The following is a 57,011-nucleotide window of genomic DNA, read 5'->3' as shown; positions in this document are numbered from 1 at the left end:
CGACGGAGTCTGGGCCCGTCAGTACCGGGAGACTCCGTCGTTTCCGAGGGGGAGAGGGAAGGGAGGGGCTACTTCGCGGCCGGCGGGCGGGTCATCGAGAGCACGTCGAGGGCCGCGTCGAGCTGCTCGAGGGTGACCTCGCCGCGCTCCACGAAGCCGAGGTCGATGACGGCCTCGCGCACCGTGATGCCCTTGGCCACCGAGTGCTTCGCGATCTTCGCCGCGGCCTCGTAGCCGATGATGCGGTTGAGCGGGGTGACGATCGACGGCGACGACTCGGCCAGCGCGCGGGCGCGCTCGAGGTTCGCCTCCAGACCCGCCACCGTCTTGTCGGCGAGCAGCACGGCCGAGTTCGACAGCAGGCGGATCGACTCGAGCAGCGCGGTGCCCATCACCGGGATGGCCACGTTGAGCTCGAACGCTCCGGATGCGCCCGACCACGCGATCGAGGCGTCGTTACCGATGACGCGCGAGCACACCATCAGCACCGCTTCGGGAATGACCGGGTTGACCTTGCCGGGCATGATCGACGACCCGGGCTGAAGGTCGGGGATGTGCAGCTCGCCGATGCCGGTGTTCGGGCCCGATCCCATCCAGCGCAGGTCGTTGCAGATCTTCGTGAGCGACACGGCGAGCACCCGCAGGGCACCGGATGCCTCCACCAGCGAGTCGCGGGCACCCTGCGCCTCGAAGTGGTCGCGGGCTTCGGTGATCGGCAGGCCGGTCTCGTCGGCGAGAAGCGCGATCACGAGCTGCGGGAAGCCGGCGGGAGTGTTGATGCCCGTGCCGACCGCGGTGCCGCCGAGCGGAACCTCGGCGACGCGGGGGAGCGCCGACTTCACACGCTCGATGCCGAGGCGGATCTGCATGGCGTAGCCGCCGAACTCCTGGCCGAGGGTGACGGGAGTCGCATCCATGAGGTGCGTACGGCCCGACTTCACGGCGCCGGCCCACAGCACCGCTTTTTCCTCCAGCGCTGAGGCGAGGTGCTCGAGCGACGGGATGAGGTCATGGATGAGCGCGCCCGTGACCGCCACGTGCACCGACGTGGGGAACACGTCGTTCGACGACTGCGAGGCGTTCACGTGGTCGTTCGGATGAACGGTCGAACCGAGCGAGGCGGTGGCGAGCGAGGAGAGCACCTCGTTCATGTTCATGTTCGACGACGTGCCCGAACCCGTCTGGTAGACGTCGATCGGGAAGTCGGTGTCGTCGAACTCGCCCGTGATCACCCGGTCGGCGGCTGAGGCGATGGCATCCGCGATGCCCTGGTCGAGCACGCCGAGCTTCGCGTTGGCGATGGCTGCCGCCTTCTTGATGCGGGCGAGCGCCGCGATCTGCGCGGGCTCGAGCCCGTCGCCCGAGACGGGGAAGTTCTCGACCGCACGCTGCGTCTGAGCGCCGTAGAGAGCGGATGCGGGCACCCGCACCTCGCCCATGGTGTCGTGCTCGATGCGGTACTCGGTCTCGGGAGCGTTCTCCACCACTGTGTGGTCGTCCTTTCCTCAAGCCGCGGGCCCAGTGCCCGGGCGTCGTGAATGTTCGTGGATGTTCGGTGCGGATGCGTGGCTCGCCGGTCGAGCCGACGGCCGAAGCAGAAGCAGGTCTGGTGGTCAGATGTCGCCGATGACCAGGTCGGGCACGGCACGGCCTTCCGCAAGGCGGTAGTTGGCGCCGACCACAGCCAATCTACCCTCCGCGACCGCCGCCGTGATGATCTCCGACGACTCCAGCAGCTCGCCCACGGTGTCACGGAGATGTTCGCGGCCCACGTCTCCCGCATCGGGTGCGGAGAGGAGTGAGCCGTCGTCGGCCCGATCGGCCGGCACCTTCGCGATGGCGGGCACGATCTGTTGCACGAGACTCTGGATGTGCGGGGGAAGCGGCGCCGCATCCGGCAGCTGCGAATCGATCGCGGCCCGCACGGCGCCGCACTCGTCGTGGCCGAGCACGACGATCAGCGCGACACCGAGAACCTCCACCGCGTACTCGAGGCTGCCGATGACCGACTCGGAGATGACCTGGCCCGCGTTGCGCACCACGAAGAGGTCGCCGAGCCCGAGGTCGAAGATGATCTCGGCGGCCAGGCGCGAATCGGCGCAGCCGAAAAGCGCTGCGCGCGGAGTCTGCAGGTGTGCCAGCTCGGCGCGGGTCTCGACGTCTTGCCGCGGGTGCTTCGGAGTGCCGGCGATGAAGCGCTCGTTACCGCGCACCATCGTGGCCCACACTCGGGCGGGCGTGGTGGACTTCTCGGTGTCGGGCATCAGCCGTTGCCTCCAGAGGTCGTGTCGGTGGTCGAGTCGTCGATGACGGTGCTCTGCTGGGCGAGCACATTGGCGCTGATCGCGCGCGCCACGGTCTCGAAGTCGGCCGGATCGGCGCCGCCCGCGAGCACGTACGTGGTGTGCGCCGACTCCGTGCTCATGGCGTACTTCGCGTTGCCGACATCCGCGGTCGACGAGCGGTTGTCATAGATGGTCCATTCCACGCCGTCGATGGTGACGACTCCGGATGCGTACCCCTGGGCCACCTGGTCGGCCAGCCAACTCGGGTTCGCGTCGACCGCCTGCGTGAGGCCCAGGAACTGGTTGCCCGGCGTGATGAGACCGATGTACCACGAGACCACCTCGTCGCGGGTGGCCGTGCGGATCTCGGCCGCGTTCGACGTCCAGCCCTCGGGGAGCTCGGGCACCGCGAGCGGAATGGGCATGGAGCTCTGCGCACCGGCCGCCACCTGGGTGAAGTCGACATCCGGCAGCAAGGAGGTGTCGGTGCGCGGCACCAGGAACACGATCACGGCCACGAGCCCCACCGACACCAGGAGGGCGTAGATGAGGTTGCGCAGCGTCTTGCGGTCGCGATAGAGCCGGGACTGTTCCGCCTTGCGGGCCGCGGTCTCGTCGGGCGTCTCGGGGCGGCCGAGCTCGGCCACGACTCGCGGCTGATCGTTCTTAGCCATGGGGCTGCTCCATCTCGGCGACCGCCCTATTCCGCGACCGCACCGCGAGCGGCGTCGAGGCGGGCTTTCGCACCGATGAGCCACTCCTCGCACCGCGAGGCGAGCGCCTCGCCGCGCTCCCAGAGAGCCAGCGACTGCTCGAGCGTGGCCGAGCCCTGCTCCAGCTCGTTGACCACGCGCACGAGCTCGTCGCGCGCCTGCTCGTAGCTGAGTGCCTGAACGTCGGCGGGTGCGGCAGGGGTGCCGGATCCGGCGGAGACGGGCGAAGAAGCCATACTCCGATCCTACCGATTCCCTCGGGGCGAGTCGTCGCCGTGAGCCCCGGATGAGACGGCGTCGAGGGCTCCCTCGGCCACCGTGATGGTGAGCCGGGTGTCGGCGGGAGCATCGGTCGCCGACCTCACGATGTGGCCCGCCCCCCCACCGCTCGCGGCCTGCACGATGGCGTAGCCCCGGTCGAGGGTGCGTTGGGGCGAGAGGGCCCGCAGGTGCCCGGCCAGTTCGCGCACCTGATTGCGTTCGCGCTCGATCACCCGGGTGACGAGCTCTTCGCCGCGGGCGACGTAGCGGGTGAGGTCTTCGGAGCGGTGATCGATGATCCAGCCCGCGTTCGCGAGAGCCGGCCGCGACCGCACCTGGGCGATGCGGTCGATCTCCATCGCCACGATCGACGAGACACGACCCCGGATGCGCAGCCGCGCCTGGTCGACGCGGTGCCGCTCCTCGGTGACATCGGGCACGACGCGCTTCGCCGCATCCGTCGGTGTGGAAGCGCGCAGATCGGCCACGAAGTCGAGAAGCGGCTGGTCGGCCTCATGGCCGATGGCGCTCACGATCGGAGTCGTGGCAGCGGCCGCGGCACGGATCACGCTCTCGTCGCTGAAGCCCAGGAGGTTCTGGAAGTCGCCGCCGCCACGGGCCACGATGATGACGTCGATCTCGGGATCGGCGTCGAGCAGTTCGATGGCGTTCACGACCTCGCGTGCCGTGCGATCACCCTGGACCGCCGCGTGGACGACGCGGAAGCGCACCGAGGGCCAGCGCAACTGGGCGTTGCGCAGCACGTCTTTCTCGGCGTCGCTGTCTTTGCCCGTGATGAGCCCGACGCCGGAGGGGAGGAAGGGCAGCGGTTTCTTACGGCCGGCGTCGAAGAGCCCTTCGGCTGCCAGCTGCGCCTTCAGGCGCTCGAGCCGTTCGAGCAGATCGCCGAGGCCCACGTGCCGCATCTCGTAGACCTGCATGGTGAGGCTGCCGCCCTTGACCCAGTAGTTGGGCTTGATGAGCGCGATCACCCGGTCGCCCTGCTTCAGATCGGCCGGGATGCGCGCCTTCACCGACGACCAGATGGTGAAGCCGATGGTGGCGTCGACCGCGAGGTCTTTCAGCTTGCCGTAGACGTTGCCGCCCGAGACGCCCCACTGCGTGATCTCACCCTCGACCCACGCGGTGCCGAGACGGTCGATGTAGGCGCGCACCTTCTGCGCGAGCTCGCCGACGGGCCATGGGTTCTCGGCGGTCGGCGGCCCGGAGACGTCGGGGGCGGGTGAATCGGTCACGGGCTCCACCTTTCCACACGCCGCCGCCATCGGAGGTGGTGGCGGGTGACCTGTGGAGGACTGCCCTCGGTGAGCGGATGTGCGCATCCGGAGCCCCGGGTCCCTACCCAGCCGAGGCCAAGTACACTCGTTCCGTGAGCAATCCCACGACCATCAGCCTTCCGATGCCCCGGATTCCCGGCGTTCGCAACCGGCTCAAAGACAACCCGGTCGCGGGCCACAAGCGCGTTCTGCTGGCGGCTCCCCGCGGCTACTGCGCGGGAGTCGACCGGGCGGTCGTCGCCGTCGAGAAGGCTCTCGAGAACTACGGCGCCCCCGTCTATGTGCGCAAGCAGATCGTGCACAACGTGCACGTCGTCTCCACGCTCGAGAAGCGCGGCGCCATCTTCGTCGAGGAGGTCGACGAGGTGCCCGCGGGCGCCCACGTCGTGTTCTCGGCGCACGGGGTCTCTCCCGCGGTCGTTCAGGGTGCCGCCGATCGAGGCCTCCAGGCCATCGACGCCACCTGCCCGCTCGTCACGAAGGTGCACCGTGAAGCCGTGCGCTTCGCGCGCGACGACTTCGAGATCCTGTTGATCGGCCACGAGGGTCACGAAGAGGTCGAGGGCACCGCGGGGGAGGCGCCCGAGCACATCACGCTCGTCGGCAGCCCGGATGCGGTGGCCGACATCGAGGTCAAAGACCCCGACAAGGTGGTGTGGCTCTCGCAGACCACGCTCTCGGTCGACGAGACCATGGAGACCGTGCGCCGTCTGCGGGAGAAGTTCCCGAACCTTCAGGATCCGCCGTCCGACGACATCTGCTACGCCACCCAGAACCGTCAGGTGGCCATCAAGAAGGTGGCGCAGGGCGCCGACCTCGTGATCGTGGTGGGCTCGGCGAACTCGTCGAACTCGGTGCGCCTCGTCGAGGTCGCGCTGGAATACGGGGCCAAGGCCGCGTACCGCGTCGACTACGCCCACGAGGTGAAGCAGGAGTGGCTCGACGGCGTCGAGACGGTGGGGGTGACCTCCGGCGCCTCGGTGCCCGAGGTGCTCGTGCAGGAGCTGCTCGACGACCTCGCAGGTGCCGGTTACGGCGACATCGAGACGGTGCAGACGGCGGAGGAAGACCTCGTGTTCTCCCTGCCGAAGGAGCTGCGCCGCGACACCTCCGGCGCGAAGGACGCGCGTGCGCTGGGCGGCCGTCACCGCGCCTGAGGCCGACTGATCCGCGCTACGGCCGGGGTGAGCTGTCGAGAATGGCGTTGACGATCGCGCCGTCGGCGAAGAACGCCAGGATCAGCACGAAGAACAGCAGCATGAAGCTGAGTACGGCCACGCCCAAGGGGATGTAGAACGCCGTACGCCGGGCACGCACCGCCTTCACCGACAGCCATACGGCGAGGCCGTACAGCAGCACGGTGAGCACCGAACCCACCACCCCGAGAAGGGTGCCGGCGGTGGTGGCCGTGTAGGTGACGTCGAGGTTCTGCGTGTCGAGCACCTCTTGGATGATCGACGGCAAGGTCAGCAGGCTCGTGACCGTGTTGGCCGTGGCGAAGAACCCGATGACGAGCAGGATGACGGTGAAGACGAGGTCTCCGACGGCGACGGGCTTCTGGGAACCATCGGCAGCGGCCGCCGGTGCCTGCCGCGCAGCGACGGCCGGGCGCCCCGACGAGGCCGGCGCCGGAGCCGGAGAAGCGGACGGCGCGTCCGCATCCGGGGTCGCCTGGTGAGGCGGCTGCCAGACCCAGCCCTCGGGGGCCAGTTCTCCGTACTTCGGTTTCGGTCGTTCGTCGGTCACGCGTTCTCCAGTGAGGGGGTCACCCTCATTGTGGTGGGTCGGCCTGTCACTTGCCCGAGTGCCCGGCGGAGCCGAGCTGCTGGGTGGCCTCGACCACGCGGGCGGCCATGGCGCTCTCGGCGCTCTTGCCCCAGGCGCGGGGGTCGTAGACCTTCTTGTTGCCCACCTCGCCGTCGAGCTTCAGCACGCCGTCGTAGTTCGTGAACATCCAGCCGGCGATGTCGCGGGTGAAGGCGTACTGGGTGTCGGTGTCGATGTTCATCTTCACGACGCCGTTGGCGACGGCCTCGGCGATCTCGGCGTCGGAGGAGCCCGATCCGCCGTGGAAGACGAGGTCGAGCGGCTTCGGGCCGTGACCGAACTTCTCGGTGAGGCCGGCCTGGATCTCGCCCAGCAGTTCCGGCTTCAGCTTCACGCCGCCGGGCTTGTAGACGCCGTGCACGTTGCCGAAGGTGAGGGCGGCCATGTACCGGCCGTTCTCGCCGAGGCCGAGGGCCTCGACGGTCTTCGTGGCGTCGTCGAGCGTGGTGTACAGGTGCTCGTTGATCTCATGGGCGACACCGTCTTCTTCGCCGCCGACGACACCGATCTCGACCTCGAGGATGGCGTTGATGGCCTTCATGCGCTTCAGCACGTCGACCGCGATCTCGAGGTTCTCCTCGAGCGGAACGGCCGAGCCGTCCCACATGTGCGACTGGAAGATCGGCTCGCGGCCGGCCTTGACCTCGGCCTCGGAGGCCTCGATGAGAGGGTAGACGAAGTCGGCGAGGGCCGGCTTCGGGCAGTGGTCGGTGTGCAGCGCGACGGTGATGGGGTAGTTCTTCGCCACCTGGTGGGCGAACGCGGCGAAGGCGAGAGCGCCGGTGGCGCGGGCCTTGACGCTCTGGCCGGCGAAGTAGTCGGCACCGCCGGTGGTGACCTGGATGATGCCGTCCGAACCGGCGTCGGCGAGGCCCTGCAGCACGGCGTTCAGGGTCTGCGATGACGAGACGTTGACCGCGGGGTAGGCGAAGCCGCCGGCCTTGGCCTTATCGAGCATCTCTGCATACTGGTCGGGGGTTGCAATGGGCATGTCATCTCCTTTGGTGGGCGCGCGATCGCGGCGCGCCGGCCTGTGCCGTTCCCTCCTGAGTCTAGTGAGAGACGGGGCCCCGGAACCGGCGCGGCGGGCCGGATGCGCGGCCCGATAGGCTGATCGAGGCACTCCGAGGAAGGAATCCCCATGACCGCTGACAGCGCTCCTCTCTACGAACACCCCGACCGCAACCTCGCGCTGGAGCTCGTACGAGCCACCGAGGCTGCCGCGATCCGGGCTCAGCCGTTCATCGGCAAGGGCGACAAGAACGCCGCCGACGGCGCAGCGGTGGATGCGATGCGCGCCTTCCTCGGCACGGTCGACTTCGCCGGCGTGATCGTGATCGGTGAGGGCGAGAAAGACGAGGCGCCCATGCTGTTCAACGGCGAAGAGGTCGGTACCGGCCGTGGCCCCGCCTGCGACATCGCGGTCGACCCGATCGACGGCACCTCGCTCACCGCGTCGGGCCGGCAGAACGCCATCTCGATGCTGGCCGCATCCGATCGGGGCACCATGCTCGACGCCTCCTCGGTGTTCTACATGAACAAGATCGTCACGGATGCCGACGGCATCGGCGTGATCGACATCGACCGGCCCATCGGCGACAACATCCGCGCGCTGGCGAAGGCCAAGGGCAAGGAGGTGGGCGACATCCGCGTGGCCGTGCTCGACCGGCCGCGGCACCAGCAGCTCATCGACGACATCCGCGCCGCGGGCGCCGGCACCCGCCTCATGCTCGACGGCGACGTCGCGGGCGGCATCAACGCGGCCCGCTACGGCACGCGCATCGACATGTGCGTGGGTATCGGCGGCAGCCCCGAGGGCGTGGCCACGGCGTGCGCCATCAAGGCGCTCGGCGGGTTCATCCAGACCCGGCTCGCCCCGAAAGACGACGACGAGCGGCAGAAGGGCATCGACGCCGGGCTCGACATCGACATGCTCTACACGGCCGACGACCTCGTGAAGGGCGACAACACGTTCTTCGTGGCGACGGGCGTGACGGATGGCGGGCTCGTGGCGGGCGTCAAGCGCCTGGGGCCCATCATCCGCACCGAGTCGATCGTGCTGCGTTCGCACTCGGGCACCATCCGGCGGATCGAGGCGGACCACCTGGTCTCCAAGTGGCTTTAGGGGCCCCGCGGGGCGTCGGTCGGGCGTGGGGATTTCGCACTCCCGCTTAAGGGGTGAGCGGTCGGGCGTGGGGATTTCGCACTCCCGCCTAAGGGTTGAGCGGTCGGGCGTGGGGATTTCGCACTCCCGCCTAAGGGTTGAGCGGAGCTCAAAGGCGGCGGGAGCACGAAATCCCCACGCCCGACCTACGCGCCGTTCACTGTGTGGGAATGCAGGCCACCCGTGTTGTGGCTGTTCCCGCGGGTTCGGACAAACGTCGCGCTGACCTCGCCCTATGCGGCGTGGGTTGGCGCGACGTTTGGGATTGTCCCGTGAGATCGTGTCTGGGGGCTGTTCGTGGCGGAGTTACACAAACGTCGCGCCTACCTCGCCCCTGTTGGGGGTGGGTTGGCGCGACGTTTGTCGTTGTCCGCGGGGAGGGTCAGGCGTTGTCTGTGCCGGACTTCTTGTCGTCGTCGAGGTCGAGGTCGAGTTCGATGACGCGGGCGTGCTCGGTGTCGAGGTAGGCCACGTCGCGGTCGGGGGAGCCGCCGCCGAGGGCGTCGAGCTCGGCCACCGCGCGTTCGACTGCGGCGACGCGCTCCTCCTCTGATTCCTCGAAGTCGTGGTCGGACTCGACTTCGCCGTCGGGGTCGCTGGATTCTGCTCCGACGGATGCGGGGGCGCGGGAGGCCTGGGGCTCAGGCGCGGCGGCCGGCGCGTCGAGGGCGGCCGGCGCCTCGAGCTCGGCGAGGAGTTCGCGGCCCGTGATCTCCCGAGGAGCCTCCTCGATCGCATCGCGCTCGGGGAAGAGGTTGTCGCTCGAGAGCGCCGCCAGCTTGCGGGCGGTGGGGTACACCTGGCGTTCGAACGAGCCGATGAAGGCGTTGTAGTCCTTCACCGAGCGTTCGATGGTGTTGCCCAGCTTGTCGATGTGCGTCGCGGTCTTGCCGAGGCGCGTGTAGAGCTGCTGGCTGAGGTCGAAGAGCTGACGGGCCTCCTGCGTGAGAACGTCTTGCTGCCAGCTGAACGCCACCGTCTTGAGCACCGACCACAGGGTGACCGGCGACGCGAGCGCCACCTTCTTGCCGAAGGCGAACTCCATGATCGACGGATCGGCCTCGAGCGCCGACGACACCAGCGACTCGCTCGGGATGAAGGCGATCACGAGCTCGGGCGACGCCTCCAACCCGTTCCAGTAGCCCTTCGTGCCGAGCGCCGTGATGTGTGCGCGCAGCGCGGACACGTGCTTCTTCATGAGCTGGGTGCGCCGGTCGCCGTCGAGCCCGGTGGCGGATGCGGGAATCGCCGAAGCCTCGAGGTAGGCGTCGAACGGCACCTTCGCGTCGACCGCGATGTTCTTGCCGCCCGGGAGGTGCACCACCATGTCAGGGCGGCCCGCACCGGAGTCGCTCACGATCGAGGTCTGCACATCGAAGTCGACGCGCTCGATGAGCCCCGCCGCCTCCACCACGCTGCGCAGCTGCGTCTCGCCCCACACACCGCGCGTGCTGTTGGACCGGAGGGCGGATGCCAGCGACTCCGCCGTGGAGCGGAGCCGCTCCTCCGACTCCGTGGCCGACTTCAGCTGCTGCGAGAGCTCGCCGTACTGCTGCTGGCGCTGCGTCTCGAGTTCGACCACTTTCGCCTGCACGGCCTGGAGGCTCTCGCGCACGGGAGACAGGGCCACGAGAACCTTGCTGTCTTCGGCGACACGCGAGGCCTCGGCATCCTGGATCTCCTTCAGCCGCCGCTGGAAGTCGGTGAGCCGCTCCTCGAGGGCCGCGATCTGCGCCTTGTACTGCTCGTCTTGCTGGTCGAGCCGTTCGCGGGCCTGGGACTGGGCGAACGCGATGCGCTCCTCGTACTGTTCACGCGACAGTGCGCTCTGCTCCCGGTGGGAGAGCACGAGCGACTCGCTCTGATCGCGGAGCCCCGCCGCTGTCGCTTCGAGGGCTGCCAGTCGGCTCTGCAGTGCAGCGCGCTCCTCGACGAGCGACTCGACGCGACCGCGCACCTCGACCAGGTCGGAGGTGCGCTCGACCAGTGCCTGCTCGACGGTGGCTGCGGCGGACGGGGCGGCACCCGCATCCGTTCGCCGGCTGTGTGCGAGCAGCCAGCCCGCGACCGCGCCGAGGGCGAGACCGATGGCGAGGGCCAGGAGGAGGGGAAGCAGTGCATCCATGCTGACAGTGTGTCACCGGCCTCCGACAGCGGCGTCCACCATCGCCGGTGAGCCTCTATGCTTGCCAGCAACATCCGCTGCGGATGCGCCGACGAGGGCTCGCAGCAGCACCGCAGAAGCACCGCACGAACGGAAATCAGGAATCATGTCAGACACACTTCCCGTAGTGAACCACTGGGTCGGCGGAGCGGAGCTCGTCTCGACGAGCGGCCGCACGGCGCCGGTCTTCGACCCGGCTCTGGGCGTTCAGACGAAGAGCGTCGCACTCGCCGACGATGCCGAGATCGAGGCGGCCGTCGCCTCGGCCAAGGCCGCCTTCCCCGGCTGGCGCGACACCTCCATCGCGCGCCGTCAGCAGATCATCTTCACGTTCCGCGAGTTGCTGAACAGCCGCAAGGGCGAGCTCGCCGAGATCCTCACCGCCGAGCACGGCAAGGTGCTGTCGGATGCCGCGGGCGAGATCACCCGCGGGCTCGAGGTCGTGGAGCTCGCCACGGGGTTCCCGCACCTGCTGAAGGGCGAGTACTCGGAGAACGTGTCGACGGGGGTCGACGTGTACTCCACGAAGCAGCCGCTCGGTGTGGTCGGCATCATCTCGCCGTTCAACTTCCCGGCGATGGTGCCGCTGTGGTTCTTCCCGATCGCGATCGCGGCGGGCAACACGGTGGTGCTGAAGCCCTCTGAGAAAGACCCGTCGGCCGCGAACTGGCTGGCGGCGTTGTTCACGGAGGCCGGCCTGCCCGATGGTGTGCTGAACGTGCTGCACGGCGACAAGGTGGCGGTCGACGGTCTGCTGAACCACAACGACGTCAAGGCGATCTCGTTCGTGGGTTCCACCCCTATCGCGCAGTACATCTACGAGACGGCCGCGAAGAACGGCAAGCGCGTGCAGGCGCTGGGTGGGGCGAAGAACCACATGCTGGTGCTTCCGGATGCCGATCTCGACCTCGCGGCGGATGCCGCCATCAACGCCGGTTTCGGGTCGGCGGGCGAGCGCTGCATGGCCATCTCGGTGCTCGTGGCGGTCGAGCCGATCGCCGACGAGCTGGTGGCGAAGATCAAGGAGCGCATGGCGACGCTGAAGATCGGCGACGGCCGTCGCTCGTGCGACATGGGCCCGCTCGTCACCGAGGTGCACCGCGACAAGGTGGCGTCGTACATCGATGTCGCGAACTCCGACGGGGCCACCGTGGTGGTCGACGGACGCGGCATCGAGGTGGATGGTGCCGCCGAGGGCTTCTGGCTCGGCCCGACCCTGATCGACAACGTGCCGATCACGTCGAAGGTGTACCTCGACGAGATCTTCGGCCCGGTGCTGTCGGTGGTGCGCGTGCACTCCTACGAGGAGGGTGTCGATCTCATCAACAATGGCGCCTACGGCAACGGCACGGCGATCTTCACGAACGACGGGGGAGCGGCGCGCCGCTTCCAGAACGAGGTCGAGGTCGGCATGATCGGCATCAACGTGCCCATCCCGGTGCCCGTGGCCTACCACTCGTTCGGTGGCGTGAAAGACTCCATCTTCGGCGACTCGAAGGCCTACGGCTCGGCGGGCTTCCGCTTCTACACCCAGGAGAAGGCCATCACCTCGCGCTGGCTCGACCCGTCGCACGGCGGCATCAACCTCGGCTTCCCCCAGAACTGAGGCGCACATCCGTCACTTCCGGCCCCTCCCGAGCGTCTGAGGGGCCGAAAGTGACGGATTCAGCCGCGTAGGATGGACGACCGTGGCTCTTACTATCGCGATCGTCGGGCTGCCCAATGTGGGCAAGTCCACCCTGTTCAATGCCCTCACCAAGAACCAGGTTCTGGCGGCGAACTACCCGTTCGCCACCATCGAGCCGAACGTGGGCGTGGTGAACCTCCCGGATGCGCGCCTCACGGCGCTGGCGGGCATCTTCGGCAGTGAGCGCATCCTGCCCGCCCCCGTGTCGTTCGTCGACATCGCGGGCATCGTCAAGGGCGCGAGCGAGGGTGAGGGGCTCGGCAACAAGTTCCTCGCCAACATCCGGGAAGCGGATGCGATCGCCCAGGTCATCCGCGGCTTCACCGACCCCGACGTGGTGCACGTCGACGGCAAGGTCGACGCCGCGAGCGACATGGAGACCATCAACACCGAGCTGATCCTGGCCGACCTGCAGACCCTCGAGAAGGCGGAAGCGCGCTTCGAGAAGGAGGTCAAGGGCAAGAAGCTCGAGCCGATCGTGCTCTCGACGGCTCAGGAGGCGCGGGCGTACCTCGACACGGGCAAGCCGCTGTCGACCTCGTCGATCGACCTGGCGCCGATCCGCGAGCTGGGGCTCCTCACTGCGAAGCCCTTCATCTACGTATTCAATGTCGACGAGGACATCCTGAACGACGCCGCCCGCAAAGACGCCCTGGCGGCGCTCGTCGCCCCGGCGAAGGCGATCTTCCTCGACGCGAAGCTCGAGTCGGAGCTCATCGACCTCGACGAGGCCGATGCCGCCGAGATGCTGGCATCGACGGGCCAGGAGGAGAGCGGCCTCGACCAGCTGGCGCGGATCGGCTTCGACACGCTCGGTCTCCAGACCTACCTCACGGCAGGTCCCAAGGAATCGCGGGCGTGGACGATCGGCAAGGGCTGGACGGCCCCTCAGGCGGCGGGTGTGATCCACACCGACTTCCAGAAGGGCTTCATCAAAGCCGAGATCATCTCCTTCGACGACCTCGTGGCGACCGGGTCGATCGCCGAGGCGCGCGCCAAGGGCAAGGCCCGCATCGAGGGCAAGGACTACGTGATGCAAGACGGCGACGTCGTGGAGTTCCGCTTCAACAACTAGGCATCGTGAGCGACGCACCGGCGTTGTGCTTGGCGGTGTGGGTGACCCCGGCGTTCACCAGCCCTGTGAGCCGGGCGACCCTTTGAAGGGTCCGACGATGGCTCTCGTGATCCAGCCGCCGTAGAAGCCTCCGGGCTGCGGCGTGACGACCTCACCGTCGACTGTGCACTCGTCCATCTGTTGCGCGTAGACGGCGACGCGGTCTCGGAGCGGTTCGAACCCTGGCGACGGATGCGGGTAGTTCCACGCGCCAGCAGACCGCACCTCGCCTCCGCCGCGCACGTCGAGATATCGCGCGTTGCCCTTGAACTCGCAGAACGACGACCCGTCCGCGTCGACCAGCGTGCCGGCTGCGAAATCCGCGATCGGTAGGTAGTAGACCGGTGGATGGCTGGTCTCGAGCACCCGGACGACGTCTCGGGTCTCGACGATGAGCTGCCCACCCAGACGGATCGTGACAGACGCGTCGACGCGCTCGATGCGTGGCGGCCTCGGGTAGTCCCACACGGACTCCTGTCCCGTTCCTGGGATCTCTGGTCGCGGTCGGGGCACCTGTTCACCCTATGTCTTCGGTGCTTCACTTGAGCATGGCCCCCTCGCCGATGTTCCCGCTCGGATCAGTGCTGTTCCCATTCGCGCCCATCCCGGTGCGGGTCTTCGAGCCTCGGTATCTCACGATGGTCGGGCGATTGCTCGACGAGGACGAACCAGGGTTCGAGTTCGGCGTCGTCCTCATCGAGCGCGGACCCGAAGCCGGGGGTGGCGACCAGCGTGCCTCGGTCGGGACGATGGCGCGTCTCGTGAGCGCCGCCGCGGGCGCCGAAGACCTCCTGATCGTCGGCGTGGGGACCAAGCGGTTCACGGTCGAGCGCTGGGTCGACGAGGACCCGTATCCCCGGGCCGAGCTCTCGATGCTGCCGGATCTGGAGTGGTCTGAAGCGCTCGCACCCCTGCGGGCCGAGGCCGAAGCGGTTGTCCGCCGCGTGGTGGCCCGCATGGCGGAGCCGTACTCCGATGCCGGCATCGAGTTGTCGGAGGATCCCGTCGCAGCCGTCTGGCAACTGGCGGCGATCGCCCCGCTGGGCGAGTACGACAGGTACACCCTGTTGAGGTCGACATCGCTGGGAGGTCTTCTGCGCCAGCTGATCGATCTGACCCTCGAGGCCGAGGAGCTCTGGTCTGCCGAGTGAGGCATCGACCACCGCTCACCCCTTTGGTCCTTTCGTCCTCAATGAGACCGCGCCGCTGCAGAGGCTGAAATGGGCCTGACGCGAATTCGATGCCCGAGCGTCCGTCGCGTGATTGGCTCGCGGAGCGCGGCTCTTCGCGCGGACTCGGGCATCCACTACTGCCGGCCAGGGCAAAGCGAGGTATAGTCATGTCTCGAACGGGAGGTGCGGATGTCGGAGATGGACCCCCTCGGTGCGACTCGCGATCTCGTGGAGCGATACGGATGGGCGGTTCGTCACGTGCTGGCCGGCCGAATGCCGTCCGAACCCCCGTTCTCCTACACGATCGGCTTGAGCAGCCGGCCGCACCCCGAATTGGTGATCGTCGGGCTTCCGCCCGATGTCGCCAAGGCCTTCCTCGATATCGCCGTCGCGATGATCGACGACGGTCGGACGTTCGTGCCCGGAGAGATGGCCCACGGGCTCGCGGGTGATGATCGCCCGCTCGCGGTGATCCGCGTCGACGACGCACATGAGCTCAGCGCTGTGGAGGAGATCTACGGATCCGTGAACGCGCTGCAGCTGGTGTGGCCCGACTCGAGTGGCAGATTCCCCTGGGTGGTGGGATACGCGAACGCGGCTGAGGTCCAACCCCTGCTCGGTTCGATTCCGGGGGCGTGGAGATCCTCCTAGCGGAGTACGAGCCATTCGGCACGGATCATGGCAGGGTGGGGCGCATGGTTGGTATCGTCATCGTCGCAATCGTCGTCGGAATCGTTCTTCTCCTTCTCGGTGTCTTCGTCGAGGCCGCGAAGTTCTTGCTCTGGGTGGGGCTCGTCATCCTGATCCTCGCGATCATCGCGGGCATCCTGCGCTACATCCGGCGGGGCGCCAGCAACAGCTGACCCCGGCGGCGAGCCGCCCTTGCTACTGTCGGAGTGCGATATCGCGACCGAGCGCAGGGGGCCTCCGATGAACATGATCACCGTCGTCAAGAACGGTCGGCTCAACCCGGATGTCCGGCTCTGGACCGGTATCGCCGCTCTCGCCGTCGGCGGCCTCACGTTCGCCGAGTTCCTCGTGCAGGCACTGCTCGTGGGTGCCCGTCCGCCTCTCGACGACGATGTGGCGCTCACCGAGTTCATGGCCCGCACCGCGAACCAGACGCTCTTCACGATCCTCATCGACACGTTTCTCATGGCGGCCCTGATCGTGTTCCTCTCGGGATTCCGCCAGCTCATCACGCACACCCGGCCCGACCTCCAGTGGGTCGCCAACATCATGTACGGTTCCGGGCTGCTCTTCATCGCGGTCACCCTCGTGGGCGACGCGATGGAAGGCGGCACGGCGCTCGACACCACGAATCTGACTCCGGATGCGTCGTCCCTCCGAGCTCTGACGGTGGGCCACACCCTCATGTTCGGATCGATCGGATGCACCCTCAATGCCCTGGTGGCCGCATCCGCCGCCTACCTCACCTTGGCGTCGGACGCGCTGCCGCGCTGGACCGGCTGGATCGCCTACGCGGTGGCCGGACTCAACCTCCTCTCGGTGCCCACGATGTTCGGGGGCACGAGTCCCGACTCGTTCTTCGCGGCCGGGGGAGCAGCCACCGCATTGCTCGCGACCTTCCCCTGGCTCGTGTGGGTGGTGTGCGTGGGCTTCGTCGCCATCCGCGACCGCCGGCGGCTGGAGCATCTCGCTCCGGAGGTGCGCGCCGCGCTCGCGTGAGCTGAGCACACGAGATCGTACGCCGCCTCGTCAAGATGAGTAATGGTCATATAATCTCCATTTTTCCGGTAGGCTCCTCAATCGATGTGTCCGTCGATGTGAGAAAGCCCCGACCCTATGCCCGTTTCCAATCGCCGCTCGGGTGCGCCCGCACCGGCGTCCGCACCTGCCTCTGGGCCCTCCGCCGAGGGATACAGCGCCGGAATCGCGCAGCTTCGTCAGAAGCGGGCGCGCACGGGCCCCGTTGCCCGACTCTTCGGACATCCCGAGCGCATCATCGGTCTCGACCTCGCGCGAGGCGCCTCGTTCCTTCTGCTCATCGCGCTCCTCTTCGCCCAGCGCTCCGTCGCGGCCCCTGCTGACGCGATCGCTCCGGTACTCAGCGGCTACCTCTCCGACCTCGGGCGATCCGCCGGCGTGACGCTCCCGGGCGACCTGTCCGCCATGTTGGCTGCCCTCAGCACGATGGTCCCCCTGGCGTTCGTCATCATCTCGGGCGTGGCGACAGCTCGCGCCGCCGGCGGGCCGGATGCGCCCACCGGGGTGGTGCTCGTCCAGACGCGACTTCGGCTGCTGCTGCGGGCCGCATTCATCCTCGTGCTTGCGGCCGTGCTCGAGCCCCTGGGCGTCCCGTATGCGGGGCTGCTCGGTACTCTCGGCGTGCTCTCGGGCGTCGCCGCGCTGCTCATCGGAATGTCGGCGCGCGCACTGCTCGTCACGGCACCGGTGTGGCTGGTGGTCGCGAGTGCGGGGTCGGGTGCGCTCGCTGCCGCCGTGCACGCTTCGGGTGACCGCCTGGTGCCGCTGATCGAGTGGCTGACCGGTTCGCCCTACGCCCCGCTCGCCTGGGCGGGCCTCTTCGTCGCCGGGCTGGGCGTCGGCCGTCTCGACCTGCGGCGCTGGAAGCCGCGCCTTCTGGTCGGAGCGGCCGCAATCGGATGTATCGCACTCGCCGTCGTGTCGAGGTTCCTGCTCTCGTTCCTCACGGTCCCTGAGCCGCTGCGGCCGTTCCTGCGGTTCCAGCCCTCCTCGGCCATGCCGCTCGCCCTGGTGGCCGCCGGCGGCGTCATCCTGCTGACGATCGCGCTCTGCCTGTGCGTGGGCGATGCACTCCGCTGGCCTCTGGCGCCGCTGTCGGCCATCGGCTCCCTGGCCGCGAGTTGCGGAGTACTCGTGCTCGTCCTGATCGTGGTCGGCGACACTGTGGGGCGCGAGATCGCGGGGTCTCCGAGCGGTCGAGGCCTTGAGACACTCGCCGCCGCGCTCTCCGGGAGAGCTCTCGGCCGTGATCTCTCTGCCGACTCGCCGTTCGCGCTGGTGGGGTCGGTCGTGCTGGTCACGGCCGCCTGCGCCTGCTTCGCCGTGGTGTGGCGCTTGATCGCCGGAGACGGCCCGATCGAGCGTCTGCTCCGAATGTCGACCGGCCGGCTGGCGGGAGCCGACCGGCGGGTGGGGGCCGACGCCGGTGTCGAGGCCGCGACTGCGATCGAAGCGGATGCCGCCCTGCCCGTGTTCGAGCAGGAGCGCGTCGCTGCGACCTCTGCCGTCTCACCGGCGGTGCAGGCGGCCCCGGCTGCAACCGGGCCGGCTCAGGGCACATCCGCGGCTCAGGGCACATCCGCGACCTCGGCCCCATCCGCCACCCCGGCCGTGGAGGCGCGCCGGCGCGCTCTGGCCACGGTCGATCCGTCGGCCGTCATCAGCCAGTGGACGCCCGGCCAGGCACTCGGAAAGCTGCCGTACTGAATGCCCCACGACGTCCAGGTCGACGATGCGCGCTGACGAGCACGTGCGGCGGCTCCTCACGCAGAGCGATCAGATTCCCACGGGGGCGTTCGAGCGCGCGATCCTGCACAGCGCCACGGGGCTCAGTGATGCCCTCGGCGATGAAGACCTCGGCTATCGCTCCCGGCTGCGGCTGAGTGCCTGGGCGGCTGCTTCCGGCGACACGACGGAGCGCCTGCGCGCCTTCGACTGGTGTCTCGAACGCCACCTGGCCGATCCGATCCGGTTCCCCGCGGCTGCCGACGACCTCGATCTGCTCTGGGACTTCGCCTCGATTCCCCGGCTTCTGGCGGGAGACCCGCGCTATTCCACCGAGGCGATCGAGGAGTGTCTCGACGAGATGCTGAGGGTCTACTCGAACCGGGGTGTCGACCTCGGAGGGTATTGGCTCGCCCGATTCGAGTGCGCCGTGGCGTGCGGCGACGACGCGGGGGCGCGGGTCGCCAGGGCCACGCTCAGCGGTGCGCATCCCGCCGACTCGCCGCTCTGTGAAGCGTGTCTGATGAGTGTCGAGCTGCAGTGGCACGTCGACAACGAGCGATTCGAGCGTGCCATCGCCTGTTACGACCTCCTCCTCGCACGGGGCGTGGGATGCGCAGACGAACCCGAGCGGGCGCACTCGCGGGTGGTCCTGCCGCTGCTCATGACGGGACGCACGGCCCGGGCGCGCGAGATCGTGTCGGCGGCCCTCGTCGGTGCGCGGCGGAATCCGAAGAACGTGGCTGCACTGGCCGACTACCTGACCGCGACCGTGCTGCTCGGCGAGCTCTCGCTCGCGGTCGACCTCGTTCGGCGGCATCTCCACTGGATCGTGTACGACCCGCTCGGGCTCGATGCGCGTTTCGCGTTTCTCACGGCCACGGGTGCCGCGCTGAACGCGCTCGTGCGCGCGGGGCGCGGGGAGACCTCCGTTCCGCTCGTCGAGGCCGACAGACTGCACACCGCGCTCGGTGCCCACCTCGGGAGCTGGACGGCGAAGGCTCTCGCGGAACGCTGCTGGTCGGTCGCCGGCACGATCGCGAGCTCCTTCGATGCCCGCAACGGCACGTCCCGCTATGCCGAACGCCTGCGCGCCGCGCGCTCCCTCGTACCCCTCGTCGACGGGATGCCGGCTGCCGCAGGCGGCCTCCCCGCGTTCTTCGGCGGTGACCGTGCGATGACCGTTCTGAGCCGACCCGGGATGCCGGCCATCGCGGGGCAGTCGATGCCCCGCGACCTCACCAGCGCCGACCTGCTCGATCGCGCCCGCGAGAGCGCCTCGGCCGGAGCCGTGACGGAGGCATTCGCCCTGATCGACCAGGCATTGCCGCGTGCGGCGCCTCTGACGCGTGCGGAGCTGTTCGCGCTGCGCATCCGAATCCTCGTCGAAGGGGAGAACGCGGAAGAGGCGGAGCAGGTCCTGTCGCAGCGGATCGACTGCCTCATCCTCGACGACCTCGACGACGAGGCCGAGGTCGATCTCCAGCTCGGACTACTGATTCACGGAGCGACCGCGCCCGACCGGGAGAGCACCCTCGAAGCAGCGCTCGCCCGAACGCGCGAACTGGGGCTCCGAGGGGCGGCACGGATGCGCGTGGTCATCGCTCTCGCGGGGCTGCGGTTCCAGCAGAGGCACTTCGGCATCGCGCAGTCGTTGCTCGAAGACGAACTGCAGCGCTCGGCGGGCGAGATCTATCGCCGCGAGCCCGCGCTCAGCCTGCTGGCAGACGTCTATTGCGCTCTCGGGCGGTCAGCAGATGCCGTCGACATCCTCGACCGGGTTCTGGCGTCACCCATCGACCGGGCGATGCGCGCCTCCATGCTCCTCCGACGCAGCACCCTGCTCGTCGCCCTCGACCGAGATGCGCACTCCGTCGGCGAGAGGAGCGTGCTCTTCGATCACGCGCTCGACGACGCCGATCGATCTCTCGGCCTGTACTCCGAGATCAACCATGCCGAGGGAATCCTCGACGCCTGCGGCGTACTCGCCGAGCTGCTCGGTCGCGCGGGCGTCATCACCGGCGCGATCGAAGCGCTCAGAACCGCGGCGCACACGGCCACCCGGATCGAGCATCCGGATGCCCCGTCCATCAGGTTCAGGCTCGCTCGCGCTCTCGTGCGTTCCGATCGTGGCGACCAGGCGCGCGAGATCATCGATTCCGTGCTCGAGGAGGAGTCGGTGCGCACGGAAGGCTGGAGCGATGCCGAACCCGCTGAGTTCGCAGTGGTTCTGCACTGGTTCGGCCACGCCTGCCGTCAGGACGACGACGATCCTGCGGCGTATTGTGCCTGGAGTGTCGCGCTCGAGCACTTTGCGCGCGCCGGCGACGATCTGGCGGCCGTCGAGGTCGGGATCTCGCTCGGACGGCTCCTCTTCGACAACGACGAGGAGTCGTCGATCGAGGTGCTCGCGCATGCCGTTGCGACGGCACGCCGCTTGGCGACGGCTGAAGCCGGCGGTTCCGCGGCAGGCGGAGGGGGAGTGCGTTCGCGGTCGGCCACCCGGGCCTCCGCCATGACGTTGCTCGTCGACGCCTTGCATCTTCTCGGCCGGGCTCAAGCCGCCTTCGACCGCACGGAAGGTCTCGACACGCTCGACGTCGCGCGCGAACACGCCGCGCGAGCGGGGTTCGGCGATCCCGCATTCCTGGCGAGCATCCTCGAATCTCGCGCCCGGGCGCTCGACGACCTCGGAGACGAGCACGCCGCAGCGCTCGTCGCCCGGGAGGCCGCCGAGGCCTATCGAGCGTGCGGTGACGAGCAGGCGGCGCGAGACGTCGACCTTTTCGAGACGCGGCTGCTCGCACTCACCGCAGGGGCCGACCGCCTCGTTCCCGATCGAGCCGCCCCGCTCGGTCGCTGACGCTCGGAGCGCTCGATGTGACGGAATCCATCGTCGCGCCGGAGCGCCGGCTCCGGACTACGGCTTGGTTGCCGTCAGTTCCTTGTCGGAGTCGCCGTCTGCGGCGTCGGAGTCGGCTGCGGCCAGCTCGTCGTCGGTCCAGCGGGAGTCTGCCTCAGCGGCCTCCTCCTCCGGGGTGAGGGCGCCACGCGGTGCGCGGCCCGGACGGTAGACCGAGTTCTCGACGCCCGGGTGGCGGCGCGACTGCACCACGAAGAGCACGATGCCGAGTGCGATGGCCACGAACGAGGCCCAGATATTGGCCGGGATGCCGAGGAATCCGTCGCTCGAGGGATCGATGCGGATCGCCTCGAGCCAGCTGCGGCCGAGACCGTACCAGATGAGGTAGAGCGCGAACAGCTTGCCCCAGCGCAGCGCGAACTTGCGCTCGAGGGCCAGCAACAGCACGATGCCCACGACGTTCCAGATGATCTCGTAGAGGAACAGGGGATGGAACAGGGTGCCCTCGGGGAGACCCGCTGGCATCTTCGCCACCTCGATCTCGAGACCCCAGGGGAGTGTCGTCGGAAGGCCGAACAGCTCGTGGTTGAAGTAGTTGCCGAGACGGCCGATCGCTTGTGCGGCAAGCATGGCCGGAGCCAGCGCATCCGCGAACGACCAGAGGCGGATGCCTGCGAAACGGCAGCCGATGTAGGCACCGATCGCGCCACCGATCAGCGAGCCGTACAGCGCGTTGCCGCCATCCCAGATCTGGAAGACGCGCCACAGGTCGGCATCGGGATAGAAGTAGTCGCCCATGTGAGTGAACACGTGGTAAAAACGGGCGCCGACGATGCCGAGCGGCACGGCCCACAACACGATGTCGATCACGACGCCGGGTTCACCGCCGCGCTTGGTGAGCCGACGGTTCACCATCAGCATCGCCACGATGATGCCGGCGAGGATGAAGAGTGCGTAGATGTGGATCGTGAACGGTCCGATGGGGAAGGACGCGAACGCGGGATCCGGACTCGGGATGCTGAGCGGCATGATTGTGGGCACGCTGAATTCTAAAGCTTCGGGCGCAAGATGCAGAATCTGTAGCCGATCCGGCTTCTCGCCGCTAAGCTAGACACAGTTGTTGTGTTACCCATGAATCTTGAATAGGGTCTTCACCTCGTTTTCGGGGTAGGGCTTGTTTTTCTGAGGAGCGGAACAAAGTACACCGCGACGGTAGGTTCCGACAGGCGGAACCGCTTACCTCGAAAAGAGAAAACAATGCCTCAAGGCACCGTGAAATGGTTCAACTCCGAAAAGGGCTTCGGCTTCATCTCCCCCGATGACGGTGGAGAAGACGTGTTCGCCCACCACTCCGGCATCACCGGTTCGGGCTACAAGAACCTCGAAGAGAACCAGCGCGTCGAGTTCGACGTGACGCAGGGCCGCAAGGGCCTGCAGGCTGAGAACATCACGCCCATCGCGTAAGTTCCCTCCAGAACCTGAAGAGCCCGTTTCGCCGAAAGGCGAGGCGGGCTCTTTCGTGTTGCGGGGCCAATACGCAGGTTCTCCGACTAGGTTGAGAACATCTGTACAGGGCAATTGCTCGCACCGCGGCTGTGAAGTCGGAACCGACTAAGTCTGCAGGCCTTTGAGCATCATAAACAGCCCCACTCCCCGCGCCACGGTTCCCCGTAAGACGGGCTCCGCGCATCCGACCGCTGCTTATTCAGAGCTGCTGAACACCGTGAAAGACATGGGTCTGCTGCGTAAGCGCCGCACCTTCTACATCGTGATGTTCTCGGTCCTCGTGCTCGCTCTCATCGGCGCCGCGGTCGGCTTCGTCCTGCTGGGCGAGAGCTGGTACCAGCTGCTGATCGCCGGCGGACTCGGCATCATCTTCACCCAGTTCGCCTTCCTGGCGCACGAGGCATCGCACCGCCAGGTGTTCGAGTCGGGCAAGGCCAACGATCGCGCCGGCCGCACTCTCGCCACCGCGTTCGTGGGCATGAGCTATGCCTGGTGGATGACGAAGCACACTCGTCACCACGGCAACCCGAACACCGTCGGCAAAGACCCCGACATCGACCCCGACACCGTGGTGTTCACCGAGGCGGATGCCGCGAAGACCAAGGGTGCCGTTGCCTGGCTGGTGCGCCGCCAGGGCTGGGCGCTCTACCCGCTGCTCCTGCTCGAGGGCATCAACCTGCACTACCTGTCGTTCAAGACCCTTCTCAGCCGCAAGCCCGTCGAGGGCCGGAGCGTCGAGCTGTGGTTCATCGGCGTGCGGCTGCTGGCGTACGTCGGCGTCATCTTCTACTTCCTCCCGCTCGGCATGGCCTTCGCCTTCCTCGGCGTGCAGCTGGCCGTGTTCGGGCTCTACATGGGCGCGTCGTTCGCCCCGAACCACGTGGGCATGAAGATCTTCCCGGCCGGTTCGCGCGTCGACTTCCTCTCGAAGCAGGTGCTCTCCTCCCGCAACATCAAGGGCGGCTGGGGCATGACCATCTTCATGGGCGGTCTCGACCTGCAGACCGAGCACCACCTCTTCCCCTCGATGCCGCGCCCGAACCTCGTGAAGGTGCGCCCCATCGTCGAGGAGTACTGCGCCACGCACAAGATCCCCTACACCCAGACGTCGCTGCTCGAAGCACACAAGCAGGTCATCGCGTACATGAACAAGGTGGGCCTCGCCGCTCCCGACCCGTTCGACTGCCCTCTGGTCAACCAGTACCGCGTGCGCCGCGGCTGAGCGACGATAGGTTGGTCGGGTGAGAACTCTGCCTTCCCTCGCCGTTCTGACGGTCGCTCTGGCGGCCGTGATCCTCGCACCAGCGGTCGCCGCATCGGCGCACGATGGCCTCGAATCGGCGACTCCGGCGGCTGATTCGTCGATCACGGCCGATCCCGGCGCGGTCACTCTCGGGTTCAGCGACCAGCTGCTCGCACTCGGTGCCGACACGAACGGTTTCGCCCTGCAGGTGGTCGATGCCGACGGTCTTCACTTCGAATCCGGATGCGTCGCCATCTCGGGCGCGCAGCTCACCTCGCCGATGGCCCTCGGCGGCGCAGGCAGCTATGTCGTCCTCTGGCAGGTCGTGTCGAGCGACGGGCATCCCACCTCGGGCCAGTACGAGTTCGACTACGAGCCCACGTCGCTCGAGGGTGCGGCCGATGGACTCACCGATGCCCCCGTCTGCGGAGACGCCTGGGCGGGCGAGCCGGATGGCGATCCGACGCCGACGGCCACGAGCGACGCCTCCGTGGTTCCGGCACCGACGAGTACCTCGGGAGCCGCCGCGGCTGGCGTCACCGACGCTCCTGACGCGACATCCGTTCCCCGCGAGAATGCGGCGATGGCCCTTCCCTGGCCCGTCGCGGTGCTCATCGTGGTCGTGGGTATCGGCGTGCTCGCCGCCATCATCGTGCTGGTGGTGCGCCGGATGCGGGGCGGCGGCTACGGGCAGTGAGTGCAGCCGAGGCCGGCGGGCCGGTATGCTCGGGGGCGTAGCAACCCACAACTGAATACCGCTGGCCACTAGGCCGACGCGGGAGAGCCGCACTCCGACGAGGAGAGCGGCACCGAAGGAGCAATCCTCCCCGATAATCTCTCAGGTCCTCGTACCGCGTCGAACTGGCCACTCTGGAAAGCAGTCCGCGGCATCGACAGCGGCTCGCCCACGGTGAAAGCCCCGGTTCGCAGAGAACCGTGGTGAAACTCTCAGGCACGATGACAGAGGGGGAGTTCTCACAGGTCACGTGCGTGACCTGCCACCGCCGGGCCAGGCCCGCGACGACACGGAGAACTCCATGACCTCGACCGTCGACCACCCATCTCCCGCACCGGGAGACCACTCGCGCTACTCGCCCCTCCATGACGTGCACGTCGCCGCGGGCGCCTCCTTCACCGACTTCGCGGGCTGGCAGATGCCCGTTCGGTACTCGAGCGACCTCGCCGAGCACCATGCGGTGCGGGGGGCTGCAGGCCTCTTCGATCTCTCGCACATGGCCGAGTTCTCCGTCAGCGGGGCGGATGCCGGCGCATTCCTCGATTTCGCCCTCGCCGGGGCGCTCTCGCGCATCGACCTCGGTCAGGCCAAGTACTCGCTGCTCCTCGCCGAGCACGGCGGCATCATCGACGATGTGGTGGTGTACCGCACGGCAGAGCAGTCGTTCCTCGTGGTGGCGAACGCCTCGAACCGTCAGCCGGTGGCCGAGGCTCTCGCTGCGCGTGCCGATGGGTTCACGATCGAGGTGACCGACGTCAGCGATGAAACCGCGCTGATCGCGGTGCAGGGACCGGCGTCTCGCGCCATCCTCGAAGACACGACGGGCTTGGGGATCGGCGGCGGTTCCGAGGCGCTCGCGGGCCTTCGCTACTACCGGGCGCTCGACGCCACCTTCGAGGGGCTCCCTGTGCTGCTGGCCCGCACCGGCTACACCGGCGAAGACGGCTTCGAGCTCTACATCGCCCCGGACGCGGCTCCCGCACTGTGGGCTGCGCTGACCGCTGCCGGCGAGGCCCACGGGCTCGTTCCGGCAGGCCTCGCGAGCCGCGACACCCTCCGTCTCGAGGCGGGCATGCCGCTCTACGGCCACGAGCTCTCGCTCGAGACGCTCCCCGCGCAGGCCGGTGTCGGACGGGTGCCCGCGCTCGCGAAGGCCGACTTCGTGGGGCGCGACGCGGTCGAAGCGGGCGCTCCGGTCGACGCATCCGTTCTGGTCGGGCTGGTGGCCGAGGGCCGCCGGGCCGCGCGGGCCGATTACCTCGTGTACCCCGACGACGCGTCGACCCAGCCCATCGGTGTGGTCACGAGCGGAGCGCTGTCGCCCACGCTCGGGCATCCGATCGCCATGGCGGCCGTCGACCCCCGGTTCGCCGAGCCCGGCCTCGAGCTGAGCGTCGACATCCGGGGCAAACGCCTCCCGTTCACCACCACGACCCTCCCGTTCTACCGCCGGAAGAAGGACTGACATGCCTGACCAGAACGACCTGCGCTACACCGCCGACCACGAATGGGTTCTCGTGGAGGGCTCGGTGGCCACCATCGGCATCACCGCCTACGCCGCCGCCCAGCTCGGCGACATCGTCTACCTCGACCTGCCGGATGCCGGCACCGAGGTCTCGGGCGGCACCGTCGTCGGCGAGATCGAGAGCACCAAGTCGGTGGGCGAGCTCTTCGCGCCCGTCGACGGCACCGTGGTGGAGAAGAACGCCGCGGTCGAAGACGCGCCCGAGCTCGTGAACAGCGACCCGCTCGGTGAGGGCTGGCTCATCAAGGTCGAGTTCACCGAGCTGCCCGAGCTGCTGTCGCTCGAGGCCTACACCGCCTTGATCGGAGACTGATCGCGCAATGACGGATCTCGCTCCTTCCCTCTCCGGTGTCGCCTCGCGCACCGATCTCTTCAGCACCCGCCACATCGGCACCGACGCGGCCGCCCAGGCCCGGATGCTCGAAGCCGTCGGCTTCGAGAGCGTCGAGGCCCTCATGGCCGCCGCCGTGCCGCAGTCGATCCAGTTCGACCGCTCGCTCACGAACTCGTTCGTGCCGCCCGCGGCCACGGAACGCGAGGCCGTCGACGAGCTGCGCGCGCTGGCCTCGATGAACCGGGTGTCGACCTCGTACATCGGGCTCGGCTACTACGGCACCCTCACCCCGGCGGTGATCAAGCGCAATGTGCTCGAGAACCCGAGCTGGTACACCGCGTACACGCCGTATCAGCCCGAGATCTCGCAGGGCCGGCTCGAGGCGCTCATCAACTTCCAGACCATGGTGGCCGACCTCACGGGGCTCACCACCGCCAATGCGTCGATGCTCGACGAGTCCACCGCGGCGGTCGAGGGGATGCTGCTGGCGCGGCGCGCGAGCAAGTCGAAGTCCACCCGTTTCCTGGTCGACTCCGATGCCTTCCCGCAGACCAAGGCGCTGCTGCGCGACCGGGCCGAGGCCGTGGGCATCGAGATCGACGAGGTGGTGCTCGACTCGATCGACCACCCGTCGCACGCGCTCGCCCCGGTCGACGCGTTCGGCGTCTTCGTGCAGTACCCGGGCGCATCCGGCCGGGTGTGGAACCCCTCAGCGGTGATCGATGCGGTTCACGCCTCAGGCGGCATCGCCGTGGTCGCAGCCGACCTGCTCGCCCTCACGCTCATCGCCTCGCCCGGCGAGCTGGGCGCCGATGTCGCCGTGGGCACCACGCAGCGCTTCGGCGTGCCGATGGGCTTCGGCGGGCCGCACGCGGGCTACATGGCCGTGCGCGCCGGTCTCGAGCGACAGCTCCCCGGCCGCCTGGTGGGCGTGAGCGTGGACGCAGCGGGCCACCCTGCCTACCGGCTCAGCCTGCAGGCGCGGGAGCAGCACATCCGTCGTGAGAAGGCCACCTCGAACATCTGCACCGCCCAGGTGCTGCTCGCCGTCATGGCGGGCATGTACGCGGTGTACCACGGGCCGGAGGGCCTGCGCCGCATCGCCGAGCAGGTCAATCAGGCCGCCCGCACGCTCGCGGCTCACCTGGCCGGCGCCGGCTACGGCATCGTGCACCGCGACTTCTTCGACACCGTCCTCGTCTCCGCACCCGGGCGCGCCCGTGCCCTCGCTGAGCACGCTCACGGTCGCGACATCCTGCTCAACGTCGTCGACGACGACACCCTGAGCATCTCGGTCGACGAGACCACGACGGATGCGGCGCTCATCGACCTGGCCCTGGTCTTCGACGCCGTCGAGGGTCACGACGACGCCGGCCGGGGTGCGGCGGAGCGCGACCCCAGCATCCCCGAATCGTTGCTTCGCACGACCGATTACCTCACGCATCCGGTGTTCAACACCCACCGCTCGGAGACGAGCATGATGCGCTACCTCAAGCGCCTCGCCGACGCCGACTACGCGCTCGACCGCGGCATGATCCCCCTCGGATCGTGCACCATGAAGCTCAACGCGGCGAGCGAGATGGAGGCCGTGACCTGGCGGGAGTTCGCGGGCATCCATCCGTTCGCCCCCGCGGGCGACGTGGAGGGCTACCTCACTCTCATCGCGCAGCTGGAACGCTGGCTGGCGGATGTCACGGGGTACGACTCGGTGTCGCTCCAGCCCAACGCGGGCAGCCAGGGCGAACTGGCGGGCCTACTGGCCATCCGGGGCTACCATCGCTCGCAGGGGTCGCTCGAGCGCACGGTATGCCTCATCCCGTCGAGCGCGCACGGCACGAACGCCGCCTCGGCCGTTCTGGCGGGCATGAAGGTGGTCGTGGTCGCCTGCGACGAGTTGGGTAACGTCGACCTCGTCGACCTCCGTGCCAAGATCGCCGAGCACGCCGACGTCCTGGCGGCGCTGATGATCACGTATCCGTCGACGCACGGCGTCTACGAGCACGACGTGGTGGAGATCTGCCGGCTGGTGCACGAGGCCGGCGGGCAGGTGTACGTCGACGGAGCCAATCTCAACGCCCTGCTCGGGTTCGCAAGGTTCGGCGACTTCGGCGGCGACGTGTCGCACCTCAACCTGCACAAGACCTTCTGCATCCCGCACGGGGGCGGCGGACCGGGCGTCGGACCGGTTGCTGCGAAGGCGCACCTCGCTCCATTCCTGCCGGGGCATATGTTCGCGCAGAGCCCCGAGCACCAGCTCGTCGACGGCTCGGCCGTGGTGCACGCGGGGCCTCAGATCTCGGCCGCGCCCTACGGCAGCCCGAGCATCCTGCCCATCAGCTGGGCCTACGTGCGCATGATGGGGCTGGAAGGGCTGGCCCAGGCGACCGCCGCGGCCGTTCTCGCGGCGAACTACGTAGCGGCTCGCCTCGCGCCGCACTTCCCGGTGCTCTACACGGGCGAGAACGGGCTGGTGGCGCACGAGTGCATCCTCGATCTGAGGGGCATCACGCAGGCGTCCGGGGTCTCGGTCGACGATGTGGCGAAGCGGCTCGTCGACTACGGATTCCACGCGCCGACGATGAGCTTCCCGGTTCCGGGAACCCTCATGGTGGAGCCCACGGAGAGCGAGGACCTCGATGAGATCGATCGCTTCATCGAGGCGATGATCGAGATCAAGGCCGAGATCGATGCCGTGGCGGCGGGGGAGTGGCCGGCCGGCGACAACCCGCTGGTCAACGCACCGCACACCGCCCAGTCGGTGGTGGAGGGCGAGTGGACGCACCCGTACGACCGGGCACGTGCCGTCTACCCGGTGCACACGCTGGTGCGCGGCAAGTACTGGCCTCCCGTGCGGCGCATCGACCAGGCCTACGGCGACCGCAACCTCGTGTGCGCCTGCCCGCCGCCGGAAGCGTTCGAGTAGGGAGTTCGAACGGCCGGATGGGTTTGGTAGGGTTCGAGCCATGTCGACGCCCCGTGCCGCCGCCCTCCTCCTCCGCGTGACGGCCGGCCTCGCGCTGGCGGGCGCCGCCGTCGTGGTGACGGCGGGACCCGCCCTGGCGGCCGATCCGGTGTTCTCGGAGGGGAACTGCGTCATCTACCGCGTCACCGACGGCGGGCCGGGCGGCGCGCAGTGCGCCGGCGTCGACCTCACGGGCACCCGCTTCGGTGAGGGAGACTTCCGTGGCGCCGACCTGCAGGGCGCGTCGTTCGCCGACGGCGACGTGCAGGGCGCCGTGTTCGCCGGCGCGAATCTGGCCGGTGCCGACTTCAGCGGCACGCGCATCGTGGGAGCCGACTTCTCGGGATCGAGCATCCTGCCGGCCACGCAGGATCTCACGGCGGATGCCAGCGGAACGGCGCCGGTGACCTACCAGGCGAACCTGCCCACCGGGTTGAACCTCGACGGCTGCTCGATCGTGGGCACCCCGATCTCCTCCGGGCAGACCTTCCCCATCGGCACGTCCAACATCCTGTGCCAGCTCTCCACCTCGTTCAACGGCACCGCGTCGCTCGTGATGACCGTGAACGTCACGGCATCCGTCACCGCCACGCCCACCCAGACACCCCTGTTCACACCGGAGCCCGTGACCGCCAGCCCGATCGCCGCCGCCCCGGCGGTGGAGACGCCGAACTGGCTCATGATCGGCGGCTTCATCGGCGGGGGAGTGCTCGTGGTGGCCGGCATCGCGGCCTTCATCGTGTCGAACCGGCGTGCCCGCGACTGAGCACCGTGATCAGCTGAAGATGTCCGGGAACAGCGACACCGCCCAGGCATAGCCGACGAACGAGATGATGTCGATGACCCAGTGGGCGATCACGAGCGGCATCACCCGGCCCCAACGCCAGTAGCACCACCCGAAGATCACGCCCATCGCCACGTTTCCGACGAACGGCCCCGGGCCCTGGTAGAGGTGATAGCTGCCTCTCAGCACGGCCGAGGTCAGGATGATCGCCCACTTCGACCAGCCCAACTGGCGCAGCCGGGTGTAGAGGTAGGCCACGACGATGATCTCCTCCTGGAGAGCCGCACGCAGCGCGGACAGCACCAGCACCGGAACGGTGTACCAATGGTCGTCGAGCGACGAGGCGACCACGGCGGCGCTCTGGCCGAGCAGCCGCCAGACGACGTAGAGCACGATTCCGGGAACGCCGACCACGACGAGGAGGAAGCCGCCTCGACCCAGGTCTCTGAGCGGTTGGGTGAAGTCGAATCCGATCCGCCGGAAGACGTGGCCGCCGGACAGCGCGAGGAGATACAGCACGAGCATCACCGGGACGAGGTCGAAGAAGATCGCCAGGAGCCGGTAGGTGAGGTCGAGCCATTCGCGCTCGTTGAGCTGGGGATTGAGACTGGTGCTCTGGTCGGCGAGCGGCGTGTCGAGCGTCACCTTCGCGAGCAGGCTCACGATGGAGTAGACGGCGGATGCTCCCAGCGAGAGACCGAGCACGATCAGGATCTCGGTGCCGAGGCGTCGGCGGCGCAGACGGGTCCACTCGAGGGCTCGGGTCATCACTTCACTTTCTTGCGTAGAGCGCTACTTTTTCACAAGAACTGTGGGAAGCGCACAACGAATCTCCGGAGATAGTTTCGTGTGTGTAACTTTTTCCGCCTCGGTTTGCAGTCGATCTGGCCCCCACTTAGGGTGCTTCCTTAGGCTGCGCGCCTCACGAAGGCGTGTTGCCTTTCCCGCATTTCTGCACAGGAGGAAAATTGAAAATCAGACGGTATGGCATCGGCGCGGTCGCGCTGGTCGCCGCGAGCGTGCTCGCACTGTCGGGCTGCGCCAGCAGCGGCTCCGACAGCACTTCCTCGGCCAACACGGCCGCGATCATCACGGCGAACGGCTCCGAGCCCCAGAACCCGCTGATCCCCACCAACACCAACGAGACCGGCGGCGGCAAGATCATCGACGCCATCTTCGCGGGCCTCGAGTATTACGACGCCAGCGGCGCCCCGCAGCTCGACGTGGCCGAGAGCATCGAGACCGACGACTCGCAGACCTTCACGATCAAGATCAAGCCCGACCTCACGTTCACCAACGGTGACCCGGTCGACGCCAACAGCTTCGTCGACGCCTGGCAGTACGGCGCCCTCCTGTCGAACGAGCAGCTCAACAGCTACTTCTTCGAGGACATCGAAGGCTTCAGCTACGACGAGGACAGCCCCCTCACGGGTCTCAAGGTCGTCGACGACCTGACCTTCACGGTCACCCTCAAGGAAGCGCGCTCCGACTTCCCGCTGCGCCTCGGCTATTCGGCCTTCTACCCGCTGCCCAAGTCGGCGTTCGCCGACATGGACGCGTTCGGTCAGAACCCGGTCGGCAACGGTCCTTACAAGCTCGCGAGCGACACCGCGTGGGCGCACAACGAGAAGATCGACCTGGTCGTCAACGACCAGTACGACGGTGGCCGCAAGGCGCAGAACGGCGGCCTCACGATCGTCTTCTACGCAAGCGAGGATGCGGCCTACGCCGACCTCCTGGGTGGCAACCTCGATGTGCTCGACGCCGTGCCCTCCAGTGCGTTCAGCACCTACCAGAACGACCTCGGCGACCGTGCTGTGAACCAGCCTGCGGCCATCTTCCAGTCGTTCACGATCCCGGAGCGCCTCGCGCACTTCGGCAATGACGAAGAAGGCAAGCTCCGCCGCGCCGCAATCTCGATGGCGATCAACCGTCCCGAGATCACCGACGTGATCTTCCAGGGCACCCGCACCCCGGCCTCCGACTTCACCTCCCCGGTGATCGACGGCTGGAGCGACTCGCTCGAGGGCGCCGACGTGCTCGCCTACAACCCCGACGAGGCGAAGAAGCTGTGGGCCCAGGCCGACGCCATCTCCCCGTGGGGCGACAGCACCTTCCAGATCGCGTACAACTCCGACGGCGGTCACGCCGAGTGGGTCGACGCCGTGTCGAACAGCGTCAAGAACGTTCTGGGCATCAACGCCTCGGGCGCTCCGTACGCGACCTTCGCCGAGGCTCGCACCGCGATCACCGACCGTTCGATCCAGACCGCGTTCCGCACCGGATGGCAGGCCGACTACCCCGGTCTGTTCAACTTCCTCGGCCCGCTCTACGCGACCAACGCCTCCTCCAACGACGGTGACTACTCGAACCCCGAGTTCGACGCGCTGCTGCAGGAGGGCTCGTCGACCGCTGATTCGGCTACCGCAAACGAGGACTTCCAGAAGGCCCAGGAGATCCTCCTGAAGGACCTGCCGGCGATCCCGCTGTGGTACTCGAACGTCACCGGTGGCTACGGCGAGACCGTCTCGAACGTCGAGTTCGGATGGAACTCGGTGCCGCTGTACTACGAGATCACCAAGAGCTAGTTCTCGATCGATCGGGGGCGGCAGCCACGCGCTGCCGCCCCCGATTCATGTCTCTGGTTCCGCTGGCGCTTCCCGCCCCCTAGTTCGATTGGTACGGTCTGATTCGTGGCCGGTTACATCCTCAGGCGTCTTCTTCAGGCGATCCCTGTTCTCTTGGGAACGACGTTCCTCATCTACTTCATGGTCTTCGCGATGCCCGGAGACCCCTTGCTCGCCCTCTTCGGCGACAAGACACCGAACCCGGCTCTGCTCGAGAGGCTCCGCCAGGAGTACCACCTCGACCAGCCCTTCATCGTGCAGTACTTCCTGTACCTCGGCGGCATCTTCCGTGGTGACTTCGGCACCTCGTTCTCGGGTGAAGCGGTCTCCGACATCCTGGCCCGCACCTTCCCCGTCACCATCCGGCTGGCCATCATGGCGCTCATCATCGAGTTCGTCGGCGGTGTGCTGATCGGCCTCGTGTCCGGTCTGCGGAAGGGGAAGCTGTTCGATGCATCGGCGCTCGTGGTCAGCCTCATCTTCATCTCGCTGCCGATCTTCGTCATCGCCTTCGTGGCCCAGTACATCTTCGGAATCCAGCTCGGCTGGGCGAGAACCACGGTCTCCACCGGCGCGCCCATCCAAGACCTGATCCTCCCGGCCTTCGTGCTGGCGTCGATCTCCTTCGCCCAGCTGATCAGGCTGACCCGGGCATCCGTGATCGAGACGCAGGGGCTCGACTTCGTGCGCACCGCCTATGGCAAGGGCCTCAGCCGGCGACGCATCATCCCCGTCCACATCCTGCGCAACTCGCTCATCCCGGTCGTCACCTACGCCGCCACCGACTTCGGTGTGCTGCTCGTCGGCGCCACGGTCACGGAGGGTATCTTCAACGTCCCCGGCGTGGGACGCACGCTCTACCAGGCGATCATCCGAGGTGAAGGGCCCACGGTCGTGTCCTTCGTCACCGTGATGGTGCTCATCTATCTGGCGGTCAACCTCGTCGTCGACCTCCTGTACGGCCTTCTCGACCCGAGGATCCGCTATGTCAAATAATTCATTCACTCCGACGCCGAAGCACTTCGTCGCACCCCTCGAGGAGACACCTCTCGTCGCGATCGACGCCGTCAACGTCGGCGAACGTCCGTCGAACCTCTGGATCGACGCGTGGCGCGACATGCGCCGCCGGCCGATGTTCTGGATCTCGGCCGTCATCATCCTGCTGGTGATCGTCGTGGCGCTGTTCCCGACGCTGTTCACCTCGGTTCCGCCGAACGACAACTGCCAGCTGTCCAACAGCAACGGAGGCCCCACGTCCGACCATCTGCTGGGCTTCACCAAGCAGGGTTGCGACGTGTTCTCGCGTCTCGTGCACGGCACGTCGACCTCGTTGTCGGTGGGCATCATCGTGACCATCCTCACGACCGTGCTCGGCATCCTGTTCGGAGCCTTCGCCGGCTTCTACGGCGGATGGCTCGACTCGATCCTGTCGCGTGCGGGTGACATCTTCTTCTCGATCCCCTACATCCTGGCCGCCGTGGTCATCATGTCGGTGTTCTCGGCCTACCGGAACGTCTTCATCATCTCGTTGGCCATCGGCATCTTCGCCTGGCCGGCCACCGCGCGTGTGCTGAGAGCCGAGATCCTGAGGGTGAAGAACTCCGACTACGTCATGGCCGCGCGCGCCACCGGCGTCACGAACTTCCGCATCCTCGTGCGTCACGTGCTGCCGAACTCCATCGCGCCCGTGATCGTGGTCACCACGATCTCCCTGGGAGCGGCGATCGTGGCCGAGGCCACCCTGTCGTTCCTCGGCGTCGGTCTGCCCAACTCCACCATGTCGTGGGGCAATGACATCAGCGCCGCGCAGGTCGACCTGCGCACGGCGCCCCAGACGCTGATCTATCCGTCACTCGCGCTCTCGATCACGGTTCTCGCCTTCATCATGATGGGCGAAGTCATCCGAGACGCACTCGACCCGAAGGCGAGGGCCCAGCGATGAGCGACCCCACCACCCAGAACGTGAAGCCCCTCCTCGAGATCAAAGACCTCCAGGTCGGGTTCCAGACCACCGGCGGCATCGTTCCCGCGGTGCGCGGTGTCGACCTCACCCTCATGCCCGGCCAGACGTTGGCCATCGTGGGGGAGTCGGGGTCGGGCAAGTCCACCACGGCGCACGCCATCATCAACCTGCTCCCCGGCCCCGGCCGCATAACGGGAGGCTCGATCACCTTCGACGGCAAGGAGCTCATCGGGCTCGGCTCCAAGCAGATGGAGAGCATCCGCGGGCGCGAGATCGGCTTCGTGCCGCAGGACCCGATGTCGAACCTCAACCCCGTGTGGTCGATCGGCTTCCAGGTCGAGGAGACCATCCGCGCGAACGGAATCGCCTCGGGCCGCAAGAACGTGCGGGCCCACGCCATCCAGGTGCTGAAGGAGGCCGGACTGCAGGATGCCGACAAGCGGCTGAAGCAGTTCCCGCACCAGTTCTCCGGCGGCATGCGCCAGCGGGTGCTGATCGGCATCGGCCTGTCGAGCCGGCCGAAGCTGCTGATCGCCGACGAGCCCACCTCGGCGCTCGACGTGACGGTCCAGCGCCGCATCCTCGACCACCTCGAGACGCTCACCCGTGACATCGGCACCGCCGTACTGTTCATCACGCACGACCTCGGTCTCGCCGCCGAGCGCGCCGAGCAGCTCGTGGTGATGTATAAGGGCAAGATCGTGGAGGCCGGGCCCTCGAAGGAGATCCTCGAGAACCCGGTGCACCCCTACACGCAGCGCCTCGTGGCCGCGGCTCCGAGCTTGGCCTCGCGCCGCATCCAGAGCGCCACCCACGCCACGGCGACGCACGCACTCAGCGATCTCGAGTACGCGCCGACCAAGGTCACCGAGGGTGTCGACCTCATCGCTGCGGCCGAAGAGCGGGTCGAGAAGGCACCCGCTGTCAAACGTCCCGACGCCATCGTGGTGAGAGACCTCACCAAGGTCTACAAGATCCGCGGTCAGGGCAAGGGCTCGTCGGGTGAGGTCATCGCGTCGGACAAGGTGAACTTCAGCGTCGAGAAGGGCACCACCACCGCTCTCGTGGGCGAATCGGGCTCGGGCAAGTCGACCGTGGCGAAGATGATCCTGCGCCTCGAAGACCCCACGAGCGGCTCGATCCTGATCGATGGAACGGATGTCGCGCCCCTCAAGGGGAAGGCTCTGCTCGACCTGCGGCGCCGCATGCAGCCCGTCTTCCAAGACCCCTACGGGTCGCTCGACCCGCTGCGCAACATCGGCAACACCATCAGCGAGCCGCTGCAGGTGCACAAGGTCGGCGACCGCACCGCCCGCAAGGAGCGCGTGTTCGAGCTGCTCGACCAGGTCTCGCTGCCCAAGTCGCTCATCACGCGGTACCCGAACGAACTCTCGGGTGGTCAGCGTCAGCGCGTGGCCATCGCACGGGCGCTCGCACTGAAGCCCGATGTCGTGGTGCTCGACGAGGCGGTCTCCGCTCTCGACGTGCTCGTGCAGGCTCAGATCCTCAAGCTGCTGGCCGATCTGCAGGCGGAACTGGAGCTCACGTACCTGTTCATCACCCACGACCTGGCGGTGGTTCGCGTCATCGCCGACAACGTCTGCGTGATGCAGCAGGGCAAGATCGTGGAGGCCGCAACCACCGATCAGGTCTTCGACAGCCCGCAGGAGCAATATACTAAGGAGTTGCTGAACGCCATTCCGGGCGCTGGAATCACCCTGGGCGTTTAGCGGTTCCGGGCCACGACGCCCACTACTCCCGCTATTTCGAGCCCGCTGGGTGGCTGTGCCACCGGTTCCGGGTTCATGAACCTGAGGACTTTTCCCATGGCACAAGCCACCCGTGATGACCTGCGCAATGTCGCGATCGTCGCCCACGTCGACCACGGCAAGACCACCCTGGTCGACGCCATGCTCACGCAGACGAACTCGTTCGACGCGCACTTCGACGCCGACGACCGGATGATGGACTCCAACGACCTGGAGCGTGAGAAGGGCATCACGATCCTCGCCAAGAACACGGCGATCTCCTACAACGGTGTGCACGCCGGCGACAAGCCGATCACCATCAACGTGATCGACACGCCCGGCCACGCCGACTTCGGTGGCGAGGTCGAGCGCGGTCTGTCGATGGTCGACGGCGTGGTGCTTCTCGTCGATGCCTCAGAGGGTCCGCTGCCGCAGACCCGCTTCGTGCTCCGTAAGGCGCTCGAGGCCAAGCTGCCCGTCATCCTGCTGGTGAACAAGACCGACCGCCCGGATGCGCGCATCGACGAGGTCGTGGGCGAGTCGCAGGACCTGCTGCTCGGTCTCGCCTCCGACATGGCCGACGACGTGCCCGACCTCGACCTCGACGCGATCCTCGACGTGCCCGTCGTGTACGCATCCGGCCGTAACGGCGCCGCCTCGCTCAACAAGCCCGAGAACGGCACGCTGCCCGACAACGACGACCTCGAGCCCCTCTTCGGCGCGATCCTCGAGCACATCCCGGCTCCCACCTACGATGACGAGGCGCCCCTCCAGGCCCACGTCACGAACCTCGACTCGTCGCCCTTCCTCGGCCGTCTCGCCCTCCTCCGTGTCTTCAACGGCACGATCAAGAAGGGCCAGCAGGTCGCCTGGGTCAAGCACGACGGCACCGTCACCAACCAGCGCATCAGCGAGCTGCTGAAGACCGTGGCGCTCACCCGCTTCCCGACCGAGTCGGCCGGCCCCGGCGACATCGTGGCGATCGCCGGCATCGAGGACATCACGATCGGCGAGACCATCGCCGACCCCGAAGACGTGCGGCCGCTTCCGGCCATCACGGTCGACGACCCCGCGATCTCGATGACCATCGGAACCAACACGTCGCCGCTCGTCGGCAAGGTCAAGGGCCACAAGCTCACCGCCCGCATGGTGAAGGACCGCCTCGACCGCGAGCTCATCGGCAACGTGTCGCTGCGCGTCGTCGACATCGGCAACCCCGCCGCCTGGGAGGTTCAGGGCCGTGGTGAGCTCGCGCTCGCCATCCTGGTCGAGAACATGCGTCGTGAGGGCTACGAGCTCACCGTCGGCAAACCCCAGGTGGTCACCCGCCAGGTGAACGGCAAGACGCACGAGCCCTTCGAGCACCTCACCATCGACGCGCCCGAGGAGTACCTCGGTGCCATCACGCAGCTGCTCGCCGCCCGCAAGGGCCGCATGGAGGGCATGTCGAACCACGGCACCGGATGGGTGCGCATGGAGTTCATCGTTCCGTCGCGTGGGCTCATCGGCTTCCGCACCGAGTTCCTCACCATCACCCGCGGCACCGGTATCGCCAACGCGATCTCGCACGGCTACGACGAGTGGGCAGGTGCGATCGTCACCCGTAACAACGGTTCGATCGTCGCCGACCGTGCCGGCGTCGTCACCCCGTTCGCCATCATCGCCCTCCAGGAGCGCATGACCTTCTTCGTGAACCCCACCGAGGAGGTCTACGAGGGCATGGTGATCGGTGAGAACGCCCGCGCCGACGACATGGACGTGAACATCACCAAGGAGAAGAAGCTGACGAACATGCGTCAGTCCACCTCCGACACGTTCGAGTCGATGACCCCGTCGCGTCAGCTCTCGCTCGAGGAGTGCCTCGAGTTCGCCCGCGAAGACGAGTGCGTCGAGGTCACCCCCGAGATCGTGCGCATCCGCAAGGTGGAGCTCGACCAGAACGCCCGCGCGCGCAAGACCGCGAACCTCAAGCGCGCCAACTCGTAGCACCCGCTCGAACGCACTCGGCCGGCATCCGCTTCAGTGCGGAGGCCGGCCGATCTGCGTCTGGTGGTGGGCGCGGGCCTCTGGGAGGATCGTCGCATGACGACGAAGAAGCTCTCCGTGGCACTTGCGCTCTCGTTCGCGGCCCTGCTCGGCCCGACCCTGTCGGGCTGCATGGGAAACCCCGTCGAGGGGATCGTGGAGGGCGCGGTGGAGCAGGCGGGCGGCGGTGACGTCGACCTCAACTCCGACGGCGGGCTGCCCGACGGCTTCCCCGCCGACATCCCGCTCTACGACGGCGAGATCGTGGGCGGCATCGGCATGGGAAGCGTCGAATACGGGGGCGGCTGGACCGTGATCGTGAAGGTCGACGACGTGCAGTCGGCGTTCACCGCCATCGACGACCAGCTCACCGCGGCGGGCTTCGAGGCCAGCCTCTCCGGATTCTCCGACGGTACCGGCACCGGTGCCTACAGCAACGCCCAGTACAGCGTGCTGGTATCGGTGACCGACGACGGGTCGGGCCAGAAGACGGCCACCTACATCGTGGGCGGCACCACCGCCGCAGGGTAGGTCGGCGCGTGCGTGCTCAGCGGGCGAGGGCGCGCGGCGAGACGAGAAGCGCCGCGAGGGCACAGGCGAGGCCGAGCACGAACACACCGGTGAACGCGAGGCCGGATGCGCCCGGCATCGTCTGGAACAGGATGCCCGCCAGTGCGAGCGCCATGGCAGGTCCCGCACCGTCGGCGATGTTCAACGCGGCACTGTTGAACCCCTGCTCGGCCCGCTCGGAGCGGCCCAGCAGCAGGGTCGAGAGCCGCGGATAGGCCAGGCCCATGCCCGCCCCCGAGACGGTCCAGCCGAGGACGGCGACCCAGACCGGCGGAGACCAGAACGCGGTGGCCGCCACCACCCCGATCGCGAGCACCACGGCGGCGATCCCGATCGGCACGCCCACGCCCGTCGCGAAACGACCCGAGAGCGGGCTCTGGATGACGGATGCGGCACCCCAGGCCACTCCACCGGTGGTGAGCGTGAGCCCCGCGAACGCCGGGTTCAGGCCGTGCTCCGACGTGAGGAGGTAGGGCAGGTACACCTCCGTGGAGAAGAAGGCCCCCGCGAGGAGGAATCTCGTGGTGATGATGCTCGGCAGTCCGATCCGCGCCAGCAGAACGCCCGCGGGAACGAGGGGGCGGAGGGCGACCAGAGCCACCACCAGGGCCAGCACGGCCACCACGAACACCGCGGCGCCCCCGAACTCCGTGGAGACGCTGAGGGCGAGAACCGCGACGGCGAGCACCACCGACCAGGCGGTTCGCGCCAGGGGCCACCGCGCCCGGGTGCGTGGCTCATCCGTGTCGGTGGCTCTGAGTGTGCGCATGGCCGGTGCGATCATGAACGCCGACGGCACGATCAGCGCCACCACCCCGATGAACACCCAGCGCCAGCCCACCGTCTCGCCGACAATGCCCGCCACGAACGGGCCGACGAGAGCAGGGAGCACCCAGGCCGCCGAGAAGAGGCCGAACATGCGCGCTTGGAGCGCGGGAGGGTACACCCGCGCCACGATCACGTACAGGCACACCGTGGTGGCGCCGCTCCCGAGGCCCTGTACCAGCCGGCCCGCCACGATCCATTCCATCGACGCCGCAGTGCCGGCGATCACGAGCCCCGCGGTGAACAGAGCCACCGCCAGCAGGAGCGGCGCACGCGGCCCGGTGCGATCGCACCAGATGCCCGCCACCACCATCCCCACCACCGAGGCGGCGAGGGGCGCGGCGAAGGCCACCGCGTACAGGGCCTCGCCGTTCAGTTCGGCGCTGATCACCGGCATCACCGTGGTGACGGCGAGGTTCTCGAACGCGGCCACGAAGATGAGGGCCACGGCCCCGATCGAGATCAGGCGGTAGCGCGCAGAGAACAGTCCCGGCGCGCTCACGCCCCGAACAGCGTCTCGCCGACGTATCCGCCGTTCGAGGCGCCCGGGGGAACGGCGAAGATCGCTGAGCCGACGTGTCGGAGGTATTCGTTCATCGCGTCGCTCTTCGCGAGGTTCATCTGGATCGGGATGAACTGGGTGCGCGGATCGCGCTGGTAGGCGATGAAGAACAGGCCTGCATTCAGATGCCCGAGGTCGTCGTTGCCATCGACGAAGTTGTAGCCGCGCCGCAGCAGCTGCGCTCCCGAGTTCTGGTCGGGGTGGGCGAGGCGAACGTGCGAGTCGGCCGCGATGAGGGGCTTGCCGCCCTGCCCGGTGGCTTCGAAGTCGGGGGCGCTGAACTCGGTGCCGCCCGAGTAGGGTGCGCCTTCGCCCTTGGTGCGCCCCACGATGGTCTCCTGTTCCTTCAGCGAGGTGCGGTCCCAGGTCTCGATGGTCATGCGGATCTTGCGGGCCACGAGGTAGGAACCGCCCGCCATCCACGCGGCGCCGTCATCGCCGTGCGCCCACACCTGGTCGTCGACCACGGAGGACTCCTCGGCCTTGATGTTGGCCGTTCCGTCTTTGAACCCGAAGAGATTGCGTGGGGTGGCCTGTGCCGTGGTGGTGGAACTCGTGCGGCCGAAGCCGAGCTGCGACCAGCGGATGGCGGCCCGGCCGAACGCGATGCGCGACAGATTGCGGATGGCGTGCACGGCCACCTGCGGGTCGTCGCTGCACGCCTGGATGCACAGGTCGCCGCCCGAGGCCGCCTCCTGCAGCATGTCGGCGGGGAAATGGGGGAGGTCGACGAGTGCTTCGGGCCGCTGGGCGGCGATGCCGAAGCGGTCGGTTCCGTCGGCTGTGGTGAAGAGGGTGGGGCCGAAGCCGAAGGTGATGGTGAGACCGGAGGCGGGCAGGCCGAGCGCCTCACCCGTGTCTTCCGGTGGTGCGGTGTAGGGGCCGTTCACGGCACCGTAGGTGCCCACCGGATCACCGGCGGTCATCAGAGCAGCCGCAGCGCTCCAATCCTTGAGCAAGCCGATGAGGTCGTCGCGCGTGACACCGGATGCCACGTCGTAGCTCGCGAAGTGCAGCCGGTCTTGTGCCGGCGTGACGATGCCCGACTGGTTGGCGGCGTAGAACGGGTAGACGGCGGCGTTCTCCTGCGCCGAGGCCGACGCCGGCAGCACGAAGCGGTCGACGGCGATGCCTCCCGCCACACCGACTCCGGCGCCGAGCACGCCGGCTCCGGCCAACCCGAACAACCCCCTGCGGGAGATGCCGGATGCGGCCGGAGCGGCGTCGGCCGACGCATCCGTTCCCTCCTCGGGAGCGGGCGCGTCGGGAGGAGTGGAATCGGGCATGCCTACAACCTTAGGTGTCAGCCGACGAGGGTCGCCGTGAGCTGGCTGAGCGGCTCACCGAGGGCGCTGACGCCGTCGGCGAGCTGCTTCACCTGGTCGGTGGTGAGCTCGTTGTAGTAGGTGAAGCCGGAGTCGAGCGAGCCGTACTGGGCAAGCGTGTCCTGCAGCGAGGCGAAGCGCTCGTCGAGCGTCTTCACCAGCTCGGGGTCTTTGGTCTCGACGATGTCGCGCACACCCTCGTAGGCCACCTTGGCGCCCTCGAGGTTGGCCTGGAAGTCCCAGAGGTCGGTGTGCGACCAGATCTCCTCCTCGCCGGTGATCTTGCCCGAGGCCACCTCTTCCATCAGGCCGATGGCGCCGTTGGCGATCGCGTCGATCGACACCGTGTAGGAGGGGTCGTTGACGGCGTCGTAGAGGGTCTGCGTGTCGGTCTTCAGCTTGTCGGCGTAGGAGGTGCGCTCGTCCGCGGTGAGGGGCACGTACGTCGTGCCGCCATTGTCGGCCGCGGTCGGCGGGAACAGGTCTTTCTCGATGCGGTGCCAGCCGGTCCACTCGTCGCCCTCGGCGACATCCGCCTCACGGAAGTCGATGGCCGGGTCGAGGTCGCCGAACGACTCCGCGACGGGCTCGATGCGCTCGTAGTTGGCGCGGGTGGTGGCGTACAGGTCGCGCGCCGTCGCGTCGTCGCCCGAGGTGTAGGCCGCGAGGAAGGTGTCGGTGCCGGTCACGAGCTGGCCAACCTGGTCCTTGATGTAGGCCACGTAGTTGAGGGCCGCCGCATCCACCTGCTCCTGAACGTCGCCCGCGAGCTGAACCTTGTCGCCCGAGACCGTGAACGACGCTTTGCCGATGCCGTCGCCCACCATGCCGGGCTTGCACACGGTGTAGTAGTCGCCGGGCTGGGCCTGCACCACGAGGTCGCGCGAGATGCCGGGGCCGACGTTCTCGACCTCGCCCACGATGCGCAGGCCGTCGTCGGCGAGGAGGTAGAACTCGGTGACCTGATCGCCGGAGTTGGTGACCGAGAAGGTGAGGGTGCCGCTCGTGGCGCTGGTGCTGCTGACGGCGCAGTCGGTGGCCGAGCTGTCGACCGTGATGGCGCCGGCACCCCCGGACGAGGCGCCGTTGTTGTTCGGCACGCAGCCGGTGAGGGCGAGCAGGGTGATCGCGGCGGTGGCCGTGATCAGGAGGGGCTTGGTGTTCACGTGTACTCCTAGCGGTGGGCAGGCTGGGTGGCGGTGGCCGCGGGGGTCACCGGTGTCTGGTCGTTCTTCTGGGCGGATCCTCGGCGCACGGCGCGGAGGAAGAGGGTCATCGTGGGGATGAAGTAGGCGAGCCACACGATCAGCTCGAGCCACGTGGTGGCGGGGGAGAAGTTCACCGTGCCCTTGAGCAGGGTGCCGTACCAGCTGTCAGGGGGCACGGCGGCGCTCACATCGAAGGCGAGGTTGCCCAGACCGGGCAGGATGCCGGCCTCCTGCAGGTCGTGCACGCCGTAGGAGAGCACGCCGGCGGCCACCAGGATGAGGAAGCCACCCGACCAGGCGAAGAACTTCGCGAGGTTGATGCGCACGAGGCCGCGGTAGATGAGGTATCCGAGCACCACGGCGGTGGCGATGCCGAGAGCAGCACCGATGATCGGCAGGGTCGTCTCCCCGGTGGCCTGCACGGCCGCCCAGATGAAGAGAGCCGTCTCGATGCCTTCGCGGCCGACCGCGAGGAAGGCCACGAGCACGAGGCCCCACCCCGCGCCGATGAGCGCCTTGTCGATGTCGGACTGCAGGGTGCCCTTGAGGTTCTGCGACGTGCGGAGCATCCAGAACACCATCCAGGTCACGAACCCGGTGGCCACGATGGACAGGGATCCGCCGATGGCCTCCTGGGCCTCGAACGAGAGGCCGTAGGTGCCGAAGGTGAGGATGGCGCCGAGGCTGAGGGCCACGAGCACCGCGAGGCCCACGCCGATCCAGAGCCGGGCGAGCACGTCTCTGCGGCCGATCTTGGTGACGTAGGCGATGAGGATGCCGACCACGAGCGCGGCTTCGAGTCCTTCGCGCAGACCGATCAGATAGTTCGCGAGCACGGGGACCTTTTCAGACGGGTAGAGGTAAGCCTTGCCTTACCAAGGTCCGAGCGTAGCCAGCGAGCGGATATTTGTCCACTCGGAACGACCTGACTCGTATGCTGGCGAGATGACGGATGACGCGCTGCGCGTAGCTCAAGAGGAGGCCGCTCGGGCGGTCGAGGCGGCGAGGGCCGCTCAGGCGGCGGCGGAGGCCGCCGTGAAGAGGGCGCAGGAGGCGGCTGCCGCAGCGGCGGCGGCACCACCGGCCGCGGAGCCACCAGCCGGAGACGTACCGGCACCCGCCGCGCCGGCATCTGCCCCGGCTGCGCCCGCCGCATCCGCACCCCTCGATGATGCCGGGGTCGAGGTCATCCGCGCAGGCTACGCCTTCGACGGCCCCGCGCTCGACATCGGCGCCCTGGTGAACGGCGACGCACTGCCCGACGTGCAGGTGCGCATCCCGCTCGCCATGACCAACCGCCACGGTCTCGTGGCCGGCGCCACAGGTACCGGCAAGACCCGCACGCTGCAGACCCTCGCCGAGCAGCTCGCCGCCCACGGAGTACCCGTGTTCGCGGCCGACATGAAGGGCGACCTCTCCGGCGTCGCCACCCCGGGCGACGGCAACGAGAAGCTGCTCGCGCGAACCACCGCCATCGGCCAGGAGTGGACCCCGCGCGCCAGCACCGTCGAGTACTTCAGCCTCGGCGGGCTCGGAAAGGGCATTCCGGTGCGGGCGACGCTCTCGGGCTTCGGCCCGTTGCTGCTCAGCAAGGTGCTCGGCCTCAACGCCACGCAGGAGTCGAGTCTCGGGCTCGTCTTCCATTACGCCGAACAGGCCGGCCTGCCGTTGCTCGACCTCAGCGACCTGCGTGCGGTGCTCACCTACCTCACGAGCGACGAGGGCAAGGTCGAGCTGAAGACCATGGGCGGGCTGTCGAACCAGACCGTCGGCGTCATCCTGCGTGAGCTCATCTCCTTCTCGGCCCAGGGCGCCGACGCCTTCTTCGGTGAGCCCGAGATCGACACGTCTCTCTTCCTGCGCACGGCGGCCGACGGATCCGGTGTGATCAGCCTGCTCGAACTGCCCCAGGTGGCCGACAAACCCGCCCTGTTCTCCACGTTCCTGATGTGGCTGCTGGCCGATCTCTACAACGACCTGCCCGAGGTGGGCGACCTCGACAAACCGAAGCTCGTGTTCTTCTTCGACGAGGCGCACCTGCTCTTCAAGGACGCGTCGAAGGACTTCACGGCGGCGATCGTGCAGACGGTGCGCCTCATCCGGTCGAAGGGCGTGGGCATCTTCTTCGTGACGCAGACGCCGAAGGATGTGCCGGGCGATGTTCTGGCCCAGCTCGGCTCCCGGGTGCAGCACGCCCTGCGCGCCTTCACCCCCGACGACGCCAAGGCGTTGCGCGCGACCGTGTCCACCTACCCGAAGTCGGCGTACGACCTCGAGGCCGTGCTGCAGGGTCTCGGAACGGGCGAGGCGGTCGTGACGGTGATGAACGAGAAGGGCGCCCCCAGCCCCGTGGCCTGGACCCGCGTGCGGGCCCCCCAGGGGTCCATGTCGCCCACCCCAGATGCGCAGATCGACGCCGCGGTCGCCGCCTCGCCGCTGCTCGCCACCTACGGCACCCCGATCGACCGCGAATCGGCCCGGGAGATGCTGACGGCGAAGATGAATGCGGCGGCAGCCACGGCGGCGGCCGCCGAGGCTGCGGTCGCCGCCGAGAAGGCGCGGGTGGAGGCCGAGGCGGAGTTCGCTCGGCAGCAGAAGGAGATGGATGCGCAGCTCGAGCGTCAGCGCAGGGCCGACGCGCAGGCGGAGGCCCGGCGGGCGCCGGCGCCGAGGAGCCGGGCCACGAAGCCGGATCCCAACATCCTCGCCGACGTTCTCGGCTCGAAGACCACGCAGACCATCTTGAAGGGCGTGCTCGAGGGCGTGTTCGGCACACGGCGTCGGCGCTGACTCCTCCCAGAATCGGCCTCTAGGCTGAAGGCGTGCAGCCCGAACCCCTCCCTTATGTGCCCGCGGCACCGCTGCGCCCGGCGCCGGCCGAGGCCGATCCCGTGGGCACGTCGCTCAGCACCCGTGTCATCGGGTATGTCGTGGCGGTCGTGCTCGGCTTCCTGTTCGGGGCGCTCGGAACGGTGGTGCACCAGATCTCGGTGAGCGTCTTCGGGCTGTTCGACCTGCCCGTCGGCGTCATCATCGCGCTCGCCGCCACGGGGCTGCTGCTCGCCGGCCTCCGTCTGGTGGCCCCCAACCGACTCGCGGCTCTGCTGTCCGGAGTGGCCCTCGTCGGCACGGTGACGCTCCTGGCGCTGCCGAGCACCGGTGGCTCCGTGCTCATCCCCGATTCCACGCTCGGCATGGTGTGGCTCATCGGCGCCACGCTCGTGGCCGTCGTGGTGCTCGCCTGGCCGCGACTCGCCGGCGGTGCCCGGCGCGTCTGAGCGTCGGTAGACTTGATCTCCTGGGTTATCGAAGGGACCTGAACCACTGTGACCTATGTCATCGCCCTCCCGTGCGTGGACGTCAAAGACCGCGCGTGCATCGACGAGTGTCCGGTCGACTGTATCTACGAAGGCGAACGCTCGCTCTACATCCACCCCGACGAGTGCGTCGACTGCGGTGCCTGCGAGCCCGTCTGCCCCGTCGAGGCCATCTACTACGAAGACGACCTGCCCGAAGAGTGGGCCGACTACTACAAGGCCAACGTCGAGTTCTTCGATGAGATCGGCTCCCCGGGCGGCGCGGCGAAGGTCGGTGTGATCAAGCACGATCACCCGGTGATCGCGGCCCTCCCGCCCCAGGGCGAGCACTGATCGGCGTCTCCGGTGGCACTCGGCGAACTGCCTGACTACCCCTGGGACCAGATGGCGCCGTTCGCGGCCACCGCTCGTGCGCATCCCGGCGGCATCGTCGACCTGTCGATCGGTTCGCCCGTCGACCCGACGCCTGCTCTCATCCGTGACGCCCTCGCGGCGGCCACCGATGCGCACGCCTACCCGCAGACCGCGGGCACCCCGGCGCTGCGGGAGGCCGTCGTCTCGTGGTTCGCACGCCGCCGCGGTGTCACCGGGCTGACCGAGGCCAACGTGCTGCCCACCATCGGCTCGAAGGAGTTCGTGGCGTGGCTTCCCTTCATGCTGGGGCTCGGCTCGGGGGATGTGGTCGTGCATCCGCGGGCCGCGTATCCCACCTACGCCATCGGAGCGCAGCTTGCGGGAGCCTCGTCGTTCGCCTCCGACGACCCCGCGTCGTGGCCCGAGGGCACCAAGCTCGTGTGGCTGAACAGCCCCGGGAATCCGGATGGCCGGGTGCTCGACATGCCGGCGCTGGCCGCTGCCGTCGAGCGTGCGCGTTCTCTGGGTGCCGTGATCGCGGGCGACGAGTGTTACGCGGAACTGGGCTGGGAGGGTCGCTGGGCCACCGAGCCGGTGCCCTCGATCCTCGATCCGCGGGTCACCGGGGGCGACCTCACGGGAGTGCTCGCCGCCTATTCGCTGAGCAAGCAGTCGAACCTCGCGGGCTACCGCGCCGCCTTCGCGGCCGGCGACGCCGCGCTGATCGCGCGCCTCACCACGGTGCGCAAGCACGCGGGCATGATGCCGCCCGCGCCGGTCCAGGCCGCCATGCTCGTGGCCCTCGGTGACGACGCCCACGTGGCGGCGCAGAAGGAGCTGTATCGAGCGCGTCGAGCCGTGCTGAAGCCGGCGGTGGAGGCATCCGGTCTCCGCATCGACGAGAGTGCGGCCGGTCTCTACCTCTGGGCTACCGAGGGCCGCGACGCCTGGGAGACGATCTCGGCGCTGGCCGCGCGGGGGATCCTGGCTGGTCCCGGGCCGTTCTACGGGTCGTACTTCCCGCAGCACGTGCGCTTCTCGCTGACCGCGACAGACGAGCGGATCGCGGCGGCGGCCGCGCGGCTCACCGCCGGCCGACTGCGTTAGGAGCATTCCTCCAACGACGGCGGTCGAGTGTGGGCGGATGCGACAGTTGGGTTCGGGTCACATTAGGCTGTATGAGGGTCAACGCGGTCACCGTCTTACCGATGCCGATTGCGTTCCGCTGACGACAACGCAGGCTGGATCACTCGAGCCCGATCACTCAAAGGAGGCGCTGTGACGGACGTCGATCACACAGAAGCTCAGAAGGCAACGCTGACGTATCCCGGTGGAACGGCCGAATTCCCGCTCCTCGGGAGTTCGGATGGGGCTTCGTCGATCGACTTCTCCACGCTCACGAAGCAGACGGGCTACACCGCCCTCGACTACGGCTTCGTGAACACCGCGGCCACGAAGTCGTCCATCACGTACATCGACGGCGATCAGGGCATCCTGCGCTATCGCGGCTACCCCATCGAGCAGGTGGCGACGTCGCTCACCTACCTCGAGGTGGCGTGGCTGCTCATCTACGGCGAGCTGCCCACCGTGTCGGAGCTGTCGGAGTTCGACGACAAGATCCGGCACCACACGCTGCTGCACGAAGACCTGAAGCGGTTCTTCGACGCGCTGCCGCACAACGCGCACCCCATGTCGGTGCTGTCGTCGGGCGTGTCGGCACTGTCGACCTACTACCAGGACTCGATGAACCCGCACAATCCGGAAGACGTGGAGATCTCCACCATCCGGTTGCTGGCGAAACTGCCCGTGATGGCGGCCTACGCGCACAAGAAGAGCCTCGGGCAGGCATTCCTGTACCCCGACAACTCGCTGTCGTTCGTCGACAACTTCCTTCGTCTCAACTTCGGCAACCTGGCTGAGCCGTACGAGATCAACCCGGTGCTGTCGAAGGCGCTCGAGCGCCTGCTCATCCTGCACGAAGACCACGAGCAGAACGCGTCGACGTCGACCGTGCGTCTCGTGGGGTCGACCGAGGCGAACATGTTCGCCTCGATCTCGGCGGGCATCAACGCGCTGTTCGGGCCGCTGCACGGCGGTGCGAACGAAGCCGTGCTCACGATGCTGGCGCAGATCCGCGACTCCGGTGAAGGCGTGGCCAAGTTCGTGGAGCGGGTGAAGAACAAGGAGGCGGGCATCCGTCTCATGGGCTTCGGGCACCGCGTGTACAAGAACTACGACCCGCGGGCGAAGCTCGTGAAGGAGAGCGCCGACGAGGTACTTCTCGCGCTCGGGGTGCAGGATCCGCTGCTCGACATCGCGAAGGAGCTCGAGCAGGTCGCCCTTTCTGACGACTACTTCATCTCGCGCCGCCTCTACCCGAACGTCGACTTCTACACGGGTGTGATCTACAAGGCGATGGGCTTCCCCACGCGCATGTTCACGGTGCTGTTCGCCATCGGCCGGCTGCCCGGCTGGATCGCGCACTGGCGCGAGATGGCCACCGACCCGCAGACCAAGATCGGCCGCCCCCAGCAGCTCTACACGGGCTCCCCGGCCCGCGACCTCCCGAACTTCATCGCCCCCCGCTAACCCTCCTCGCGACTCGCCAAAATCCGGTCTATTTGTGATCGTTTAGACCGAATATTGGCGAGTCGCCACGAGGTAGGCGGAGTGTTGTCCACAGATCGGTGGAGTAGCGCTCGGGCGTCGGCGGAGGCGACGAGCATGTGGGCATGCCTCGCTCAGCCCCCTTGCCACCCGACCTCGCCGCACGACCTTTCCACATCGGTCGAGGTCGTTCCGCCGGCCTCAGCGACACACGGATGCTCGGTGCCGATCTCGCGCGACCGTTTCCTGGGGTGCGGTCGAGCCTCGGGGTCGACGACTCCACTCTCGAGAGGTGCCGCGCGTATGCGGCACGGATGACCGAGGGCCAGGTCTTCAGCCATGAGACCGCGGCGCAGCTCTGGCAGGTGCCTCTTCCCGGCTGGATGCAACGCGACAGCCGAATCCATGTCGCGACATTCGACGACAGCAACCGACCGCGAGTCGCGGGCGTGGTCGGTCATCAGCTCTCGAATCCGGCGTTACGGCTGACGGAACGCGCGGGCCTCAGAGTTCTCGACCCGGCCACGGTCTGGTTGCAGCTCGCGCCGAAGCTATCGCTCGACGAACTCGTCGCGGCGGCTGATCACCTCGTGCTGACACCGCGGTACCTCGATGCGCATGACCCACGACCGTATGTCCCGCTCGACAAGCTGGCGGATCGCGCCCGCCGCTTCCGAGGCCGCGGTCGGCGGAACGCCCTCGCCGCCCTCGAGCTGGTGAGGGATGGCTCGGAGTCTCCGAAGGAGTCGCTGCTCAGGCTCGCTCTGGTGCGCGCGGGATTGCCCGAGCCCGCGTTGAATCTCCCGATCGTAGGAGCCGACGGCATCCGTATCGGATTCGGAGACCTCGTTTACCCCGATTTCCGTGTAGTCGTGGAGTACGAGGGCGAGCAGCATCGCGAGGACGCCGGTCAGTTCTACAGCGACATCGAGCGCCACGAGGGTTTCGTTCGCGCAGGGTGGATCCATCTTCGCGAGACCAAGGTCACCCCGGGGGTGGGCCCGCGATCGACTCCAGCTCGCACCCGGGAGGCACTCCGCTCCCGCGGCTGGATACCTCTCCGCGACTCGCCAAAATCCGGTTCAATTCGGTCGAAATAGACGAGATTTTGGCGAGTCGCGAGGAGGAAGGAAGGAGGAGGGGGAGGGGGTTAGGCGTGGAGGGTGGGGTTCAAGGTGATGCCTACGCCCTCGCGGGAGACGGCTTCTACCGCGCCCGAGAGGGAGTTGCGGCGGAAGAGGAGGTTCGGCACACCGGAGAGCTCGACGGCCTTCACGATGCGGTTCTCCTCGTCGGCGCCCGACGCGTCGATGAGCACGACCTTGGTTCCCGCCGTGACGTAGAGGCCCGCCTCCACCACGGAGTCGTCGCCGATCGAGATACCGATGCCCGCATTGGCGCCGAGAAGGGCGCGCTGCCCGATCGCGACGCGCTGCGTTCCACCCCCTGAGAGCGTTCCCATGATGGATGCGCCGCCGCCGATGTCGGAGCCGTCGCCCACCACGACGCCCTGCGAAATGCGCCCCTCGACCATCGAGGTGCCGAGCGTGCCCGCGTTGAAGTTCACGAAGCCCTCGTGCATGACGGTGGTTCCCGGAGCGAGGTGGGCGCCCAGCCGCACGCGCGAGGCGTCTGCGATGCGCACCTTCGGAGGTGTGACGTAGTCGAGCAGGCGCGGGAACTTGTCGATGCCGTACGACTGGATGCCGGCCCGCTGCAGCGAGGGCCGCAGACGGTCGAAGTCGTCGGGATGCACGGGGCCCGCGTTCGTCCACACGACGATGGGCAGGTGGCCGAAGATGCCGTCGAGGTTGATCGAGTTCGGCGCCACCAGGAGGTGGGAGAGCAGGTGCAGGCGGAGGTACGCGTCGGACGTGGACGCCGGCGGCGCGGCGAGCTCGATCGACACCGTGACGACTTCGACGTCGACCGCACGCCGTGCATCCGGGATCGCGTTCACGGAGAGGGAATCGGGATGCGAGGCCCCCGCGGGTGCGGCGCCCAGTGCCGGTGCCGGGAACCAGGTGTCGAGCACCGTGCCGTCTGCGGCGATCGTGGCGAGGCCGTGGCCCCACGCGTGGGTGGCGGTGGGGGATTCGTTCAGTGCGTGTTCAGCCATGACTCAAGCGTATTGGGCCGGGAACCATAAACTTGATGGATGCCCCCCTTCGACCCCGCGCATCCTGTTCTCGACCTGGCCGAATCCTCGACTGTGCTCACCCAGCAGCTGTGCGACATCGAGTCGGTCTCCGGCGACGAGGGCCTCCTGGCCGACGCGATCGTCGCGGCGCTCGCCGGATGCGCGCACCTCGAGATCATCCGCGATGGAGACACCGTCGTGGCGCGCACGAACCTGGGCCGCGCCGAGCGCGTGGTGATCGCGGGCCACATCGACACCGTGCCGATCAACGCCAACGTGCCCTCCCGCTACGAGACGTACGAGGGCGAGGAGTATCTCTGGGGCCGCGGCACCGTCGACATGAAGGCGGGCGTCGCCGTGCAGCTGAAGCTCGCCGCCGAGCTGAGCGAGCCCGCGGTCGACATCACCTGGATGTGGTACGACCACGAAGAGGTCTCGAACGAGCTGAACGGCCTCAACCGCCTCGCCCGCAACCGTCCCGATCTCTTCGTGGGCGACTTCGCCATCCTGGGCGAGCCGAGCAACTCGCAGATCGAGGGCGGCTGCAACGGCAACCTGCGCGCCGAGATCCGCGCCTCCGGGCTGCGGGCGCACTCGGCGCGCAGCTGGGTGGGCGACAACGCCATCCACAAGGCCGCACCCATCCTCGACACCCTGGCGGCCTACGAGCCCCGCCAGGTGGAGGTCGACGGGCTCGTCTACCGCGAGGGACTCAACGCCGTGGGCATCTCGGGCGGGGTGGCGGGCAACGTCATCCCCGACGAGGTCATGGTGCACATCAACTACCGCTTCGCCCCGAGCCGCTCGGGCGACGAGGCCATCGCGCACGTCCACGAACTCTTCCCGGGCTACGACATCACCATCGTCGACCTCGCCGAGGGCGCCCGTCCGGGGCTGGATGCGGCGCTCGCGCAGCGCTTCCTCGCGGCCGTGGGAGGCGAGGCGAAGCCGAAGTACGGCTGGACGGATGTGGCCCGCTTCTCGGCGATGGGCATCCCCGCCGTGAACTACGGCCCGGGCGACCCGCTCAAGGCCCACGCCGACGACGAGCGGGTGCGACTCAGCCAGATCGTCGACTGCGAGGCCGGCCTGCGCGCCTGGCTCACCAGCGGCAGCTGAGCCGGGTGAGCATTCAGGAGGCGGTGGAGTCGGAGCCGCGGGCATCCGGGTCGGGACTCCGGATGCGCTACCGAGCCACGCCCTGGTGGCTGCGCGTGATCGTGGTGTTCGTGCTGTCGCGCGTGGTCACCACCATCATCGTGCTGCTGTTCTCGCGCGCCCAGGGCGACAACCCCTGGACGGGGGCGAATCCCCCCTACCTCAGCTACGCCGCCATCTGGGACGGCAACTGGTACAAGATCATCTCCTTCTACGGCTACCCGTCGACGCTGCCGGTCACGGCCGACGGACACGTCGCCGAGAACGCCTGGGCCTTCATGCCGGGCTACCCGTTCCTCATCGGCCTCATCCGGTGGGTCACGGGCGGCAACTGGGAGCTGATCGCCGTGGTGATCAGCATCGGCTGCGCACTCGGTACCGCGCTGGTGTTCTACAAGCTCATGCGCCACGTGCTGAAAGACGAGGGATCGGCGCTCTTCAGCGTGGTGCTCTTCTGTGTGGCGCCGCTGTCGCCCCTTCTCCAGTTCGCGTACGCGGAGTCGATGGCGCTGCTGCTGCTGGTCTCGGCCCTCTATCTCGTCGTCACGCGACGGTACGGTTGGGTGTTCCCGATCGTGGCGGTGATGGCGCTGACCCGGCCCTCGGGGCTCGCGTTCGCCTTGTTCATCGGCCTCCACCTGGTGCACCGGTTCTGGGTGCGGCGAACCGACCCCTTCCCGGTGCGCGAACGAGTGGTGACGGTGGCGCTCGCCGCGTTCAGCGCCGTGATGGGTGTGGCGTGGTTGCTCATCGCCTGGGCGGTGACGGGATCGATGAGCGCCTACACCGATACCGAACTCGCCTGGCGTGCCGCCTACATCGGCTACGGCGAACTGGTGCCGTTCACGGCGTGGTTCCAGGGCGGCAACTGGTGGCTGGGGGAACCGCTCGGCGTCATCGCCGTGGTGGCGATCATCATCGGGTTCGCGGGCTTCCTCTTCACTCCCCTCGTCAAGCGGCTCGGCGTCGACCTGCGACTCTGGCTCGCGAGCTACGCGCTCTACCTGCTCGCCGTGTTCTTTCCGCAGTCGAGCACCTTCCGGCTGCTCATGCCGCTCTTCCCCGCACTCGGCGCGCTCGCGGTTCCGCGATCGAAGGTCTACCGGGTGCTCGTGGTTCTGGTCGCGATCGCCGGCCAGGTGGGCTGGATGGCCATCGCCTGGGGAGTCGACGGGCGGGACTGGACACCGCCGTGATCGGCGGCAGCGGGGCATCCGGGTTTCATCGGGCCTCGCGCATCGGGGATAATAGACATCGACACCACGAAAGGGGAGCCGAATGGCCGCCATGAAACCCAGGACCGGAGACGGACCGATGGAGGCAGTGAAGGAAGGACGCCTCATCATCGTTCGAGTACCGCTGGAGGGCGGGGGGCGCCTCGTCGTCTCCGTCAACGACGCGGAGGCGAAAGAGCTCCACGATGCTCTCGCCGGGGTGGTCAGCCCCGCTTAAGCGTGAGCCTTCAAGACGACCCCGGTGCTTCGGCGCCGGGGTCGTCTCCGGTTCGGGGCCCGGTTCCGCCTCGGTTCGGGTTCAGGCTCGGGCTCAGTCGAGGATCTTGGTGATCTGCAGCAGGCCGTCGCCCGCGGGCGAGAGCGCCACGAGAACGGCGTCGGATGCGGACAGCTCGCTGATGAGAGTGCGGAAGTCGCCCACGGTGTCGCCGCGCTGAGCGGGGTCGGCCACCTTGTCCTTCCAGAGCGCGTGGGGCACGAGCACGGTGCCTCCGCGACGAGCCAGGCGCAGACCGTGCTCGACGTATTCGATCACCGAGGCGGGGTCGGCGTCGACCAGCACGAGGTCGTAGGAGCGCTCGTTGAGGCGTGGCAGCACATCTTCGGCCTTGCCGGTGATGAGCCGGATGCGGTTGGCCGGCACCTTCGCGTCGAGCAGAGCCGCGCGAGCCACCTGCTGGTGCTCCACCTCGGTGTCGATCGACGTGATCGTGGCCTCAGGGGCGCCCTTGAGCATCCAGAGGGCGGAGACGCCGAGGCCGGTGCCGATCTCGACGATGCTGCGCGCATCCGTCGCCGCGGCGATCACGGCCAGCTGGCTGCCGATCGCGGGGGAGACGGAACTCGCACCGACCTCGATGGCGTGAGCGCGCGCAGCGACGATCTGCGGGCTCTCGACGACGATGTCGTCGGTGAACTTCCAGCTTGCTTCTTTTGACACGGTGGGCCTCCGCAGCCAGCTTAGAGATCGCCCGACGGGGTGGCGCGCAGGCACGCGGCGGTATGCTTTCAGGATGTTCGGGTTGACCTTCGAGAAGCTGCTGCTGATCGGGGTGATCGCGGTCTTCGTGCTCGGTCCTGAGCGTCTTCCCGGGTATGCCGCCAAGCTCGCTCAGCTCGTGCGCTCGGTGCGCGACATGGCCAACGGGGCCAAGGAGCGCATGCGCGACGAGATGGGTCCCGACTTCGACGACGTCGACTGGAAGAAGCTCGATCCTCGCCAGTACGACCCGCGGCGCATCATCCGGGAGGCACTGCTGGATGACGGGAGCGATCTGGCGGGCGGTGCCGCTGCCGGGGCTTCCGCGGTGCGGCCCGTCTCTCGGCCGCCGCGGCCTGAGCCCGCCTATCTGCAGCACAAGGCCAAGTCGGCCGGGGGGCCCGAGGTTGTCGGCGCTGACGCCCGCACGGCACCTGATTCAGGGGCCGAGGGTGTGGCTGGGCCGCGAGTCGAGCCGGTGGCCGGGGCCGGGATGTCAGCAGTGTTCGACTCCGAAGCCACCTGACGGCGCCTGTTCGGGGCCACCGGTGCCCAAAACGACGGAGTATTCGGGGATTGCAGGGCTGAGAGTCCGTCGTTTGGTGAGTTCGGGGTGAAACTCCGTCGTTTGCTACCCGGATGAGGGGACGGCGAAGCCGCAGGTGGCGGCCAGGTAGTCGTAGATGGCCAGGCGGAGCTGATCGCTCGAGCGGAGGTACACCGTGCCCGCTGGGCCATCCGTGATCGTGACGGATATCGGGATGTAGGTGCCTCTCTTGTCCTCAGCGATCGCGTGCGGGTCGCAGCGGGCCGGGACGGCGGCGACAGACAACGTCTGTGGTGAGTCGCCGCCGGTGATCGTGCGGTCGAGCGGCCAGGTGTCGCCCTCGGTCGGCGACAGGAGGATGGTGGAGCGCGCCTCCTCGAGGTGCAGCTCGCCCGAGCCCATCGACGGATCCACGTGCACCGTGAGGTGCGCCACCGAGTCGGCGCCCGTGCCGGTGACCTCCAGCGTGTCGTCGAGGCGCAGTGCGGCGACGGCCGCCACCGCATCGTCGAGGCAGTCCTCCCCGGCGATCCGCTCGAGCACGCCGAAGGGGTCAGACGGCCTGCCGGTGACGATGCGTGACGTTCCGGATGCGTCCACCACCGTCACGGTGAGCGTCGGCGTCGTGGCCGGGGCGGGGCAGATGGCGGTGCCGAGCTGCACGGGCAGGTGACGGGTGAGGCCGGGCGGGACCTCGGTCGTCTTCACCCATTCCGAGGGCGCCTCGAACTGCGGCGAGCTGAACGTCGCGGCGGTGACGGTGAGGGCTGTGTCGCCCTCGTTGGTGATGGAGAGCTGCAGCATCCGGTTGCCGTAGTCGGGCCGGTTCTGCAGGATCTCGAGGCCCAGCCCGTCGATCACGACGGGGGGAGCGGCGGTGGTTCCGGCCGTCGTTCCGGCCGAAGCGGCAGCCGACGACGTCGGGGTCGTGCCCTCGGTGCCACCCGTCGGCGCGCATCCGGCCAGCAGCAGCGCGGTGAGGAGCGCTCCGGTGAGGCAGACCTGCGGCCGGCGGCTCATACGGGAGCGAGACCCAGACGGCGACCCGCCAGGTCGCGGCCGCGACGGGCGAGCGTGTCGGCCACCGCGGAGATCGCAGCGGCGGCGGGGTCGGCGGGGTCGGCGAGCACCACGGGAGCCCCCACATCTCCGCCCGAGCGGAGCGCGACGCTGATGGGCACCGAGGCGAGCAGCGGCACATCCGCGCCCTTGCGCTCGGAGAGGCGGCGGGCGACCTCGGCGCCGCCGCCGGCCCCGAACACGTCGAGCACGCTGCCGTCGGGGGTGACGAGCCCTGCCATGTTCTCGATCACGCCGTAGACATTCTGGCCCGTCTGCATCGCCACGAGCCCCGAGCGCTCGGCCACGTCGGCGGCGGCCGCCTGCGGGGTGGTGAGCACGATGACATCCGCGTTCGGCAGCAGCTGGCCGATCGAGATCGCCACGTCTCCCGTGCCGGGCGGCAGGTCGAGCAGCAGCACGTCGAGGTCGCCGAAGTACACGTCGGTGAGGAACTGGGTGATGGTGCGGTGCAGCATCGGCCCACGCCACGCCACGGCGCCGCCGGTGGCGGAGGCCTGCTCGGGGTCGATGAACATGCCGATCGAGATGACCTTCACGCCGTGCGCCACGGGCGGCAGGATCATGTCGTCGACGCGGGTGGGACGGGCGGCGAAGCCGTCGGCATCGACCAGGCCCAGGATGCCCGGGATCGAGAACCCGTACACGTC

General features: G+C 68.2%; 51 protein-coding genes, 1 pseudogene and 2 riboswitches (1 of these 54 cut by a window edge). Of the genes and pseudogenes, 33 read left to right on the top strand and 19 right to left on the bottom strand.

All coding sequences use genetic code 11. The features are described from left to right. Positions 1-68 precede the first annotated feature (68 nt). The 5 genes from EPO52_RS03080 to xseA form a co-directional block, all read right to left on the bottom strand. Positions 69-1,487, bottom strand: coding sequence for a class II fumarate hydratase (locus EPO52_RS03080; protein WP_290801722.1), 1,419 nt, complete (start codon positions 1,485-1,487; stop codon positions 69-71). 126 nt (positions 1,488-1,613) lie between these two features. Then, a complete protein-coding gene (locus EPO52_RS03075) occupies positions 1,614-2,264 on the bottom strand; it encodes a carbonic anhydrase (RefSeq protein WP_290801719.1) in 651 nt (216 codons plus the stop codon). Next, on the bottom strand, positions 2,264-2,959 hold the full coding sequence (locus tag EPO52_RS03070; protein ID WP_290801717.1) for a DUF4245 domain-containing protein: 696 nt from the start codon (positions 2,957-2,959) through the stop codon (positions 2,264-2,266). Before EPO52_RS03070 ends, EPO52_RS03075 begins: the two co-directional genes overlap by 1 nt. A 26-nt stretch (positions 2,960-2,985) precedes the next feature. Then, positions 2,986-3,234 carry an exodeoxyribonuclease VII small subunit gene (locus EPO52_RS03065; RefSeq protein WP_290801714.1) on the bottom strand — a complete coding sequence of 83 codons (249 nt, stop codon included), beginning with the start codon at positions 3,232-3,234 and terminating at the stop codon, positions 2,986-2,988. Positions 3,235-3,243: 9 nt separating this feature from the next. Further along, on the bottom strand, positions 3,244-4,515 hold the full coding sequence (xseA, locus tag EPO52_RS03060) for an exodeoxyribonuclease VII large subunit (RefSeq protein ID WP_290801712.1): 1,272 nt from the start codon (positions 4,513-4,515) through the stop codon (positions 3,244-3,246). A 164-nt stretch (positions 4,516-4,679) separates the two neighbouring features. Between xseA and EPO52_RS03055 the strand changes: the two genes are divergently transcribed. Then, positions 4,680-5,714, top strand: a complete 1,035-nt coding sequence (locus EPO52_RS03055; RefSeq protein ID WP_290801817.1) for a 4-hydroxy-3-methylbut-2-enyl diphosphate reductase — start codon at positions 4,680-4,682, stop codon at positions 5,712-5,714. 16 nt (positions 5,715-5,730) lie between these two features. On the opposite strand, the gene EPO52_RS03050 is transcribed toward EPO52_RS03055, so the two are convergent. After that, positions 5,731-6,303 (bottom strand): DUF6264 family protein, encoded by a 573-nt coding sequence (locus EPO52_RS03050; protein ID WP_290801709.1) that lies wholly within the window; start codon positions 6,301-6,303, stop codon positions 5,731-5,733. 46 nt (positions 6,304-6,349) lie between these two features. Continuing rightward, positions 6,350-7,375, bottom strand: coding sequence for a class II fructose-bisphosphate aldolase (gene fbaA, locus EPO52_RS03045; protein WP_290801707.1), 1,026 nt, complete (start codon positions 7,373-7,375; stop codon positions 6,350-6,352). Positions 7,376-7,525: 150 nt separating this feature from the next. Here fbaA and glpX point away from each other — a divergent pair, with 150 nt between their 5' ends. Continuing rightward, positions 7,526-8,509 (top strand): class II fructose-bisphosphatase, encoded by a 984-nt coding sequence (gene glpX / locus EPO52_RS03040; RefSeq protein ID WP_290801704.1) that lies wholly within the window; start codon positions 7,526-7,528, stop codon positions 8,507-8,509. Positions 8,510-8,930: 421 nt separating this feature from the next. Here glpX and rmuC read toward each other — a convergent pair whose 3' ends face one another. Beyond that, complete coding sequence (rmuC, locus tag EPO52_RS03035) at positions 8,931-10,673, bottom strand: DNA recombination protein RmuC (protein ID WP_290801701.1); 1,743 nt, start codon at positions 10,671-10,673, stop codon at positions 8,931-8,933. 145 nt (positions 10,674-10,818) lie between these two features. Here rmuC and EPO52_RS03030 point away from each other — a divergent pair, with 145 nt between their 5' ends. Beyond that, positions 10,819-12,318, top strand: a complete 1,500-nt coding sequence (locus EPO52_RS03030; RefSeq protein ID WP_290801698.1) for a CoA-acylating methylmalonate-semialdehyde dehydrogenase — start codon at positions 10,819-10,821, stop codon at positions 12,316-12,318. An 82-nt stretch (positions 12,319-12,400) separates the two neighbouring features. Continuing rightward, positions 12,401-13,474: a redox-regulated ATPase YchF gene (gene ychF / locus EPO52_RS03025; RefSeq protein WP_290801695.1), complete on the top strand. Its 1,074-nt coding sequence runs from the start codon at positions 12,401-12,403 to the stop codon at positions 13,472-13,474. Positions 13,475-13,528: 54 nt separating this feature from the next. Here ychF and EPO52_RS03020 read toward each other — a convergent pair whose 3' ends face one another. Beyond that, positions 13,529-14,026, bottom strand: a complete 498-nt coding sequence (locus tag EPO52_RS03020; protein WP_290801692.1) for a DUF427 domain-containing protein — start codon at positions 14,024-14,026, stop codon at positions 13,529-13,531. Between the two features lie 35 nt (positions 14,027-14,061). Between EPO52_RS03020 and EPO52_RS03015 the strand changes: the two genes are divergently transcribed. The 6 genes from EPO52_RS03015 (at position 14,062) to EPO52_RS02990 (ending at position 21,001) form a co-directional block, all read left to right on the top strand. Then, positions 14,062-14,664: an LON peptidase substrate-binding domain-containing protein gene (locus EPO52_RS03015; protein WP_290801689.1), complete on the top strand. Its 603-nt coding sequence runs from the start codon at positions 14,062-14,064 to the stop codon at positions 14,662-14,664. A 210-nt stretch (positions 14,665-14,874) separates the two neighbouring features. Beyond that, positions 14,875-15,336, top strand: coding sequence for a DUF4262 domain-containing protein (locus EPO52_RS03010; protein WP_290801686.1), 462 nt, complete (start codon positions 14,875-14,877; stop codon positions 15,334-15,336). Between the two features lie 44 nt (positions 15,337-15,380). Then, positions 15,381-15,548 carry a hypothetical protein gene (locus EPO52_RS03005; RefSeq protein ID WP_290801683.1) on the top strand — a complete coding sequence of 56 codons (168 nt, stop codon included), beginning with the start codon at positions 15,381-15,383 and terminating at the stop codon, positions 15,546-15,548. Positions 15,549-15,615: 67 nt separating this feature from the next. After that, positions 15,616-16,374, top strand: coding sequence for a hypothetical protein (locus EPO52_RS03000; RefSeq protein ID WP_290801680.1), 759 nt, complete (start codon positions 15,616-15,618; stop codon positions 16,372-16,374). A 117-nt stretch (positions 16,375-16,491) separates the two neighbouring features. After that, positions 16,492-18,120, top strand: a complete 1,629-nt coding sequence (locus tag EPO52_RS02995; protein ID WP_290801677.1) for a hypothetical protein — start codon at positions 16,492-16,494, stop codon at positions 18,118-18,120. Positions 18,121-18,145: 25 nt separating this feature from the next. After that, positions 18,146-21,001: a hypothetical protein gene (locus tag EPO52_RS02990; protein ID WP_290801675.1), complete on the top strand. Its 2,856-nt coding sequence runs from the start codon at positions 18,146-18,148 to the stop codon at positions 20,999-21,001. Positions 21,002-21,058: 57 nt separating this feature from the next. Here the strand turns inward: EPO52_RS02990 and lgt are convergent, their stop codons facing one another. Beyond that, the gene (gene lgt, locus EPO52_RS02985) at positions 21,059-22,030 is read right to left on the bottom strand and encodes a prolipoprotein diacylglyceryl transferase (protein WP_290801814.1); all 972 of its coding nucleotides are present in this window, start codon (positions 22,028-22,030) and stop codon (positions 21,059-21,061) included. Between the two features lie 228 nt (positions 22,031-22,258). On the opposite strand from lgt, the gene EPO52_RS02980 reads away from it, so the two are divergent. From EPO52_RS02980 to EPO52_RS02950, 7 genes are all read left to right on the top strand, one after another. Next, positions 22,259-22,465 (top strand): cold-shock protein, encoded by a 207-nt coding sequence (locus tag EPO52_RS02980; RefSeq protein ID WP_290801672.1) that lies wholly within the window; start codon positions 22,259-22,261, stop codon positions 22,463-22,465. 169 nt (positions 22,466-22,634) lie between these two features. After that, entirely contained in the window at positions 22,635-23,729 is a 1,095-nt protein-coding gene (locus EPO52_RS02975; RefSeq protein WP_290801810.1) for a fatty acid desaturase, read from the top strand. A 19-nt stretch (positions 23,730-23,748) separates the two neighbouring features. Further along, positions 23,749-24,447 (top strand): copper resistance CopC family protein, encoded by a 699-nt coding sequence (locus tag EPO52_RS02970; RefSeq protein ID WP_290801669.1) that lies wholly within the window; start codon positions 23,749-23,751, stop codon positions 24,445-24,447. A gap of 69 nt (positions 24,448-24,516) precedes the next feature. After that, positions 24,517-24,614: riboswitch (glycine riboswitch) on the top strand. Continuing rightward, positions 24,615-24,724, top strand: a riboswitch (glycine riboswitch). It abuts the riboswitch before it with no gap. A gap of 63 nt (positions 24,725-24,787) precedes the next feature. Next, on the top strand, positions 24,788-25,951 hold the full coding sequence (gene gcvT, locus EPO52_RS02965; protein WP_290801666.1) for a glycine cleavage system aminomethyltransferase GcvT: 1,164 nt from the start codon (positions 24,788-24,790) through the stop codon (positions 25,949-25,951). A 1-nt stretch (position 25,952) separates the two neighbouring features. Continuing rightward, positions 25,953-26,324 (top strand): glycine cleavage system protein GcvH, encoded by a 372-nt coding sequence (gene gcvH, locus EPO52_RS02960; RefSeq protein WP_290801664.1) that lies wholly within the window; start codon positions 25,953-25,955, stop codon positions 26,322-26,324. 7 nt (positions 26,325-26,331) lie between these two features. Next, positions 26,332-29,268 (top strand): aminomethyl-transferring glycine dehydrogenase, encoded by a 2,937-nt coding sequence (gcvP, locus tag EPO52_RS02955; protein WP_290801661.1) that lies wholly within the window; start codon positions 26,332-26,334, stop codon positions 29,266-29,268. A gap of 40 nt (positions 29,269-29,308) precedes the next feature. Beyond that, positions 29,309-30,073: a pentapeptide repeat-containing protein gene (locus EPO52_RS02950; protein ID WP_290801660.1), complete on the top strand. Its 765-nt coding sequence runs from the start codon at positions 29,309-29,311 to the stop codon at positions 30,071-30,073. A 9-nt stretch (positions 30,074-30,082) separates the two neighbouring features. On the opposite strand, the gene EPO52_RS02945 is transcribed toward EPO52_RS02950, so the two are convergent. Next, positions 30,083-30,859, bottom strand: a complete 777-nt coding sequence (locus EPO52_RS02945) for a CPBP family intramembrane glutamic endopeptidase (protein ID WP_290801657.1) — start codon at positions 30,857-30,859, stop codon at positions 30,083-30,085. Positions 30,860-31,059: 200 nt separating this feature from the next. Here EPO52_RS02945 and EPO52_RS02940 point away from each other — a divergent pair, with 200 nt between their 5' ends. From EPO52_RS02940 to EPO52_RS02915, 6 genes are all read left to right on the top strand, one after another. Continuing rightward, on the top strand, positions 31,060-32,679 hold the full coding sequence (locus EPO52_RS02940; RefSeq protein WP_290801654.1) for an ABC transporter substrate-binding protein: 1,620 nt from the start codon (positions 31,060-31,062) through the stop codon (positions 32,677-32,679). Positions 32,680-32,784: 105 nt separating this feature from the next. Continuing rightward, on the top strand, positions 32,785-33,714 hold the full coding sequence (locus EPO52_RS02935; RefSeq protein ID WP_290801651.1) for an ABC transporter permease: 930 nt from the start codon (positions 32,785-32,787) through the stop codon (positions 33,712-33,714). Next, positions 33,704-34,660: an ABC transporter permease gene (locus EPO52_RS02930; RefSeq protein ID WP_290801648.1), complete on the top strand. Its 957-nt coding sequence runs from the start codon at positions 33,704-33,706 to the stop codon at positions 34,658-34,660. Before EPO52_RS02935 ends, EPO52_RS02930 begins: the two co-directional genes overlap by 11 nt. Then, a complete protein-coding gene (locus EPO52_RS02925) occupies positions 34,657-36,411 on the top strand; it encodes an ABC transporter ATP-binding protein (RefSeq protein ID WP_290801645.1) in 1,755 nt (584 codons plus the stop codon). Before EPO52_RS02930 ends, EPO52_RS02925 begins: the two co-directional genes overlap by 4 nt. 96 nt (positions 36,412-36,507) lie before the next feature. Further along, positions 36,508-38,415, top strand: a complete 1,908-nt coding sequence (gene typA, locus EPO52_RS02920; RefSeq protein ID WP_290801642.1) for a translational GTPase TypA — start codon at positions 36,508-36,510, stop codon at positions 38,413-38,415. 96 nt (positions 38,416-38,511) lie between these two features. After that, positions 38,512-38,985, top strand: coding sequence for a hypothetical protein (locus EPO52_RS02915; RefSeq protein ID WP_290801639.1), 474 nt, complete (start codon positions 38,512-38,514; stop codon positions 38,983-38,985). 16 nt (positions 38,986-39,001) lie between these two features. Here EPO52_RS02915 and EPO52_RS02910 read toward each other — a convergent pair whose 3' ends face one another. The 4 genes from EPO52_RS02910 to efeU are packed head-to-tail and all read right to left on the bottom strand — an operon-like array spanning position 39,002 to position 43,780. Next, on the bottom strand, positions 39,002-40,351 hold the full coding sequence (locus EPO52_RS02910) for an MFS transporter (protein WP_290801636.1): 1,350 nt from the start codon (positions 40,349-40,351) through the stop codon (positions 39,002-39,004). Next, positions 40,348-41,697, bottom strand: coding sequence for an iron uptake transporter deferrochelatase/peroxidase subunit (gene efeB / locus EPO52_RS02905; protein WP_290801633.1), 1,350 nt, complete (start codon positions 41,695-41,697; stop codon positions 40,348-40,350). The genes EPO52_RS02910 and efeB overlap by 4 nt, the downstream gene beginning before the upstream one ends. A gap of 17 nt (positions 41,698-41,714) precedes the next feature. Then, positions 41,715-42,902 carry an iron uptake system protein EfeO gene (gene efeO, locus EPO52_RS02900; protein WP_290801630.1) on the bottom strand — a complete coding sequence of 396 codons (1,188 nt, stop codon included), beginning with the start codon at positions 42,900-42,902 and terminating at the stop codon, positions 41,715-41,717. 8 nt (positions 42,903-42,910) lie between these two features. Continuing rightward, on the bottom strand, positions 42,911-43,780 hold the full coding sequence (gene efeU / locus EPO52_RS02895; RefSeq protein ID WP_290801627.1) for an iron uptake transporter permease EfeU: 870 nt from the start codon (positions 43,778-43,780) through the stop codon (positions 42,911-42,913). Between the two features lie 109 nt (positions 43,781-43,889). Between efeU and EPO52_RS02890 the strand changes: the two genes are divergently transcribed. The 6 genes from EPO52_RS02890 (at position 43,890) to EPO52_RS02865 (ending at position 50,322) form a co-directional block, all read left to right on the top strand. Continuing rightward, positions 43,890-45,734 carry a helicase HerA-like domain-containing protein gene (locus tag EPO52_RS02890; protein WP_290801624.1) on the top strand — a complete coding sequence of 615 codons (1,845 nt, stop codon included), beginning with the start codon at positions 43,890-43,892 and terminating at the stop codon, positions 45,732-45,734. A 32-nt stretch (positions 45,735-45,766) separates the two neighbouring features. Continuing rightward, on the top strand, positions 45,767-46,222 hold the full coding sequence (locus EPO52_RS02885) for a hypothetical protein (RefSeq protein WP_290801621.1): 456 nt from the start codon (positions 45,767-45,769) through the stop codon (positions 46,220-46,222). Between the two features lie 48 nt (positions 46,223-46,270). Then, on the top strand, positions 46,271-46,594 hold the full coding sequence (gene fdxA / locus EPO52_RS02880; protein WP_092557938.1) for a ferredoxin: 324 nt from the start codon (positions 46,271-46,273) through the stop codon (positions 46,592-46,594). A gap of 12 nt (positions 46,595-46,606) precedes the next feature. Beyond that, positions 46,607-47,722 (top strand): succinyldiaminopimelate transaminase, encoded by a 1,116-nt coding sequence (dapC, locus tag EPO52_RS02875; protein WP_290801613.1) that lies wholly within the window; start codon positions 46,607-46,609, stop codon positions 47,720-47,722. Positions 47,723-47,893: 171 nt separating this feature from the next. Then, positions 47,894-49,204, top strand: coding sequence for a citrate synthase (locus EPO52_RS02870; protein ID WP_290801610.1), 1,311 nt, complete (start codon positions 47,894-47,896; stop codon positions 49,202-49,204). Between the two features lie 143 nt (positions 49,205-49,347). Next, complete coding sequence (locus tag EPO52_RS02865) at positions 49,348-50,322, top strand: hypothetical protein (RefSeq protein WP_290801607.1); 975 nt, start codon at positions 49,348-49,350, stop codon at positions 50,320-50,322. A 50-nt stretch (positions 50,323-50,372) separates the two neighbouring features. Here EPO52_RS02865 and dapD read toward each other — a convergent pair whose 3' ends face one another. Continuing rightward, a complete protein-coding gene (gene dapD, locus EPO52_RS02860) occupies positions 50,373-51,341 on the bottom strand; it encodes a 2,3,4,5-tetrahydropyridine-2,6-dicarboxylate N-succinyltransferase (RefSeq protein WP_290801605.1) in 969 nt (322 codons plus the stop codon). Between the two features lie 39 nt (positions 51,342-51,380). Between dapD and dapE the strand changes: the two genes are divergently transcribed. From dapE to EPO52_RS02845, 3 genes are all read left to right on the top strand, one after another. Then, positions 51,381-52,481, top strand: coding sequence for a succinyl-diaminopimelate desuccinylase (dapE, locus tag EPO52_RS02855; RefSeq protein ID WP_290801602.1), 1,101 nt, complete (start codon positions 51,381-51,383; stop codon positions 52,479-52,481). A gap of 5 nt (positions 52,482-52,486) precedes the next feature. Next, positions 52,487-53,716: a mannosyltransferase family protein gene (locus tag EPO52_RS02850; protein ID WP_290801598.1), complete on the top strand. Its 1,230-nt coding sequence runs from the start codon at positions 52,487-52,489 to the stop codon at positions 53,714-53,716. Between the two features lie 82 nt (positions 53,717-53,798). Further along, positions 53,799-53,972 carry a DUF3117 domain-containing protein gene (locus tag EPO52_RS02845; protein WP_084361480.1) on the top strand — a complete coding sequence of 58 codons (174 nt, stop codon included), beginning with the start codon at positions 53,799-53,801 and terminating at the stop codon, positions 53,970-53,972. Positions 53,973-54,065: 93 nt separating this feature from the next. Here the strand turns inward: EPO52_RS02845 and EPO52_RS02840 are convergent, their stop codons facing one another. After that, complete coding sequence (locus EPO52_RS02840; RefSeq protein ID WP_290801594.1) at positions 54,066-54,695, bottom strand: class I SAM-dependent methyltransferase; 630 nt, start codon at positions 54,693-54,695, stop codon at positions 54,066-54,068. A 73-nt stretch (positions 54,696-54,768) separates the two neighbouring features. Between EPO52_RS02840 and EPO52_RS02835 the strand changes: the two are divergent. Next, positions 54,769-55,020, top strand: a pseudogene (locus EPO52_RS02835) (Sec-independent protein translocase TatB); the annotation flags it as partial. A gap of 345 nt (positions 55,021-55,365) precedes the next feature. Here EPO52_RS02835 and EPO52_RS02830 read toward each other — a convergent pair. Together EPO52_RS02830 and EPO52_RS02825 are read right to left on the bottom strand one after the other, a co-directional pair. After that, complete coding sequence (locus tag EPO52_RS02830) at positions 55,366-56,301, bottom strand: hypothetical protein (protein WP_290801591.1); 936 nt, start codon at positions 56,299-56,301, stop codon at positions 55,366-55,368. Continuing rightward, positions 56,298-57,011 carry the 3' portion of a P-loop NTPase gene (locus EPO52_RS02825; protein WP_290801589.1) on the bottom strand. 450 nt of this gene lie beyond the right edge of the window, so 714 of the gene's 1,164 nt are visible here — the last part of the coding sequence; its start codon lies beyond the right edge, outside the window — the gene reads right to left on this strand; its stop codon occupies positions 56,298-56,300. The genes EPO52_RS02830 and EPO52_RS02825 overlap by 4 nt, the downstream gene beginning before the upstream one ends.

This window comes from Herbiconiux sp., assembly GCF_004297105.1.
In the GTDB taxonomy this organism is placed as follows: domain Bacteria; phylum Actinomycetota; class Actinomycetes; order Actinomycetales; family Microbacteriaceae; genus Herbiconiux.
The sequence above is the reverse complement of the archived record's forward strand: the minus strand, read 5'-3'. Positions and strand labels throughout refer to the sequence as shown.

What these genes read in the sequence shown, in the direction of transcription:
- EPO52_RS03075 (WP_290801719.1), bottom strand. Translation starts at nt 2,264, where the DNA reads ATGCCCGACACCGAGAAGTCCACCACGCCCGCCCGAGTGTGGGCCACG.
- EPO52_RS03070 (WP_290801717.1), bottom strand. Translation starts at nt 2,959, where the DNA reads ATGGCTAAGAACGATCAGCCGCGAGTCGTGGCCGAGCTCGGCCGCCCC.
- EPO52_RS03065 (WP_290801714.1), bottom strand. Translation starts at nt 3,234, where the DNA reads ATGGCTTCTTCGCCCGTCTCCGCCGGATCCGGCACCCCTGCCGCACCC.
- EPO52_RS03055 (WP_290801817.1), top strand. Translation starts at nt 4,680, where the DNA reads ATGCCCCGGATTCCCGGCGTTCGCAACCGGCTCAAAGACAACCCGGTC.
- fbaA (WP_290801707.1), bottom strand. Translation starts at nt 7,375, where the DNA reads ATGCCCATTGCAACCCCCGACCAGTATGCAGAGATGCTCGATAAGGCC.
- glpX (WP_290801704.1), top strand. Translation starts at nt 7,526, where the DNA reads ATGACCGCTGACAGCGCTCCTCTCTACGAACACCCCGACCGCAACCTC.
- rmuC (WP_290801701.1), bottom strand. Translation starts at nt 10,673, where the DNA reads ATGGATGCACTGCTTCCCCTCCTCCTGGCCCTCGCCATCGGTCTCGCC.
- EPO52_RS03030 (WP_290801698.1), top strand. Translation starts at nt 10,819, where the DNA reads ATGTCAGACACACTTCCCGTAGTGAACCACTGGGTCGGCGGAGCGGAG.
- EPO52_RS03015 (WP_290801689.1), top strand. Translation starts at nt 14,062, where the DNA reads ATGGCCCCCTCGCCGATGTTCCCGCTCGGATCAGTGCTGTTCCCATTC.
- EPO52_RS03010 (WP_290801686.1), top strand. Translation starts at nt 14,875, where the DNA reads ATGTCGGAGATGGACCCCCTCGGTGCGACTCGCGATCTCGTGGAGCGA.
- EPO52_RS03005 (WP_290801683.1), top strand. Translation starts at nt 15,381, where the DNA reads ATGGTTGGTATCGTCATCGTCGCAATCGTCGTCGGAATCGTTCTTCTC.
- EPO52_RS03000 (WP_290801680.1), top strand. Translation starts at nt 15,616, where the DNA reads ATGAACATGATCACCGTCGTCAAGAACGGTCGGCTCAACCCGGATGTC.
- EPO52_RS02995 (WP_290801677.1), top strand. Translation starts at nt 16,492, where the DNA reads ATGCCCGTTTCCAATCGCCGCTCGGGTGCGCCCGCACCGGCGTCCGCA.
- EPO52_RS02990 (WP_290801675.1), top strand. Translation starts at nt 18,146, where the DNA reads ATGCGCGCTGACGAGCACGTGCGGCGGCTCCTCACGCAGAGCGATCAG.
- lgt (WP_290801814.1), bottom strand. Translation starts at nt 22,030, where the DNA reads ATGCCGCTCAGCATCCCGAGTCCGGATCCCGCGTTCGCGTCCTTCCCC.
- EPO52_RS02980 (WP_290801672.1), top strand. Translation starts at nt 22,259, where the DNA reads ATGCCTCAAGGCACCGTGAAATGGTTCAACTCCGAAAAGGGCTTCGGC.
- gcvT (WP_290801666.1), top strand. Translation starts at nt 24,788, where the DNA reads ATGACCTCGACCGTCGACCACCCATCTCCCGCACCGGGAGACCACTCG.
- gcvH (WP_290801664.1), top strand. Translation starts at nt 25,953, where the DNA reads ATGCCTGACCAGAACGACCTGCGCTACACCGCCGACCACGAATGGGTT.
- gcvP (WP_290801661.1), top strand. Translation starts at nt 26,332, where the DNA reads ATGACGGATCTCGCTCCTTCCCTCTCCGGTGTCGCCTCGCGCACCGAT.
- EPO52_RS02950 (WP_290801660.1), top strand. Translation starts at nt 29,309, where the DNA reads ATGTCGACGCCCCGTGCCGCCGCCCTCCTCCTCCGCGTGACGGCCGGC.
- EPO52_RS02945 (WP_290801657.1), bottom strand. Translation starts at nt 30,859, where the DNA reads ATGACCCGAGCCCTCGAGTGGACCCGTCTGCGCCGCCGACGCCTCGGC.
- EPO52_RS02930 (WP_290801648.1), top strand. Translation starts at nt 33,704, where the DNA reads ATGTCAAATAATTCATTCACTCCGACGCCGAAGCACTTCGTCGCACCC.
- EPO52_RS02925 (WP_290801645.1), top strand. Translation starts at nt 34,657, where the DNA reads ATGAGCGACCCCACCACCCAGAACGTGAAGCCCCTCCTCGAGATCAAA.
- typA (WP_290801642.1), top strand. Translation starts at nt 36,508, where the DNA reads ATGGCACAAGCCACCCGTGATGACCTGCGCAATGTCGCGATCGTCGCC.
- EPO52_RS02915 (WP_290801639.1), top strand. Translation starts at nt 38,512, where the DNA reads ATGACGACGAAGAAGCTCTCCGTGGCACTTGCGCTCTCGTTCGCGGCC.
- efeB (WP_290801633.1), bottom strand. Translation starts at nt 41,697, where the DNA reads ATGCCCGATTCCACTCCTCCCGACGCGCCCGCTCCCGAGGAGGGAACG.
- EPO52_RS02890 (WP_290801624.1), top strand. Translation starts at nt 43,890, where the DNA reads ATGACGGATGACGCGCTGCGCGTAGCTCAAGAGGAGGCCGCTCGGGCG.
- EPO52_RS02865 (WP_290801607.1), top strand. Translation starts at nt 49,348, where the DNA reads ATGCCTCGCTCAGCCCCCTTGCCACCCGACCTCGCCGCACGACCTTTC.
- dapD (WP_290801605.1), bottom strand. Translation starts at nt 51,341, where the DNA reads ATGGCTGAACACGCACTGAACGAATCCCCCACCGCCACCCACGCGTGG.
- dapE (WP_290801602.1), top strand. Translation starts at nt 51,381, where the DNA reads ATGCCCCCCTTCGACCCCGCGCATCCTGTTCTCGACCTGGCCGAATCC.
- EPO52_RS02845 (WP_084361480.1), top strand. Translation starts at nt 53,799, where the DNA reads ATGGCCGCCATGAAACCCAGGACCGGAGACGGACCGATGGAGGCAGTG.
- EPO52_RS02830 (WP_290801591.1), bottom strand. Translation starts at nt 56,301, where the DNA reads ATGAGCCGCCGGCCGCAGGTCTGCCTCACCGGAGCGCTCCTCACCGCG.